Genomic DNA, 57,155 nt, shown 5'->3' with positions numbered 1-57,155 from the left:
GGCATCATCCACGACTTCGTGATGCTCAACACCCTGCGCGAGACACACGCCGCCGAAGCCGCCATCAACCTGGCCGTCGCCGTCCTGCGCAGCGCGCTGCACACCGCCTGACGGCCGGCTCAGAAGGTCCGGAGACGGTACGACCCGGGCAGGTCCCGCACCTGCACGGAGCAGACCACGGCCTGGGTCGCGCCCACCCCCAGATGCTTCTCCAGCAGGGCGAGCACGTCCTCGGACAGCCGGGCCTTGACCGCGTCGGACCGTCCGGGGAACAGCCCCACCTCCACATGCACGAAGGCCGTCGCGTCGCCGTACCGGTCGACCGCGCGGGCCCCGGCCGCCCGCCTGAACAGCGTCTTGCAGGTACCCGCCGAACCGCTCCCCTCCAGCACCGTCGGCTGAAGCTCCGCCGCGAAGACCCGCGGGTCGAAGGAGTCGGCGATCCGCGGGGAGTAGTCGACGGTGATGTGTGGCATGGCGACCCTGATCCTCTTGGCCGGTTGGATTCCCCGAACGTGTTCCGCCGTGATGGTCACCCTCGGCACGACTGATGTGCGGCTGATGTGCGGCTGGTGTGCGGAGAAGATAGTTGTATCAGCCGTCCATCTGCCGGAGGTCCGGCGGCCGGGGCCTGACCGCCGGGTCCCCTGACCGGTGGGGGACCCGGGGGCGCGGATCACGTGCCCCGGCCCTGGGCCGATCGGTCGTTCGCGCGGCGCGCCTCGGCCGTGCGGGCGGTAGTCACTGGAGGATCGGAGGAGCGGCGGCCCAGGTATCGCCCCCTCCCCCACACGCACGTGCGAAGGCCCGGCCATGAAACTCTTCGACGACCCGCTGTTCCGGCTGCCCTTGCCCGACGGCGGCCCGCGTGTCACTCCGGCGGCGGCGTGACCACCGCGCCGGGCGGCGGCCGCTACGGCGAGGCCGTCTTCCGTCCCGAACAGGCCGGTGAGGGCGAGCGCATCGACTTCGGCGCCCTTGCCTACGACGACATCACCATGGCGCGGCTGCGGGCCCTCGGGGCCGGTCCGGGGTGGCGCTGCCTCGACGTGGGGGCCGGTACGGGCACGGTCTCCGGTCGGCTGCTGGACGAGGCCGGGGTGACGAGCGTGCTCGCCGTGGACCGCGACGTGCGCTTCCTGACCGAACGGCCAGGGTTGGACGTGCTGGAGGCCGACATCACCGCCCCGGACGCCGTCCGCGGCCGGTTCCGGCTCGTCCACGCACGCTTCGTGCTGATGCACCTGCCCGAGCACGAGCGCCTGGTCGCCACGCTGGCCGGACTCGTCGCGCCCGGCGGTGTGCTGGTGCTCAGCGACGCGGTCGACCTGACGAGCGACCGGGCTCCCGGCACGCCGTACACGACGGTGATGCGGGCGATGTGGCAGGGGCTGCGGGCCACCATCGGCACCGACGTCTCCTGGGTGCCGTCGTACCCGCAGTTGCTGCGCGGCGCGGGGCTGGGGTCGGTCGCCGCCGAGATCCATGTGCCGCCGCTGCTGCCGGGCAGTCCCGTCAGCCGCTTCTGGGCGGACACCTGGGAGCGGAGCCGGGCGGCGATACGTGCCACCGGCCTGGTCGACGACGCGGCCGTCGACGCGGCGGTCCGGTACCTGGCCTCCGAGGAGTGCGCGGCGCTGTCGGCCGGCATGCTCACCGTCTGGGGCCGGAAGGCCGGGGAGGAGATCTCCCGCTGATCGGAGGGGAACCGGTCAGGAGGCCGGGGAGGCCGCGCGGCGCCGGGTCTCCGCGAGATGGACGCCGATGTAGTTGGTGAGCGTCAGTGCGTCCCGGGGGTCGTCGGCCTGGAAGGTGACGCGACGGAGCAGGCTGACGCCGTCGAGCGTGACGCCTTCGCGGGCGAGGACGAAGACGAGGGCGAGGAAGGCGGAGCGGGCGTTGCCGTCGTCGAAGGGATGGAAGAAGCACACGTCGAGGTAGGCACGGGCGGCGCGGGCGGTCAGCGGCAGAGGCGCGCCGCGGTCCTCGGCGCTCTCGGCCAGGCAGGCGTCGAGGCGGGCCCGGGTGTCCGGGCCGATGCCGTAGCGCTCCCGGCCGCGCTTGGCGAAGGCCGGCAGGGTGCGGAACGCGGGCGGCCGTGCGGTGCCCAGGACGTGCTGCTGCCAGCCCTGAAGCAGTTCGAAGCCGAGCGGCGCGCCGTGCGCCGCGTCGGCCCGGAGCCGTTCGAGCGCGGCGAGCAGCCCCTCGGCGCGGGCCGGGTCCAGGGCACGGTCGAAGGCGCGGATGTCCTCGGCCGCGCCGTCCCGCGCCGCCGTCACCGGTCCTTCCCCGCCGTGGTCGACGGCCTCCTGCCAGGCCACGGTCCCCCGCACGGCGAGCCAGCGCTCCAGGTGGTCGACGGCCGGCCCGGCAGACGGCCCGGCAGACGGCCGCGGTCCGCCGGACGCAGGCAGCGCGAGCGCGAGGCGCTCAGCGACGTCGTCGACCAGCACGATGTCGGGAGTGGTCCAGCTGTGGAACCGCCCGCCGACCGCCTCGTCGACGAGGTCCCGGGCGATGTCCGGTGCGATCCCCCAGCGGTCGAGGAACCAGGTGAGCACCTGCCGGCAGTGCCCGTACCAGCCGCTGCCGCAGCCGGTACGGTCGACGACCTGCAGGATCAGGTTCCGGGCGACGCGCTCCCACAGGATCCGCTGGTCCTCGATGCCGGCCGGATCCAGCGGGTACGCCTCGAACCGCGCGGCGAGACTCTCCAGCCACGTCCGCCACTCGCACAGCGCCGCGACGACCCGGTCGAGCGTCTCCTCCGGGGTAGTGACGGAATCCCGCGGACAGCACCAGCTCCCGACGGGCCCGCCGTCGAGGTCCCCTTCGTCGTGCGCCCAGCGCCAGCCCACGGCCCAGCGGCCGTAACGGTCCATCAGGGCATACGACACGGCGCCCGCCCAGAGGCTGCCCTCGCCATGGCTCCAGTCACTCATCGCCGGATCGATGCGCGATACATCAGGCGGGCGGGGTACACATCGGGCCGGACCGAGCGATCGCACCACCCGCGCCGCCGCCACGCTGTCGAACGGATGACGCGCGGGGTCCACCTCGTCCCAGGTCAGGTCGAACGGCCACACCATACGTCTCACCACGCAAGCCTCCACGGCCGTCCCACGACCGGGCAACTGCATAACCTGTGGCGGCCGCTGATCGGCAGGTCGTCCATCAGCCGTGAACGGGCGGCGAGTTCGACGGCGGAAGAGCGGCCGGACCCTGACCGTGTGCCGGCTGAGTCCACCCGCCGGGCTTCGGCCGAGGAGGCCGGAGTGCGGACGCCAGGCCGGAGTCCGGTATGCCGTTCAGTCCGTTCAGTCCGTTTGGTCCGGCAGAGGGCGCAGCCTGCCGCTCCAACATTCGTCGTCGGCTTCCCGAGGGTTGGTCAAGCTGATGCCGAAAGCGTTCTCCACCAGCCCCAGGACGCTGTGGAGAGGCGCGACCCGGCCAGGAACGAGCCCGAGGGGCCTCATGATCCCGTCGAGCCTTGCCGGCTCCCGCCCACCCGGCTCCATCGCCTGGAGAGTGTCGAATTCGACGATGATCTCGCCGCTCACCGCGTACTTGAAGCAGTGCATCGGCTTCTCGTTGTAGTGCAGCGCGACGGCTTCGGTCCCCGCGGAGACGGCGCTCAGGATCCGCTCGTCGAGTCCGTGCGTGCCGCCCTCTTCCCACGCCCATGTCCAGGAACCGTCGACACCGGTGGTGACGACCGGTTCGTCGTCGTCGAAGAGATCGTCGCCGAAGTCGTCCAACAGGTCCGTGCCGTCGCGAAGCGCCAGGGTCGTCGGGTCCACCCTCATACGGGTCAGCAATTCCTCAGGGGGCAGATCCCGCACGAAGGTCAGTGTGTAGAAGGGAAAGTCCCCTTCCCGGAACATGTCCAGCCCGCGGTCCGCATCAGTACTCGTCATGCGGCAGATGCTGCCACTCCCCACTGACACCCCGTCCGGGACCGCGGCCCTTGAAGGAGTCCCCCGCCTTCGACGAATGGGCTCGGCGGTTCAAGGAGCTCAGGCCTGCCGGGACTCGGGGCGTACGAGGCCGGTCTGGTAGGCGATGACGACGAGTTGGGCGCGGTCGCGGGCGCCGAGTTTCGTCAGCGCGCGCTGGATGTGGCTGCGGACGGTCAGGACGCTCAGGACGAGTTCCCCGGCGATCTCGTCGTTGGACCTGCCGCGGGCGGCTAGCGCGGTGACCTCCCGTTCGCGCGGGGTGAGTTCGTCGAGGCGCTCCGGGGGTGCCAGGAGGGTGCCGGCGGCGGGGCCGGCGAGGAAGCGGGTGATGAGGGCGCGGGTGGCGCCCGGGGACAGCAGGGCCTCGCCGGCGGCAACGGTGCGGATGCCGTCGAGGAGGGTGTCGGTGGTGACGTACTTGCCGAGGAAGCCGCTGGCGCCGACGCGCAGCGCCCGGGCGACGTACTCGTCGGTCTCGTACATGGTGAGGACGAGGACGCGGGTGCCGGACAGGCCGGGGTCGGCGCAGATGGCGGCGGTGGCGGCCAGGCCGTCCGTGCCGGGCATGCGGATGTCCATCAGGACGATGTCGGGGCGGTGGACGCGGGCGAGGTCCACCGCCTCCCGCCCGTCGGCGGCCTCGGCGACCACCTCCAGGTCCGGGCAGGAGTCGATCAGCAGCCGGAACGTGCCGCGCAGCAGGGCCTGGTCGTCGGCGAGCAGGACACGGATACTCACGCGGCGGCCTCTGGTTCTTGCGGTGCGAGGGAGTGGAGCGGGAGGGCGGTGGCGACCTCGAAGCCGCCGCCCGGGAGGGGACCGGCCCGCAGGTCGCCGCCGACGGAGTGGGCGCGCTCGCGCATGCCCATCAGGCCGAAACCGCCGTCGGCGGCCTCCGCGACGGCGGCGGTGCCGTCGTTGGTGACCGAGATGAGCAGCCGGGTCCGAGCATAGGTGAGCCGGACGTCGGCGCCCTGGCCGGCGCCGTGCTTGGTCACGTTGGTGAGGGCTTCCTGGATGATCCGGTACGCCGTCAGGTCCACGCCCGGTGACAGGGGCCTCGACTCGCCCTCGGTGGTGAGGGTGACCTCGAGACCGGCGCTCTCGCAGGTCGAGACCAGTTCGGGCAGCCGGTCCAGGCCGGGGGCGGGCTCAAGGGACTCGGCGTCCGGGTCGCCGGACTGGCGCAGCACCCCGACGGTGGCCCGGAGCTCGATCAGCGCGGAGGACATGGTGGCCGTCAGTCCGTCGAGCAGCTTCAGCGCCTGCTCCGGCTGGGTGGGTACGAGGTGGCGGGCGGTACCGGCCTGGGCGTTGGCGACGGCCATGTGATGGGCGACGACGTCGTGCAGTTCCCGGGCGATGCGCATGCGTTCCTCGGCGACCCGCAGCCGGGCCTCCTCCTCCCGGGTGCGCTCGGCGTACGCGGCCCGGGCCTGTACCGACTCCAGGTAGGCCGTGCGCAGCCGGGCGCCGCTGCCGCCGACCAGGGCCAGCAGCAGCCACAGGACGGGGCCGAGGGTGCGCAGGAGCAGCATCTCGGTCGTGGGGGTGTCGAGCACGGTGGTGATCACCACCATGGCCATGGAAGCCAGGCCGAACACCCGCGTGGTCCCGCGGTCGGTTCCGGCGGCCACCCAGTAGAGGGCCAGCATGAGGGGAGCCAGCAGCAGGGGGGTGGGAATGTAGCCCTGGGCCAGGGTCACCACCGCACCGGCCATGGCCACGACGGCGGCGGCGCGTGGCTGGACGCGTGCCCGCAGCAGGGCGAGACAGGTGACGGCCGCGGGCGCCACGGCGGGCCACACCTGCCCCGGCTGGCTGATACCGGGAACGTGCAGCAGGGCGCCCAGGGCCACGCAGCCGAGCAGCGCCAGGACGGTGGCCGCGTCCACGACGTGGCGATAGCGCCTCGTTCCTCGTTCCAAGCTGGTGGTCATGTGTGTCTCCGGGGGATGAGCCTGGGTCCATGGTGGCCGATGTCCGCGCCGGCACGCCCGGTCGGGACGCCCGTGACCCCGGCGGGACGCCCGTGACCTGTGCCACGGGCGGCCGCCGGGATCTTGTGGGGGCGGTCAGACGCGTGCCTCGACGGGCTCGTCCGGGGTCGGGTCCGGGTCGGCGACCGTGGCGGTGGCCGCGTACCGGGTGAGGGCCTCCCCCTCGATGTCCACCCGGGGCAGCAGCCGGTCCAGCCACTTCGGCAGCCGCCAGGCCCGGTCCCCGAGCAGCGCGAGGACCGCGGGCACGATCGCCATCCGGACGACGAAGGCGTCGAGGAGGACGGCGGTGGCCATGCCGAACCCGATCATCTTGATCATGGACTCGCTCTCGCCGATGAACCCGGCGAAGACCGCGATCATGATGAGGGCGGCGGCCACGACGACCCGGGCGCTGTGCCGGAACCCGGCGACCACCGCCTCCTTCGCCGGCGCGCCGTGGACGTAGGACTCCCGCATCCGGGAGACGAGGAAGACCTCGTAGTCCATGGCGAGGCCGAAGATGATGCCCACCAGGAAGATCGGCATCAGACTCATGACCGGCCCGGTCTGCGCCACCCCGAACAGCCCGGCCGCATGGCCCTGCTGGAAGACCAGGACGACCGCGCCCAGCGCCGCGAGGACCGAGAGCAGGAAGCCGAGCGCCGCCTTGAGCGGGACGAGCAGGGACCGGAAGACCACCAGCAGCAGCACGACGGCGAGACCGACGACGGTGACGAGGTAGGGCACCAGGGCCGACTGCACCTTCGCGGCGACGTCGATGTTCAGCGCGGTGGTGCCGGTGACCTCGAAGGAGGCGCCGGCCGCCGACTCGACGGCCGGGCGCTCGCCGCGGATCGTCCTGACCAGGGTCTTGGTCCTGTCGTCGGTCGGGCTGGTGACGGGCGTGGCGGTGAACACCGCGGTGTCGCCCGCCTTGTCGAAATGCGGCCGGGTGACCGAGACGATGCCCTTCGTACCGGCGATCCGCTCGCTGACCGTGCCGACCGCGGCCTTGGCGTCGGCGGCTCCCCTGGCGTCGACGACGATGGTCAGCGGGCCGTTGAAGCCGGGCCCGAAGCCCTCGGCGAGGTCGTCGTAGGCGCGTCGCTCGGTGGTGGACGTGGACTTGGCCTCGTCTCCGGGCATGCCGAGCTGCAACCGGGTCATCGGGACGGCGAGGGCGCCGAGGCCCAGGACGGCCAGGAGCAGCACGGGGACCGGGCGGCGCAGCACGAGGCGGGCCCAACGGGTGCCGTGGTTGTCGAGGCTGTCCCGACTGCTACGGCTGTCGCCCTGGGGCGTCGCCTTCCTGAGCCGGAACCGGAACCCGAACCCGAACCGGCGGCGGCCGCCTTCCCGACGGCGCTCGGCGCCCGCCAGCACGGCGTTCGGCCAGAATCCGAGGAGGGCCGGTACGACCGTCAGCGCGATGACCACGGCGACGACCACCGCTCCCGCGGCGGTCAGGCCCATCTTGGTCAGCATCGGGATGCCGACGACGGACAGGCCGGCCAGGGCGATGATCACGGTCAGGCCGGCGAAGACCACCGCCGAGCCCGCCGTGCCGACCGCGAGCCCGGCCGCCTCCTCGGGAGCACGGCCCCTGGCGCGCTCCTCCCGGTAGCGGGAGACGACGAACAGGGCGTAGTCGATGCCGACGGCGAGGCCCAGCATCATCGCCAGGGTGCCGGTGCTGGAGGACAGGCCCAGGGCGTCGGACAGCAGGGTGATGGTGAACATGCTGAGGCCGACGCCGAGGATCGCGGTCAGCAGCGGCAGTCCGGCGGCCGCCGGCGAACCGAAGGTGGCCAGCAGGACGACGGCCGCGACCGCGATGCCGATGAACTCGGCGACGCCGCCGGGTCCGGCGCCGCTGTCCAAGGCGGAGCCGCCGGTCTCGACGGTGAGGCCCGTGTCGCGCGCCTGGTCGACGGCGTCGTCCAGTGCCGTGCGGGCGGCGTCGCCGATCTGGGACGACTTGACCTTGTAGGTGACGGTCGCGTACGCCGTCGTACCGTCCTTGCTGACCGCGTTCGCCGTGAACGGGTCGGTGACGCCGGCCACCTGGGCGCCGTCGCCCAGGGCGGTCACCGTCTCCTCGATCGCCTTGCGGTGACCGGTGGCGGTGACCCGCTGCCCGTGCGGGGCGACGAAGACGACACGCGCGGTGGCGCCGTCGGCGGCGGCACCCGGGAAGCGCTCCTGCATCAGGTCGAACGCCTTCTGGGACTCGATGCCCGGCGTCGAGAACTCCTCGTCGGCGGCGCCCGGCGCCTGCAGCGCGCCCAGTCCCACGGCGGCCAGGACGGCCAACCACAGCAAGGCGACGTATCCGCGCCGCCGGAAGGCCAGTCGGCCCAGTCGATACAGAAAAGTAGCCACGTCAGGGAACTCCACATCCGCGATCTCGCTCGGTCACCCAGGCTGTCCCGGCGAGGGCCCCCGCGTCGTCGTGCGGCTACTGGCACTGCCGGCTACTGAATCCGCAGGACGGACTACTGAAACCGCAGTACCCGTCCGGGGCTCCGGCTCCTGCCCCGGTACGACATCCGGACCGTCAGCTCGTCACCCCGAGCGCGCGGAGCACGGCGTCGGCCATGCCGCGCTCGCCGCGCTCGTTGGGGTGCACTGGGGCGGCCGGGGCCGCCGGGACCAGCGGTTCGATCCAGCGCACGCCGGGGTCCGCGCAGGCGCCACGGCCGGTGGAGGGGGTGTAGGTGTCGACGTATCCGGCCCCGGCGGCCCGCGCCCGCTCGCGCAGCACGGCGTTGAGCCGGCGCTCCTTCGCGCGCAGGTAGCTCACGTCGCCGGGTGCCAGTCCGAGCGCGGCGCAGTCGGTTCCGGCGGCGGGCAGGATCGCCGGGTAGCCGACCACGTAGACCCGGGCCGCCGGCGCCCGGCGCCTGACGTCGTCGAGCACGTCGGACAGCCGGGCGCCCGCCGTCCTGATCCGGCCCTCGACCTCGTCGGTGCCGTCCGCCACGTACCGGGCGCGGCACGGCGCCCCGTCGGCCGCGCCGCCCACGATCCGCTGCTCCAACCGGTAGGCCACGCCGCTCTTGACACAGGTCGTGATCAGCGCGCCGAAGCCGATGTCGTTCCCGCCGATGCCGAGGGTGACCAGCCGCGTGGCCCTGTTCACGGCCGACAGTTGCGCGGGGTTGACGCCGTCGTCCGTCGACTGCGGGCCGGACAGATCGTCCATGACGGCCCCGCTGCAGCTGACGTCCCGGAACTCGGCGGCCCGCAGCCCGAGCCGGGCGGCGACCAGGGCGGGATAGTTGCGGTCGGAGCGCTCACAGCCGGCGGGCCGCCCGTGCCGGCCCGGGATGCGGGGGCCGGCCGTGTAGGAGTCGCCGAGCGCGGCGTACGGCCCCTTCGGCGGTACAAGGGGCGGCGCGGCACCACCGCCGCCGCCTCTGCCGACGGTCACGGCGGTGGCGAGCGCGAGGCACGAGGCGACCGCTGCGAGCCCGAACCCGGTACGAGTCCTCATCCGATGGTCCTGTCTCCTGCTGGGGATCCGACCGGCGCAGGGCTGAGCCGCGGTGGGCGGCACGGCGCCGGTCTCCGACACCGCTTCAGGCTCTCCGGGCGCCGCCTGTCCCGTCGTCGTACCGCTGTGGGCAATCGGCGGTCTCACCGCGCAGTACGCGGGGCCGTACCGGCGTACTGCGGTTTCAGCAGCGACTACTGCGGTTCCGGTAGCCCGGGCCCACCGCCGTCTCGCCTGCACCCCGGGACAACCCTGGCGGAACCTCCGATGCCGCCCGCTCCCGCGTCTGCCAGGTTGCCGGGGCACCCCCACGCCTTCCGGGCCAGGTCCGCCGGCCCGGTCAGAGCCTCCGAGGAGCCCGATGAAGCGCCTGCTCGCCCTGCTCTGTCCCGTCCTCGCCGTCTTCGCCCTGACCTCCCCGGCACAGCCGGCGAGCGCGGTCTCCGCACGGTCGTCGCCGCAGCAGGCCTGCGCCGGGCTCTCCGCGCCCCGGGTGGCCGGAGCGCGCGTCGAGTCGCTGACCGCCGCCGTCCGTCCCGCCCGGGGCGACTCCGCGCCCGCCGTCTGTGACGTGACCGTGGTGCTCTCGCACCCGGGGGTGGGCGACCGTGTGACGAACCGTCTGCTGCTGCCGCTGACCTCGTGGAACGGCCGCTTCGAGGCCCTCGGCGGCGGTGGGTACGCCGCCGGGGCGAGCGAGGACGGCCTCGCCCGGGCCACCATGAACGGCTACGCGGCGGCCACCACCGACGCCGGAGTCTCCGCCGACGCCCTGGAACCTTCGGCGTGGGCACTGGACGCACAGGGCCGGGTCGACTCGGGGCTGCTGGAGAACTTCGCCGGCCGCTCCCTGCACGACATAGCCGTGGCCGGCAAGCAGCTCACGGCCGCCTTCTACGGCGGCGGCAGCTTCTACTCGTACTGGGACGGCTGCTCGACCGGCGGCCGGCAGGGGTTGATGCTGGCCCAGCGGTACCCCGACGACTTCAACGGCATCGTGGCCGCGGCGCCCGCCGTCAACTGGGACCGTTTCGTCCCCGCCGAGCTCTGGCCGCAGGTGGTGATGGAGCAGGCGGGTGACCTTCTCGGCTCCTGCGAGCTGAACGCCTTCACCAAGGCGGCGGTCGCGTCCTGCGACGGTGACGACGGGGTGGTGGACGGCGTCGTCGACGAGCCCGACCGCTGCCGCTTCGACCCCCGGACGCTCATCGGCGACCAAGTGACCTGCCAGGGCACGACGTTCCGGATCAGCGCCGAGGACGCCGAGGTCGTCGCCCGCATCTGGGAGGGGCCCACCACCCGCGCCGGCACGTCCCTCTGGTACGGCCTGAACAGCAGCGCCCCGCTGGCCCTCCTGGCCGGCACCACCGCGGCCTCCGACGGAACTCTCACGGGGACGCCGTTCCCCATCAGCGCCGACTGGATCAAGTACTTCCTCGAACAGGACCCGGACTTCGACACCTCGACGCTCACCTACACCGGGTTCGAGCGTCTCTTCCGCCAGTCCCAGCGCGAGTACAACCGGGTCATCGGCACGGACGACCCCGACCTGGGCGCCTTCGAGGCGGCCGGCGGCAAGATGGTCACCTGGCACGGGCTGTCCGACCCGCTGATCATGCCCGAGGGCACGGTCGACTACCGAGAGCGCGTCGAGCACGCGATGGGCGGGGCCCGGCAGGTCGACTCGTTCTACCGGGTCTTCCTCGCGCCCGGCGTCGGGCACTGCGCCGGCGGCAACGGCCCGGTGCCCACCGATCCGCTGGCCGCCGTCGTCGACTGGGTCGAACACGGCCGGGCCCCCGACACCCTGCCCGCGGCCACCACCACCGCCGACGGCACGGTCGTCACCCGCGACCTCTGCCGCTACCCGCTGCACGCCCGCTACACGGGCCGCGGCCCGACCATGGAGGCCGCGAGCTACACGTGCCGCCGCTGACATCTCGCCGGCGAGGGGAGCCGCGGGAGCACCGAGGCCGACGACGCGGCGGCGTGCGGACTGCCGCCCAGCAGCGCCGGGTCGGGTTCGGCGAGGCCGAGCCGGTAACCGGCGACGGGGGTGCGGCCGCGCCCGGCCGGTTCGGCTCGTCCTCGGCCTTGAGGCCGGGGTCCTCGCCGCGCGGGCGGCCGAGCCGCAGGCCGGGCCTCGTTCGAACCGGGTTGTGCACCGACCCCGGACGGCATCTGCGCAGAAGCGACACACAGGCTGCACACTGCCTGGCCAAAGGATCGCTACCGTTCTGGCCGTTCGATCCCACGTGCGAACGAGATCAGGCCATGGCGGTGGACGCCGTCGGCGCAGTCGAGTCAGGAAGACGCGGATGGACTACTGCTCCTCGTGCCGTCGGCACCTCAACGGCGCCTTGGCGTGCCCCGGCTGCGGCGCCTACGCCCCGGACATCGCCCCGCGCGCCACTGCGGCCCCGGCGACGACCGGCGCGGCGGTCTGGCAGGCCCCGGCCGACACCACGTGGTTCGACACGGACACGTACGCCGAAGAGGCCGCCGAGGAGCCTTACGACGGCCCGGACGGCGCCCCGTCCGCGCCGCTGGGCCGGGCGGCCCGGCGCCGTCAGCGGGCCCGCTGGAAGAAGAACCAGCGGCGGGCCGTGGTGGCCACCGCGGTCGCCCTGGTCGGCGGCGGACTGACCGTCGCCTCGCTGGACCGGCAGGGCACCGACCGGGCCCAGGCGGCCACGGCCCCGGACAACAGGCCCATGGGTCTCGCCGACGAGCAGACCACGGACGTCGCCCAGGCGGCGGCGGTGCCGACCGGCCGGCACCGGGCCCCGGACACCACGCCCGCCACCGGCTCGGCGACGTCGAACCCGCGGGCACAGACCACCGGCCCGCGCCACGCCACACCGACGCCCCGTCAGGACACCGCTGCGTCACCGCAGCCCGCGGCGACCTCCGCCGCCCAGCCGCAGTCCGCCGCCACGGTGTCCGGAGACACGGTCGCCGCGACGGCGGCGCCGACGGCGGCCACGCCCACCGCGAGCGCGACTGCCACCACAGGCACATCGACATCGCCGGCGAGCCCCGCACCGACCGCTTCCGCGACCTCGCCCTCGCACCTCTGCCTGCTGGTCATCTGCATCGGCTGACCCCCGGGCCGCCTTGAGTCACCAGGGCAGCCGGCCGTTCACGTCGAAGAAGCCGCCGGTCGGTCCGTCCGGGCCGATCTGCGCCATCCGTACGATGATCTCGGCACCCTGCTCCACGGTCTGCGTGCCCGTGTTGCCGTTCAGGTCCGTCTTGGTGAAGCCGGGCTCGACGGAGTTGATCCGCATGGCCGGGAACGCCTTCGCGAACTGCACGGTGAGCATGTTGACCGCGGTCTTGGAGGCCGGGTACGCGATGCCCGGGTAGAAGTGCGCGAAGTGGTCCGGGTCGGAGAGAGCCGTCAGCGAGGCCAGACCGCTGCTGACGTTGACCACGGCCGGTGCCGCCGAGCGCTCCAGCAGGGGCAGGAAGGCGTGCAGGACGCGGACGACACCGAAGACGTTCGTCTCGAAGGTGGTGCGCATCTGGTCCGCGGTGACGGTCTCGGCCGTGGGGACGCTGTTGTCCGCGGTCCTGCTCTCGATCCCGGCGTTGTTGATCAGTACGTCGAGCCCGCCGTCGGCCTCGATCTTCTTGGCCGCGGCCTCGACCGAGGCGTCGTCGGTGACGTCGAGGAGGACGAACCGGGCACCCAGTTCCCCGGCTGCCCGGCGGCCGCGGTCGGCGTCCCGGGCTCCGATGTACACGGTGTGACCTGCGGCGATGAGCTGGCGGGCGGTTTCGTGACCGATGCCCTTGTTGGCTCCGGTGATCAGTGTTGTCGTCATGCCTCCACACTGCGCCCCGGCCGCGGGAGCAGCCAGAAGACCCTTCTTCCTGGGACTGCGGGTACCACCGACGCACCTCTCTGACCTGGGCTTACTGAGGCTGAAACGGCTGTGACCTGCTAGGTCGGGTTGCAGAGGCGATCGGAGGCAGTCAGAGGCATCGGCCTCCCAAACTGCCCTTTGAGCGACCGGCGTTGACCGGTGTGGATCCAGGGCGGCGACTCTGACAGGCCTCTCGGTCGTCTCCGATTGGCCTGCAGCCGACGTACGGTCCACTGGGACTCAGCACCCCAGTTGCCACTCCGGCCATCAGCGTCGTCCTGTGCGTGACGAGTCGGCACCGTCCTCGCGCCTACCTGACTCGGCGTCAGTCTCGCGGGTGGGCTGCTCTTCTCCTCACGCACGCTCACGCTGTGGTCGGGGCGACCGCAAAGACGGATCCCGTGCTGGCTCCCGCCTACACCACGCCGTTCAGCACCACAGGTTCAGGGCGCTCACTGACGGGACTCTCGATGCCCAAGTTCGGGTCGCGTCGTGCCGCACTGCGCCACAAGGTCTTTCCCGTCGCAGCATCGACACAGGTGATCCGCCCGTCAATGGCCGAGCTGTACAGCCGGCCGCCGGCAAGCACCGGGCGAACGGGAGATTCGCCTCCCGTCTCCACGGCCCAGTTTCGCCGGCCTGTCCGGAGGTCGTACGAGGCCAGCACGCCGTCCGCCCGGCTGATGTAGAGCATGTCGCCGTGCGGAGCCTTCCGGGTCCGTCGTCTTCTCAGGTTCCTCCGCTCCTGCTGCCCCTATCCCCTGTTCCTGAAGCAAAGCAAGCAGCTCGGCGGCGGAGGGTCGGCCGGTGGGATCCTTGCTTAAGCACTGCTCGATGACGGAACGCAGAGCCGACGGGACTCCCGCGAGGTCCGGAGCGTCATGCGCAATCTTCATGGCGACCGCGATGGGTGGGGCGCCCGTGTCGCCGTCAGGGGGGCACGGTGGCGCACCGCCGAGGAGCTACTCGTCCACCACAAGCAGCTCGTCCGTCTCAGCGACGCCGGCAAGCCAGCCGACCTCGTTCGACCCGACCCCGTACGTGGCCGCCGACACATTCAGCGGCGGGCACACTTCGTCGCCGTCGCACTGCGACTCGTCCAGCTCACACCACCCGTCGAGCTGCGCCGACTACTGACCTCGGGTCGCCAGAGCAGGCATACCCGAATGAGCAGGTGGAACAGTGGCCATGTGCGACCGCCGGGCGTCGAACACGTTAAGGGTTCGCCAACCCTCTTGTGATTCACGTCTCAGTGACCATCATTGAGGTTACGCACCCAGCCCTAACCAAGCTGGCGAGCGGCACACAAAGAGGCCCCCTGCTGGCTGCAAGGGGCTTTTGTAGGCCGGGATCGGAGGCACTGGCACTGCTTCCGAACCCGGCCTCATTCATCCCCGCCAGATCTCCCGTCGGCGATCTGGAAGCCGCACCTCTCGCGAAGGGTCCGACTCTGCGGGCGGCCGACCGTAGTACACATTGGTCTGATGCACGCTCGGGGAATAGATGTACGTGATGTTGGTGGTGACCGGCGCCACCTGGGGCCGATCTCGGGCAAGGCGCTTGACGCGGAAGTACCGCCAGGCTCCCCAGCACCAACCTAGTAGTTCACCTACAACCACCAGGTAGTGCAACCAAAGCATCCATTCGTGGAATTTCTCCAACTGCTCTCTCCCTATCGCATGTGTTGCATGTGCGGCCGCGGCAACTCGGTGTCACCGGGACCGCAGTGCATCCGCGACCCCAGCAACTGGGTGTTGCCAGGACCGCGAGACCGCCACCGCGACCTAGCAGGCCGCGACGGCGTTTCCCTTTCCTTTGGTGGTGGACTCGGCGCTCATGGCGCCTACCAGGTCGCCGTTTAGTGCCACGTTCGTGGCGGGGCGACCGCGGAGCGCGTGCTGACGGGTCCACGACTTGTCGTGACCCCTACAGCGGGTTGCGCTTACCGCGTTGCGATAGGGATGTGGAGTTGTCAACGAACGGCCGCGGGCCGAAAGTACGTTGCCGTCTTGTTCTTCCGGACCAGCTGTGTACAGCATGCGCAGGCGGAGACAGACCGCGCGTGTGCCGCTAGCGACAAAGCGCGAGTCAGAACGTTGTGGACTTGCACAGCAGCCGAACACCGCGTGCGGGACTCTTACCTGATTGGGGATCAGCGAAGATCAAATACAGAAGATCTATTGCCGGGCCATCAGCACCCGAGGCGAAGTGCGCGGGCCATGAAGTTGTTCGGCCTTGTCCCCGGATGCCGGACGATCTTCGAGCAGACGACTTGGCCGTCCACCTCGAATCGGAGCGCCTTCGCGCGGCGTGGCCTGATGATGTGCGGGCGGATCCCGTTCAGCACGAAGAGCGTGGCCGGGTGGTCGCAGGTGATGACGCCCTGCAAGCCGCGCGGCCCCTCCTCAATGTGCCAGTCGATGCACTCCGGCGATTCGCCAATTGATGCGGTCTTGGACGAGTGGTACGTAATGGACGCCGGTGTTGAATGCTGGACCGCATTGCACACTTCGGCCGTCGAGCAGCTTGGACGCCTGGAAGAGACCGATGACCGTAGAAGCAGGTTCGCTCGCACCGAGCAGAGGTACACCCTGGAGCAGGTTCAGAGATTCGACGGCAAGGGCTTTGAAGCGCTCGTCGCCTGGCTCACCCAAAGAGTCAAGCAAGGGCTCCAAGTACACGGTGACCAGCACGAACGTTCAGACCTTCAACGGAACTGCACGACCGGAGCATCCGGCGGACGTCCCCGTAATGATCACGAACGGCAGCTTCTCGGAACCCGCCCGTGAGTTCGCCAGGGACCATGCAATCCATCTGGTCGGGTCTCGGGAGCTGGAGCGCTGGGCCAGTGGGGGGATTCGCTGTACGAGGTGGTGGGTGTACCTGCGCCGTGTCCCGCAGGGTTAGCCTCTCCTTGAATTGGGTCAGTCTTCAACCGACGCAGGAAGAGAGCTGTCGGCGGCGGACGGTCGGCCAGCCGCTTGAGACGTCGTCTCGTGTGAGGTGCTGGGTGATGCGCGCAGTGTGGTTCGACCGCACCGCAGTGCTCGGGCGGGAAATGGGGTGACGGCTGGCAGGCCCCCGCTGGAGCGGGGGCCTGGACCGTCGATCAGCTCTCGTTGTGGCAGTTGTACGGGTTGGGGTCACCGAAGTCGTGGCCGGCGAAGCAGGAGCGGAAGTCGTAGCCGTTGGGCTTGAACAGGAACGCCATGTCCTGGGTGTTGTTCCAGATGTAGTTCCCGCTGCCCCAGTACAGGTGGCCGGCGGTGTTGGTGCCCCGCCCGGTGTGCAGCTTGACCGTCTTGCCCGCGCCGAGCTTGTACGACGGCAGGACGTAGCTGTGTCCCGCCAAGTCCTCCACGGACCAGCCCTTGAGCTGCACCGCGGCGGAGGTGCCGTTGTGGATGTTGATCCACTCGTTGTTCAGGCTCGTGTTGGAGCGGGTGTCGCTGCCAGGGCTGTCGTACTGCCATCCGCCGAAGTGAACGGTCTTCGGATCGGTCGCGGCGAAAGCCGGGGCGGTGGCGAGCGTGCCGGCGGCCATGGCGGCAGCGGCGATCAACACGGCGTACTTCTTCAAAGTGGTCCCTCCCTGTGCATGGACACGCCCTGGCCTCGCGTTGCGGCGCGGGGGGCCGGGGCGGCCGTCATGTTGACACATCGCTTACGTGCTGAACGTGGGTGGGGTGCGTGGAAAAAATCTTCAGAGGCCGTGAAGCCCTGCGATGTCTTCAACAACAAGGAGTTGGTACGTGGTGCTGGGCGGGCGTGCCATCCGGCGGGTGGTATGGCCCGTCCGTGGCGATCATGGCTGGCCGGGCAGTCCTGACGCATCGGCTGTTCACAGGGCTGCCCGGTGTCATCTTGCCGGTCTGGTTCAGGAGTTGGCCGTGCCGCGGCAAGTGTGCATCGAAGGCCGCCGCCACGTTGCGCGAGGCGGGGTCGGGAAGCGGTTCGAGGGTGCTGGCGTCCGGCATCGGCTGGTGTTCATCGACCGGCTGGTGGCCACATCGGTCCATCTGCAGCACGACTTACCGCACTCGGTGCTGGGGCTGGGGTTCGGCGTCGACCGCTCCAACGTCACGCGGCCTGTCGGGGAGGTTCGAGCCCTGCCGGCCGCGCCGGGTGGGGTCCCTGAATGCTCTGACCCGCGTCTTCGGGCTCTGACAGATGTGTTCGCTTAGGTTCAGGCCGGGGGGCATAGAGTTTCGGCTGGACGCCACCAAGATCCAGGCTCGCAGGCAGGTTTCCCAGTACGACCGAACGTGTGGGCGATTCGGGTGGCCGCGCCGAGCCACCTCCGAAGCACGCCCCCAGCTTGAGCCTGCAGGAGGCAAACGCTGTCATGCACCACCTCCCACCGTCGACTGGCCCGTGACTGCGAGGCGAGGCCGGCAAACGTGGAACCCGTGATTCGCTGATCGTTGATCGGCATAATGGTCTGCGGGCTCACCCGCCGCGGACTGGCAGCACGGTTCGGAACTCGGCCCTGCCCGCACACTGATGAATCCGGCCGGCATGGTGGCAACCGGAGTGCCGCTGATCGGGTCCACTCAGCGTGTCGATAGGCAGAGGCGGACAGCTCTCCGCCTTCGTCGGCATCGTCTGCACCCTCATCTGCTACCGCCGACTCGCCACGACACCCGTCAGTTGCGATCCAAAGCGGGGGTGACCTACCAGTGGTGCCAGATCTCTCCTGGATTGATGTCCATGAGGATCCCGCGATGTCCCCTGTATTGAAGAACACGGCCCAGCTCACCACCGTATCGCCCGCGCGCCGGGCCCCTCGATCGAACTCGAAGTCTGGCCAGGAAAGGTCGCCTGCGGGGCCGAACCAGATTCCCTTCCCGTGCTCCAGCGCCCACGCCTCCATCTCCGAGGAAAGCTCTGACGGTACTCGGCCTATCAGGCGAATACCCTCGCAGGCGACCTGAGCTCGCGATACGCCAATATCAACCACCTGCACACCCACCCTCGCCCTCGACATCCACCGCTACGCCCATCTCATGCCGAGTGCGGCGAGTTGGTCTGCGGTGAGCATGTCGCGTCTCGATTTGGTGTTCGAGACCCGCCCGCCAAGGGCTCCTGGTCGTCAACGCCTGGGGCCGGGACGTCGTCCCGGCCCCAGGCGTTGACGACTACTGCTGCTAGTCGCCGTGGGTCAGTGCTGGCCGTGGCCGCCGTCACTACGACGGCGTTGGAGCGTGAACTTCTCGAAGACCGACAGCTCACCTGTGGGCGTGATGATGTTGTAGTAGGTGACGTGGATGCGGGTCATGTCACCGGGGTGACGGCCCGGGTCGACGGCGAACTCGGCGAAGCCGTACGGATGCTCCGCGTCGCGGACGCCGATCCAGACCGCCGTCTCCTTCTCCTTGACCGAGTTGAACTTGCCGACGTGCTCCATCTGGACGTACGCCGAGTGATGCCCGTGACCGTCGGCGTCGTCGGTGGTGAAGCTGTTGTTGGTGATGCCGGACACGCCGCCACCGCCGAGGACCATGTGAGTGGTGCCATGCTCGCTCTCGATCACGTCGAGTGCGGTCTGACTCGGGTTGGGTGTGAGGGTGACGCTGCCGGGGACGACGCCACGCACCGCCAACGAGCGCTCGTAGTCGTGCTCGTGGCCACAGACCACCAGGTCGACGCCGTACTTGTCGAACAGCGGGCCGTACGCCGCGCGCAGCGCGACATCGGGGCCGTTCGCGGCGGTCGCCGAGCTGATCATCACCTGGTGCATGCAGATGACGATCCAGTCGATGGCCTTCGAAGCCCGTGCCGACTTGAGCTCCTGCTCCAGCCAGGCGAGCTGCCGACCACCGGAGTAGCCGTTGATGTAGATGTCGCCGCCCTCCTGCAGGGCGATGTCGTCGTTCTGCAGGGAGATCACCTTCACCGAGCCGACCGTGAAGGAGTACCAGAGGTTGTCGAGCTCGGGCTGGGTCTCGGTCGAGGGCAGCTCGAAGTAGGTCTGGTACGCGTCGAGACCGAGCTTGCCGTTGCCCAGCTCGATCTCATGGTTGCCCGCGGCCGGCATCCACGGACGGAATCGCGCCGAGCGGCTGTTGTTGGCGAGGAAGTCGTGCCAGACGCGGATGCGGTCGGGCCCGGTGTTGGCATAGCAGAGGTCGCCGTTGAGGAGGTGGAACAGCGGGCCGACCTTCTCGATGCCGGTGACGATGTCGGCAGCGGCGGGCGTGGCGTTGGGCTCGAAGTCCCGGCCCGAGGCGTCGGCCGGGTTCGCTCCGGTCTTCCACGTCACACTGGGCGCACCCTGGTCGCCGAAGCTGGTGAAGGTGAACGGAGCTCGGCCGGACGGCGCCGTGTGGAAGGTGCCGGCGTCGGGGGTGGCGCCGTCGTGCTGGGCCGCGTACAGGTAGTCGGTGTCGGCCTTGAGATTGCTGATCAGCGCGTGATGGACCCAGACGGTCCGCCCGGATTTGCCGTCCACGTAGGTCTTCGTCGTCGCGTGCACCGTGGAGCCGAAGCCGCCACTCAGCGTGCCGTAGACGACCCGGGGGTTCTTGACGGCCGCGTCGGTGACCCACGAGACGACCATCTGGCTGCGGGGGTCAGCGCCGAAGGTCAGGTGCAGGCCCTGGACGGGGGTGGTGGCCGAGCCGGTGGTGAGACCGGTGACCTCCGACTTCGCCGGGACCGCCTCGGCGGTTCCGGCGCCGAGGACCAGTGGCCCGGCGGCGGCGCCGGACACTGTCGCGCCGAACAGGCCGAGCGCGTTGCGACGAGAGATTCTGGTTTGCTTGGGTTCTTCGGACATTCCAGGGGCCTTTCGCGTCGTCGGGTGCAGTCGCACACCGACCGGACAGCAGCGCTCCGAACCCGACAGCGGGCTGCGGCAGGTCAGCGGTGCGCGCACTCACGGACGCTAGGAAGCACGATCGACCGGAGCGGTGAGACAGGTATGAACGCCAGATGGCGGTCACCGCAACGGACGGCAATGCCCGGCGGCCTGGCCCTGTCTTGGCTAATGCCTTGGAGCGGTTGGGGTGTTCGGGCGCGCTCCCGTCAATCGTGATGAAGCCGACGCCGCGAGGCCCGCGCGACATCTCGTCGGCACGGGGTCTCCGCGACGGTTCGATGTCCCGGTGCGGGACGTCACGTCGGATGGCCGCGTAAAGCTCAACCCGCGATAGCTGCGGCGGCATCGGTACGAAAGATCATGCGAGGCCGGGCGCGAGTGCCAGCAACTGTTGCGCAACCACGACCTGCAGTCCCTCTCCAGGCGCAGCCGGCTGCGCAAGCGACGCATCCCGCAAGGCTCGAGTTCTCCACCCGGCTCGGCCGGCGCCGCTGGACGATCGAGCGCACGATGTCCCGGCTGGGCGGCTGCCGCCGTCTGCACCGCCGCTACGAACGCAAGGCCGAGCACTTCCTGGCCTTCACCGCTATCGCCTGCAGCCTCACCTGCTACCGCAGACTCACCAAATGAGACGACGTCCAAAGGATCTCGACCTGCCGCGGCAGCCGGGCGGCCCGGCCCGCGCCACCGTACAGGGCCGCGACGGCGCCGGCCGCCGCGCCACGTTCGACCTCTACCTGATCAGCGAGTCGGTGCCGACCTCCGCGAGCGCAGCTCAGGTGTCCGCGGCCGCCGCCCGCCGTACGACCGGGACCCGGGTGTGCGAGCAGTGCGGAGCCCGGCCTGAACTGCCTTGTACGAAGGTGGAGTCGTGGCTGCTGTGCCCGGCCTAAGCCCACATCGAACGCCTGCGTACCGCCCAGCGAAAGGCCGGCGAAGCCCGCGCCCACGCACATCAGGAAGCCACACGGCTCCTGGACGGCGGGGACCTCGCCGTCGTCCACGTCACCTACACCGACCGCGGCACGACTGACTCCGGAAAGCAGCGCACGCCATCGGCCGCGCAGGTCACCGCGCTCGGCGCCGACGGCACGTTCCGCTCTACCTCCTCCAACAAATCGCTGTCCCCCTGAACTCGTGAAACCAGCCGCAACTTCGGCGATCCACGAGTGACGCCTAACGACCTCGTGCACGGTTGGCCGTGCACGAGCTCGTTAGGCGAGTACCCACTGGGGCGGGTGTCCGGGGTCGGCCGGGCAGGTGAAAACGTGCAGGTCCCGGTCCCGGCCGAAGCGGAGCCGAGTGGGTTGGGCAACGGATTGGCCACCCCGGATCGATGCCTTCCCTCTCAGGGCCGGGTCACGATCCTCCAGTGGCACCCAGCTGCGCGAGCCAGCGTCCGTCTCGTAGCCCTCGGCCGTCAGCAGCAGACGCATGCGGGTTGCGCAGGACGCGCAGTCAATGGCCCAACCCCGCGCAGGCCGATGCTGGCCCACAGCCGCCATGCCCGCGGCGTCAGCCACGACACCCGCGCTGACACAGCGCCGCCGGCCCGATCCCGCCTACGCCCGAAGTCGACCGGCAGCGGCCCTGCCCCACCCCACCGGAACAGCATCGTGAAGGCGGCCACTTCGCGGTTCCACTTCGCGCCGCTGATCCGGGCCGGGTTTTCCTCCGCCCAGCACCGCCAGTGCCGGAAGTCGGCCAGATCCCGCTCGCCTGCTCGCCGCCATTCGAGTCCCCGAGCGGACAGGAATTCCAGCAGCAGGCGGATATCCGTCGCGTAGTTGCGCTTCGTCTCCCGTTCCAGGCGCTGGAACTCCGGCGACCGTACGAAGGCCAGCAGGCCCTGGTCGATGGAACCATCGGGACAGACGAACACCGGATCTCCCGGTGCCAGACCGATCCCAGCCACCGCAGCGGGCAGATCACGAATGCCGAGAACACCCTCGGCAGGCAGCGGCCCCCATTTATCAGGCACCCAGGCAAGATTCCATGTGAACAACGCATACCCCTGCAGAAGCGCTTGAACACGCGAGTTCTACAGGGAAGGACTTGACTCCAACGACCCCTCCTGTGCAAGACCCGGAATCAGCTTGAGGCTAACCACCGCGGCGTGAGGGTGAGAAGGTCCGTGGAACGACCTGCCCACCCAATTCGACCCCGATTCGACCCAGTGGGTGCGCACAGAGCAGTTCAACGCGCTGACCAGGGTAAAGGTGGTGTGGCGGACCCGACAGCCTATGACTGCGGGTACCAGGCACGTCCTCGGCCGACCGTGTTGACTGGGGCTGTGAAGGCGACGGAACTCGGACAGGCACTGCGGCGCTGGCGCGACCGGGTCGCGCCGGACGCGGCCGGGCTGCCGGCCGGCGGCCAACGGCGCGCGGCGGGGCTTCGGCGCGAGGAACTGGCGCTGCTGGCCGGGATCTCGGTCGACTACGTCACGCGCCTCGAACAGGGCCGGGCGACCAACCCGTCCGTGCAGGTCGTAGAGGCGCTGGCACGGGCGCTGCGGCTGTCCGCGGACGAGCGGACGTATCTGTTCGGGCTGGCGGGGCTGGTGCCGCCCGGTCCCGACATGGTGCCCGCCTACATCACGCCCAGCGTCCAGCGGCTCCTCGACCGGCTGGCCGGCACCCCCGTCGCGGTGTCCGACGCGGCCATGACCCTGCTGGTGACCAACCCGATGTACGCGGCGCTGATGGGCGACCCGTCCGGGCTGCGCGGCTTCGAGCGCAACGGCGTGTGGCGCAACTTCCTCGCCCGGCCGACCCGGGTGCGGCACACCCCCGAGGAGCGGCATGCCTTTGAGGCCGGTATGGTCGCCGAGCTGCGCTCGACGGCCGCACGCTATCCGGCCGACCGCCAACTGCGGCGGATGATCGCCGAGTTGCGTGCGCAGAGCAGGCGGTTCGCCGAGCTGTGGGACGCGGGGGGCGTCGGCCGGCTGGAGGCGTCGCGCAAGACGGTCGAGCATCCGCAGGTGGGCTCCCTCACGCTGGACTGCGACCACCTCCGGGTCGAGGAGCACGACCTGCGCATCCTCGTGTACTCGGCCGAGCCGGGCACCGAGGCGGCCGAGAAGCTGGAACTGATCTCGGTGCTCGGCACCCAGAGTCTCACCGGAAAGCACTGACCCGGCCGGCGCGACCTCGTCGGCACGGTCACGTTGGCACGGGCTCGCTGCCAGACAAAACTTGCGTGACTCAAGCAAACCATCTAGCTTCCTTTCATCCGGAAAGGCATGCAGCGGCGGGGCGCCGCGCTCGACGGAACCGTGGAAGTGTCCGGCCCGGTCGGGGGGCCGACCGTGATCGAGGTGGAGTTGCCGTGCGTGTGGTGATCGCCGAGGACAACGCCCTCCTGCGGGAGGGGCTGGTCCTGTTGCTGGCCTCGGCCGGGCACGACGTCGTGGCCGTCGTCGGGAGCGGGCCCGAGGTCGTGCCCGCACTCCTGCAGCACCGGCCGGACGTGGCCGTGCTCGATGTGCGGATGCCCCCGGGCTTCCGCGACGAGGGGCTGCGGGCGGCGCTGGAGGCCCGCGAGCGGCTGCCCGGGCTACCGGTGCTGGTGCTCTCGCAGTACGTCGAGGAGACGTACGCCGGTGAGCTGCTGGGCGGTGGGACCAGCGGCATCGGGTATCTGCTCAAGGACCGGGTGGGCCGGATCGACGAGTTCCTCGACGCGCTGGAGCGGGTGGCCGCCGGCGGCACCGCGCTGGACCCCGAAGTGGTCGCCGAACTCCTCACCCGGCGCAAGGACTCGCCGCTGGACTCGCTCACACCCCGGGAGCGCGAGGTGCTGTCACTGATGGCCGAGGGCCACGACAACGCGACCATCGCCGGAACCCTCGTGGTCACCGAGCGCGCGGTGCACAAGCATATCGGCAACGTCTTCCTCAAGCTCGGCCTGCCGCCGAGCGACAGCGGCCACCGCCGGGTACTGGCGGTCCTCGCCTACCTGGCCCACGCACCACAGGCGTGACCCCGCCCCTGGATGCGGCCGCCGCCGGACCGCCGGAAGAGCCCGCCCAAATAGGTCAACTCCCGCAGCAAAGTCAAGTGTTGACATGTCCTGAGCGCGTGACTGATGATCACAACTACATCACGGAGCCTCCTGAGGAACTCTGCACAACTGACGCCTCAGTGTGCGCATCCGCACCACGCGTATCCCCCCGTCGGTCCTCCCCCACTCGCCGATATCTACGCAGCCCTCACCTCGCGTCCCCTCACTTCGCGTCCCCCCACTTCCGGCACTTCGCGCGATGCCGTCATTCGCCGCGCCTCCGTTCCGTCCCCGGTCCCGTCCCCCGACAGGAAGGCCAGGCCTTGCCGGTGCTGAACACTCCCCGTCTCGCCCCCGCGGACCCGGCCCCCCGTGTCCGGCCCGCGTCCTTCGCCCAGCAGCGGCTGTGGTTCCTGGCCCAGCTTCCGGGCGGGAACATCGCCTACAACGAGACCCTCGCCTTCCTCCTCACCGGCCCGCTCGACCCCGGCATCCTGGCCGCCGCCTTCGACGCCCTGACCGACCGGCACGAGACCCTGCGGACGCGGCTGGTGGCCGAGGCGGGCGGAGTGAGTCAGCACATCGACCCGGCGGGCTCGGGTACCACCCTGGAGTTCGAGGACCTCAGCGCCTCGGACGACCCCGACGGGCGCGTGACCGCGTGTCAGCGGGAGGAGGCGGAGCGGGAGTTCGACCTGGCGGCCGGTCCGCTCTGGCACGGACGGCTGCTCGCCCTCGACACCGCACGTCACGTGCTGTTGCTGACGTTCCATCACAGTATCTACGACGGCGCGTCGATGAACGTGATGATGAGGGAAGTCGGCCTGCTCTACGAGGCGTTGGCGGCCGGTGTGCCCGACGGGCTGCCCGGGTTGCGGCTCCAGTACGCGGACCACGCGGAAGCCCAGCGGGACTCCGTGCTCGGTGGCGCCCTCGCCACTCAAGAGGCCTACTGGAAAGACGTGCTGGCCGACGCCCCGCCCGTGCTCGAACTGCCGCTGCCGGGGCCGCGGCCGGCGGAGCAGGGCTACGACGGCGGTCGCGTCGGGTTCGAGCTGGACGCGGACGTCACGGCCGCCCTGCGCGGGCTGGCCCGGGAACACGGGGCCACCTTGTTCGTCGCGGTGCTGACAGGCTGGGCCGTGCTGTTGTCCCGACTCTCCGGGCAGCAGGACATCGTTGTCGGAAGCCCGGTCGCGGGCCGCCGTGGCCCGGGGACCGCCGGGCTCATCGGTTTCCTCGTCAACTCCCTCCCGCTGCGCGTCGACCTGTCCGGTTCGCCGACCGCGGCGGAGGCCCTGGCCCGCACCCGGGCGGTGGTCCGCGGCGCCCTGGCCCACCAGGACCTGCCGTTCGAGCGGATCGTCGAGGTGGTGAACCCGCCCCGCAGCGCGGCCCACACCCCGTTGTTCCAGACGATGCTGGCCTGGGTTCCGGACCGGCACGACCTGCTGAAGCTGCCCGGCATCGAGACCGCGCCGCTGCCGATCGCCCACGCCCCGGCCAAGTTCGACCTCGCCCTGTCGGCGACCGAGTCGGAGGGCCGGGTCACCGGCCACCTCGACCACGCGACCGCGCTGCTGGACACCGCCACCGCCGAACGCTGGGCCGGACACCTCCGGCACGTGCTCACCGACATGGCCCGGCACCCGCACCGCACCGTCGACACCCTGGAGTTGATGGACCCGCGCGAGCGCCTGGAGCTGATCGGTGCCGGCGACGCCACGCGGCAGCGGGACGAGGACGACAACTCCTCCGGCGTCAACGGCTCCTTCGAGGCCGGCGGCTCCCCCGCCGACGACTCCCCCGCCGGCAGCGGTTCCTCCGACGGCACCGGTTCCTCCGTCGCCATGGCGAACGCGCTGCGCTCGGCGTCCGGCATCGCGGAGCTCTTCGAAGCCCGGGCCAGCGCCCACCCCGCCGCGACCGCCGTCACCGACCGCGACCACGCGCTGGACTACGCGACGCTCGACCGGCGTGCCAACCGGCTCGCCCACGCCCTCGTCGCCCGTGCCGTCCGCCCGGGCGACGTCGTCGGACTGCACACACGCCGTACCGGTGACCTGGCCGTCGGCATCCTCGGCATCCTCAAGGCGGGTGCCGCCTATCTCCCGCTCGACCCCGGGCAGCCCTGGGAACGCCTCACCGCCATGGTCGAGGACGCCGTGTGCCCCGTGGTCCTCAGCGACCACCGCGGTGCGGACCGGCCAGGGGACTGGCTCGACATCGGCAGGGTCGAAACCGAGGCCGAGGGCACGGCCGGGGACCGACCGCCGGCCGGAATCACCCGGACCCCGGACCAACTGGCCTACGTGATCTTCACCTCCGGGTCCACGGGCCGGCCCAAGGGCGTCGCCGTCGAGCACCGCAGCGTTCTCAACCTCTTCTCGGCCTGGCACGACCGGATGGGCACCGCCCGCGGTGAGGCGGGCTCGGCCTGGTCCAGCATCGGCTTCGACGCCTCGGTCCACGAACTCCTGCTGCCCCTCACCACCGGCGGTGTGCTGCACATCGTCCCCGAGGAGGTCCGGGGCGACCCGGAGGCACTGTTCGCCTGGCTGCGCGAGCACGAGATCGTGCAGGCGTTCCTGCCGCCCGCCTACGTCAAGTGGGCCGACGAGGACCCGGACCGACGGCTGCGCGGCCTGCATCTGCGCAAGCTGCTGACCGGGGTCGAGTCGCTCACCGAGGCGGCGCTGCACCGTATGACGGAGCTACTGCCCGGCCTGCGGGTCTGCTTCGGCTACGGCCCCACCGAGGCGACCCTCTACAGCACCGCCCACTACGACCCCCTCCCACTGGACCGCCCCTGCCCCATCGGCCGCCCGCTCCCGGGCACCCGCTGCTACGTCCTGGACGCCCGGATGCAGCCGGTCCCGCCCGGCGTCGTCGGGGAGATCCACCTCGGCGGGGCGGCCCTCGCCCGCGGCTATCTCAACCGCCCCGACCTCACCGAGGAACGCTTCCTGCCGGACCCGTTCGTGCCCGGCGCCCGCGTCTACCGCACCGGCGACCTCGCCCGCTGGGGCGACGACGGCCTGCTCCACTACGCGGGGCGCGCCGACGACCAGGTGAAGCTGCGCGGTTTCCGGATCGAACCCGGGGAGATAGCGGCGGCGTTGACGCGGCTGCCCGGCGTCCGCGAGGCCGTCGTCCTCGCCGACCAGGACCCGGCGGGCCGGCCCCGGCTGGTAGCCGCCGTCGGCCGGGGCGACGCCGCGGCGCGCACCAGCGCCGACTGGCGCACGGCACTCGCCCGCAGCCTGCCGGACTACATGGTCCCCGCCGTCGTCCTCGACCTGGAGACCCTGCCGCTGGGCCGCAGCGGCAAACTCGACCGCGCCGCCCTGCTGCGCCTGGTCCACGAGCAGACGTCGGACCAGGTGAACACCGCCAGCCCGCGCGACCACGTCGAGCACGCCCTGTACCGCATCTGGCAGCGCATCCTGCTCCACCCCGCGATAGGCGTCGGCGACAACTTCTTCGACCTCGGGGGCACGTCCCTGTCGGCCATCAAGATGGCCCACGAGGTCACCGTGGCCTTCGGCCGCCGTCTACCGGTCGCCGAGGTCATGGTGCGGCCGACGATCGAGGCCCTGGGCGCGCTGCTGCGCGAGGACGGGACGCACCGCGCCCCGGGCAGCCTGATCGAGTTCCGCCGGGGCACCGGCCCCCGGGTGGTCTGCGTCCACCCGGCCGGCGGCACCGCCTTCTGCTACCTGCCCCTCGCCGCCCACCTGCCCGGACACACCGGCCTCTACGGCATCCAGTCCCCCGGCGTGAACCCGGGAGAGGACATGCTGCCCAGCGTGGAGACCATGGCGGAGGCGTATCTGCGCCTCCTCGAACCCCTCGGCGAAGGTCCGCTCGTCCTGACCGGGCTCTCCTACGGCGGACTCGTCGCCCACGAGATGGGACGCCTGCTCGGCGCCGCCGGACGGACCGACGTGAGCGTGGTCCTCCTCGACACGCAGGCGACCGACGACGCCGAGGCCCGTGCGGCGATCACCGCCGTCGACGCGGCCGAGTTCCGCGACAAACTCGTACGGTTCAACGGGATGTACCCCGGCATCGACGACGCCCAGGTGGACCGCTACTTCCGGATCTACAACCACAACCGGCTCACCGCCCGCGAGCACGTACCGGCCGCCTCCCCGGCCCGGCTGGTCCTCGCCGAGGCCGTGCCGGAGGGCGCCGACACCCCCTTCCACGCCGAGGTCCGCGCCTTCTGGCGGCGGCGTGCGCAGGGCGAGTTCCGCGTCGAGACGATGGCATGCGACCACTGGGAGATCCTGGAGGGCGCCGAGACCGCCCGGGTCGCCGCGTTGCTCGCCGCCGAACTCGCCCATCACGAAGGGCAGTCGACGCACGCGACGCACTCCGTCGCCGTACCGGCTGGAGAAGCCCGATGACCGACCACACCACACCCTCCGGACCGGCCGACGGCGCCCTGGCCGACGGCGCCCCGGCCGACGCCGGACTCGTCGAGGCCGTGCTGGCGCAGGCCCGCCGCGTGCCCTCCGCCGTCGCCGTCGAGGACGGTGGCCGCGTGCTCGACTACGCGGAACTCGACCTGCTCAGCGGCCGGGTCGCCGCGACGCTGCGTGAACGGGGCGTGGGCGCCGGGCAGTCCGTCGCGGTCTGCCTGCCCCGCTCCTGGCAGCTGGTGTGCGTCATGCTCGGCATCCGCCGTGCGGGGGCCACCGTCGTCCCCCTCGACCGGCTCAGCCCGTCCGACCGGCAGCGCCACATCCTCGACGACTCCGGCGCCGTCGCGGTCGTCCACGACGGTGTGACCGAGCACGTACACGGGATCGACGCCGACCTGCTCCTCGGCCTCCCCGACCTCCCCGAACCGACGGCGCCTCCCGTCGCCACCGTGCCGCCCGCACCCGCCGGCGACGACGCCACGGCCTTCGTCTTCTACACCTCCGGCAGCACCGGCCGCCCCAAGGGCGTCGAGGTCACCGACGCGGGTGTGCTGCGGCTGGCCCGGCCCGGCTGGCTCGACCCGCGGCCCGGCGCCCGCTTCGCCTGCCTGTCCAACCCGGCCTTCGACGCGCTCAGTTTCGAGGTCTGGGCCCCGCTGCTGACCGGCGGCGTCTGCGTCGTACTGGACGACTCCGACGTGCACAGCCCGCACCGGTTCGCGGCCGCGCTGCGCGAACGCCGCGTCGACACCGCGTTCATCACGGTGGCGCTCTTCAACACGGTCGTCGACAAGGTTCCCGGCTGCTTCGCCGACGCCGGCCAGGTCCTCGTCGGCGGCGAACGGCTCGACCCGCGCGCGATACGCACCTGGTACGCCGCCAACCCGCGCTCCGCCACCGTCCTTTACAACGTGTACGGGCCGACGGAGGCCACGACGTTCGCCCTCTGCCACCCGATCCCCCGGGACTTCGACGGCGACTCGGTCCCGATCGGCACCCCGCTCCCGGGGACCGGGCTGCTGCTGCGCACCGCGCACGGGCGCACCGCGGAGGACGGCGAGGTAGCCGAACTCCTGCTCTCGGGACCGGCGTTGGCGCGCGGCTACCGCAATCTGCCGGAACTGACCGAGCGTTGTTTCGTCCGGTTGGAGGACGAGAACGGCACCCCGCGCCGCTGGTACCGGACCGGTGACCTGGTACGCCGGGACGCCGACGGGCGCGTGCTCTACGTCGGACGCGCCGACCGGCAGGTCAAGGTACGCGGCTTCCGCATCGAACCCGGCGAGGTGGAGCAGCGGATCATGACCCTGCCCGCCGTCCGGCACGCGCACGTCTGCACCCGGCGTGACACGGCGGACCGCCATGAACTGCTGGCCTTCCTCGTCCTCGGCGACGACCTGTCCTTCGCCGACTACGAACGCCACCTCGGCACCTCCCTGCCGCCCTACATGCGCCCCCACCACACCCACCTCGTCACGGAACTCCCGCTGACCGCCAACGGCAAGGTCGACCAGGCCGCGCTGCTGCGCGAGGCGGACACGCCGTGGCGCGGGAGAATTGCGGACGCCGTGCCGGTCAGCGCCGGGCAGCGTCCCGTCCTGGAGATCGCCGAGGAGATCCTCGCCGTCGACGGCCTGCGTCCCGACGACCGCTGGATCCCGAGCGGCGGCGACTCCCTGAAGGCGTTGCGCTTCCGCTTCGAGATCCTGGAGCGGTACGGCGTCGACATCCCCCAGGGTCTGGTGCTGCGGGCCGACTTCGCCGCTCTCGCGGACGCCGTACACACCGCCGAGGCGGACTCCCGTCCGCCGGTGCCGCCCGCCCCGGACGCCACGGCCGCGCCTGCCACCAGCGAACAGGAACGCCTCTGGCTCCTGCACCGGCGCGACCCGGACGACCGCTCCTACGACGTGCCACTCGCCTTCCGGGTCCAGGGCACCGTCGACCCGCAGGCACTGCGCCACGCGCTGCGCACACTGGTGGCGCGGCACCCTGCCCTGCGCACCCGGCTGGTCCCCGCCCCGGACGGCCTGCTCCAGCGAACCGAGGCGCCGTACGACCCCTGGCAGCCGCTCGACGCCCCCGCCGATGAGCCCTGGCAGGAGACCGCCGACCGCTTCTTCGCGCACCGCTTCGACCTCACCGAGCCCCGAATGCTGCGGGCCGCCTGGGCGGAGCGGACCGACGGCGGTCTGCTGCTTCTGCACCTGCATCACGCGGCCGTGGACGGCTGGTCGCTCAACCTTCTCTTCCGCGACCTCACCGACGCCTACGCGGGCGACGCCGGGCGTCCGGCTCCGGCCGTCAGTACCCTCGACCTGGCCCGCTGGCAGCGCGACTGGCGCGCGACGCCCGCCTACGAACACCACCACGCCCGGCTGCGCGACCACTACGCCGACGCGACGGAGCCGTCACCCGCCCTGCCCGCTCCCGAGCCCAGGTCATCGGCCCGGCCGCGGGCCAGGCTGCTGCGCACCTCCCTCGACCTGGTCCGCCGTACCGCACTGGACCGGCGCGCCGCGGAACTCGGCCTGACCAGGTTCCAGTTGCTGGTGTCGGCGTTCGCCGCGTGTCTGTACGGCGTGACCGGGCAGGCCCGGCCCCTGGTCGCCGCTCCGGTGGCGAACCGGCCGCGCCCCGAGTTCGCCGAGAGCGTCGGCATGTTCGCGAACACCGTGCTCCTCGACCTCGCCGTGCGGCCCGACGACTCCCTGCACGCCCACCTCACCGCGCACGCCGCCGGTGTGCGCCGGGTGCTGGAGGGGCAGGAGGTCCTCCTCGCCGATCTGCTCACCGATCCGGCGTTCCGCGACCGCACACCCCTGTTCGACTACCTGTTCGTCCTGGAGAACACGGAGTTCTCCGCGCTGCGTCTGGCCGGCTGTGCGATCGAGCCCCTGTGGCCCGAGCCCGCGGGCGCCAAGTGCGCGCTGACGCTGTCGGTGGTGGAGGACGAGTCGGGGTTCGGCTGTCTGTGGGAGTACCGTGACGACTTCGGCGCCGAACGCGCGGAAGCGGCGGCCCGGTTGTTCCGGCGGGCCCTGGACCGGCTGACCGGTGACGGCGACGGCGACCTCACCCTGCGCGAACTCGTCGGCCCCGACCGCACGTCGGCGACCGCCCACGGCACTCCGGTGGAAGCGGACTTCACGACGGTCGCCGAGGGTTTCGCCCGCCAGGTGACCCGCACCCCGGACGCGCCCGCCGTCACCCTCGGCGGGACCACCCTCACCTACGCCGAACTCGACGCCCAGGCCGACGAGTTGGCGTCACTCCTGAGCGTGCCCGAGGATCCCGCCGCCCCGGCGGCCGTGGCCCTGTACCTCCAGCCGTCCGTCGAGCACGTCGTCGCCCTCCTCGCGGCGGCCCGCCGCAACCTGACCGTCGTCCCCCTCGACCCCGCCTACCCGCCGGCCCTGCTCCGTCATGTACTGGACCGTGCCGCCCCGCTGTGCGTGCTGACCGGCGCCCAGGACCTCGACGTCCTGGCCACGATCGCCCCGCCGGACCTGCCGCGGCACGTCGTCACCCTCACCCGCACGCCCACCGCGCCGCCCGTGCCGTACCGGCACCGCGGACTCCGGCCGCTGTACACCCTGTTCACCTCGGGCTCCACCGGCACGCCCAAGGGCGTCCAGGTCCCCGACCGGACCCTGTGCTCCCTGCTCACCTGGCAGCGGACGGCGGGCGGACTCGAACGGCCCGCCGTCACCCAGCAGTTCTCCATGCTCTCCTTCGACGTCTCCTTCCAGGAGATCCTCACCACGCTGTGCTCCGGCGGCGAGCTTCGCCTGGTCCGACCGGCCTGGCGGCAGGACGTGCCCACGCTGCTCGGGCAGTTGGAGACGGGTGGTGCGGAGCGGATCTTCCTGCCGTACGTGGCGTTGCAGCTGCTCGCCGAACACGGCGTGCGCTCCGGGGTGTTCCCGTCCCGGCTGCGTGATGTCGTCACCGCCGGGGAGCAGTTGGTGTGCACGGACGCGATCCGGCGCTGGTTCGCCGGACTGCCGGGCGGGGCCCGCCTGTTCAACCACTACGGCCCGACCGAGACCCACGTCGTCAGCGCCCTGTGCCTGGAAGGCGACCCGGCCGGCTGGCCGGCCCGTCCCGCCATCGGGCGCCCGGTGGCGGGGGCGGTGCTGCGGGTGGTCGACGAAGGGGGTCTGCCCGTTCCACCGGGTGTGACGGGCGACCTGCTCATCGGCGGTCCCATGGCGGGCCGTTGCTATCTCGGCGACCCCGCCGCACACCACGACCGGTTCCTCGACGACCCCGAGCTGGGCACCCTCTACCGCAGCGGGGACCGCGCCCGCTTCGACGAGCGCGGTCTGCTGCACTACGCGGGGCGCGACGACGGCCAGGTCAAACTGGGCGGACACCGTCTCGAACTGGGCCAGGTCGAGGCCGCGTTGCTGGAGCTGCCCGGGGTCGTCAACGCGGTCGCGGGAGTACTGGACGGCCGGCTGGTCGCCGCCCTCCAGTGCCGGGGTGAGGATCCCGACCCCGCGGACCTGACCCGGCGGCTGGCGCTGCTGCTGCCCGCCTACGTCCGGGTCGCCGCCTTCCGCCGCGTGACGGACCTGCCGCGCACGCCCAGCGGCAAGCTGGACCGCCGGGTGGCGCTCACCGCGCCGGGGCGGGAACTGCGGCCGGAACGGAAACTGGGGCCGGGGCGCGAACCGCGGCAGGCGTACGAACCACGGCCGGGGCGCGAACCGCGGGCGGACGGCCGCGCGGACGCCGTGCTGTCGCCGCTGGAAGGGCGGCTGGCCGAGCTGTTCCGGGCGGCGACCGGGCGGACCGTGGCCGTGGACGAGCGGTTCCTCGACGCCGGTGCCACCAGCCTGGACCTGATGCGCTTCCAGCTCCGATGCGCGGGAGAGGGCGATCTCCCCTTCTCCGTACCGGACTTGTTCGAGCACGTCACCCTGCGCGCCCTGGCCCGGCTGCTGACGGACGACGGCACCGCCGGCGACACCCCGGCCCGCGGGCCGGAGGCGTCGGGCGGCGCCCGGCGGACGGCGGACGAGCCGGTCGCCGTCGTCGGCATGGCCGTACGGCTGCCGGGCGCGCCCGACCTGGCCGCGTTCTGGGACCTGGTCGTCTCCGGCCGGCGCGGCATCGAGCACTTCGCCGCGGCCGACGGCCGGGTCGGCGCCCGCAGCCAGCCGGCGGGACTGCTCGACTTCGACCCGGGCCGGTTCACGATCAGCCCGCACGAGGCCCGGCTGATGGACCCCCAGCAGCGCCAGCTGCTGATGAACTGCGCCGAAGCCCTGGCCCACGCCGGAATCGGCGACCCGGCCCGGCTGCGGGTCGGCCTGGTCGCCTCCTGCGGCGAGAACACCTACTTCCAGCACATGCTGCGCGACGGCGACCCGGACCTGCTGCCCGACTCCTTCCGGCTCGCCCTGCACCACGAGAAGGACTTCCTCGCCACCAAGGCCGCCTACCATCTCGGGCTCACCGGACCGGCGTTCACGCTCCAGTCCGCCTGCTCCAGCTCGCTCGCCGGGGTGCACATCGCGGCCGGGATGCTGCGGCAGGGCGACGCCGACGTGATGCTCGTCGGCGGGGTCCTCGTAGACACCGGGCTGACCGACGGCTACACCTACCGGCCGCAGCACATCTTCTCCCCCGACGGGCACTGCAGGCCCTTCAGCGCGGACGCCGAGGGCACCGTGGGGGCGAGCGGCACCGGAGTGGTCGTCCTCAAGCCGCTGGCCGCGGCGCGCCGGGACAGCGACACCGTGTACGCGGTCGTCACCGGCTCGGGGCTGAACAACGACGGCTCCGGAAAGCTCGGTTACAGCGCCCCGTCGCTGCCCGGGCAGCGGGCCGCGATCCGCACGGCGCTGAAGCGGAGCGGTCGCGGAGACGGTGGCGGTGGCGGTGGCGACGTCGGGTACGTCGAGGCGCACGGCACCGGTACCCGGCTCGGGGACCCGGTCGAGGCGACCGCGTTGCGGCAGGCGTACGGGCTGGCGGAGGACGCGCGGGTGGCGCTGTCGTCCGTGAAGAGCCAGATCGGGCACCTGGGCGCTGCGGCGGGCGTCGTCGGCCTGGTGCGGGCGGTGCTCGCCGTGCACCACGGGGTCGTCCCGCCCACGGCCGACTTCGACCGGCTCAACCCGGAGATCGCCGACGGCCCGTTCCGGATCCCGGTCACCGCCGAGCCCTGGCCCGCCGGTCCGCGGCGGGTGGCCGGGGTGAGCAGCTTCGGCATCGGCGGCACCAACGCCCATGTGCTGCTGGAGCAGCCGGCCCCGGTGCCGGTGACGGACCCGGCGGAGCCGCTGCCGTGCCTGGTGCTGTCCGGCGCCTCGGAGGCCGCGGTCCGCGCGGACGGGCGCCGTGTCGCCGACTACCTCACGGCCCGCCCCGACGCCTACCTCCAGGTGCTGCGGCACCTCCAGGCCGGGCGCCCCGCCCTCGCCCACCGCGCGGCGGCCGTCTGCCCCGACGCCGCCTCGGCCGTCGCCTGGCTGCGGGCGCTGCCGACGGTCACCGCGTCCCCCTCCCAGGACGCACCGACGGTCGAGGACCGCGACCCGCACGCCCTCGCCGAGGCATGGGCGGCCGGCCGCACCGTCGTATGGCCGACGGGCCCGGCACCCGCGCCCTGGGACTTCCCGCCGCCCGCCTTCGACACCGCCGAGTACGACTTCCCGCGCGCCGCCGTGGAGCGGTCCGGGATCTCCCGGCTGCCCGCCGCACAGTGGCTGCACCAGCCTCTGTGGACGCGCTCGCGGCGCGCCCGCACCGGCGCCCCGGTGTCCCGCCGTACCGCCGTGGTGGTGATCGGCCCCGGGCAGGACGGCGAGAACTGGCGGTTCCTGGAGCGCCACTACGCCCGCGTGGTGACCGTACGCGCCGGGCAGGGCCTGACCCGGCTCGGCGACGACCGTTACGAGGCCGATGTCGCCGACGCCGGGCAGCTCGCCGCCCTGCTCGACCGCCTGACCGGCGAGAACGGACCGGACGGACCGGCCGTCGACTGGCTGCACGCGCTTCCGCTCGCCCTCGACGGCAGCGCGACCACGGCCGCGCTGGACACGGCCGAGTGGGCCTGCCTGGACACGGTCGCCGCCCTCGCCCTGGCCCTCGCCGGCCGCCCGGAAGCGAACCGGCCCCGGGCCTGGCTGCTGTCCCAGCGGGCGCAGCCGGTCACCGGGAGCGTGCACACCCCCGAGGCCGGTCTGCTCGCCGCGGCCCTCGAAGTCCCCCGGCAGGAACTGGGCGTCACCCTGCGCTGGGCAGACCTGCCCGGCCCGCACCCGGCCGGCTGGGCCGCCCACCTGCCCGACCTGCTCCTCGACGGCACCATCGCCGTCACCGACCGGGCGACGGCCCTGCGGGACGGCTTCTGGTGGCATCGCACCACCGTGCCGGTGCCCGCGGGCGAGACGCCTCGGCCCGCCGCCGCGCCGGGCACCCATCTGGTCCTCGGCGGCACGGGCGGTCTCGGCACCACCCTGGCCGCGAGCCTCCTGCGGCACCCCGGGAACCGGGTCGTCCTGGTGGCCCGTGGCGCCGAAGTACCCGCGGCGCTGCGGGCGTTCGGCGAGCGCGTCACCCTCGTCACCGCCGACCTGGCGGCCGAGGAACCCGCGGCCGTAGCGGACCGGCTGGCCCCGCTGCTCGACGGGCTGGCCGGCATCGTGCACGCCGCCGGCACCGCCGCGGGCGGGCTCCTGGCCCGGCGCGAGCCGGCCGCCGCGCGCGGGGTCACGGCGGCCAAGCTGCGCGGCGCCCTGCTCGTCGAGCTGCTCGTGGCCGAGCACGCCCCCGACTACGTCCTGTACTGCTCCTCGATGGCGGCCCGGTTCGGCGGAGTCGGCCAGTTCGACTACGCGGCCGCCAACGCCTGCCTCGACGCCTACGCCCACCACACCGCGCCCGGCGGCGACGCCACCGTTCGCACGAGTGTCGGCTGGGACGCGTGGCGGGACGTCGGCATGGCGCAGCAGCACGCCGTCCGGGCGGACGCCCGGCACCGCGAGCACCTGACCGTGGCGCTCACCCCAGAGGAGGGTACGGCCGTCTTCGAGCGGGCCCTCCACCTCCAACTGCCGCATCTCATGGTGAGCACCACGGACCTGACGGCCGCGCGGGCCTTCTACGAACCGGCCCCCACCGCCGAGCCCGCCGCTCCCGTGCAGGGTGACCTCGGCGCGGAGATCACCGGAATCCTCCTCGACCTGCTCGGCGTGGACGCCGTCGACCCGCAGGCGCCCCTGTACGACCTGGGCGCCGACTCGCTGACCCTGCTGGAGCTCCTCGACGAGATCAAACGCCGGCACGGCGCCGACATCGAGCTGTCCCGGCTCAGCCACCGGGTGAGCCTCGCGGAACTCCTCGGCCACCTCGCCGGCAGCGGTGTCCGCCCGCACGGCGCGGTGGACGTCGAGGTGTGGCAGCGCGGCCCGGGGCCGGACGTGCTGTGCCTGGTGCATCCGGTGGGCGGGGACATCCAGGCCTACCGGCCGCTGGTGTCCGCCCTGCCCGACGACCTCACCGTCTGCCTGATCGCCGACCCCGGGCTGCGCGGCCCCGGGCTGCCGGACCGCTCCATCGACGAGCGCGCCGCGCACTACCTGGCCGCCGTACGAAGGGAGTTCCCGGAACCCGGGCGCCGACTGACGCTCGCCGGCTGGTCGTTCGGGGCGTGGACCGCGCTGTCGATGGCCACGCTCGCCGAGGCCGACGGCCGGCCGGTGACCGCCCTCCATCTCCTCGACCCGCCGCCGCCCGGCGCCGGGCACCGTCTGGCCGGCTACGACGAGGAGCGGATACAGGCCGTCTTCGCCCGTGAGTTGAGCGGAAACGGCGCGGGGCGGCCGACCGAGCCGGTACGCGACGCCACCGGACCTCTCACGGGTCTTCGCCGGGACTCCGCCGAACCCCGCGCTGGTTCCCGTCGAGACTCCGCCGAACCCCGCACAGATCCCGGCCCGGACACCGTCGGCCCCCTCACCGAGTCCGGCCGTGCCTACGCCGAGCGGCTCGCGCGCTGCTGCCGTGCCAACCTGTCGGCCATGGCCGGGCACCGGCTGCCGCGGCTGCACCGGACACCGGCCGCCGTATGGCTGGCGGCGCGCCCCGTGGACGAGGCGGCGCTCGCGCCCGAACCCACGGCCCCCGGTGCGTGGGACGCCCATCTCCCGTCGCCGTACCGGCTGCACCACGTCGACGCCGACCACTACCAGATCGTCGCCGAGCCGCATGTCCGGGAGATCGCCGCCGCCCTCGCTCTCGCCGGGACCCCGTCCGCCGCCCGGCCGCAGCCCGCCGGACGGATCTGAGGAGACCAGCCGTGCAGCATCCGTACACCCACCTGCCCGCGAGGTCGTTCTGGCGCACCGCGGTCGCCGAGCCCGACCCCGCGGACATCGACGGCCTGTGGACGCCGAAGTTCGCGATCGGCCAGGACGATCCCGTGGTCACCGCCGGATCCTGCTTCGCCGCGCACATCGGCCGGGCCCTCCTGGCGGAGGGCATGCACTGGTACGACGCCGAGCTCCCGCCCCCGGGCCTGACCGCCGCCGAGCAGGCGGCGCGCGGCTACCGCCGTTTCTCCTTCCGGACCGGCAACATCTACACGGCCGCCGCGCTGCGCCAGTGGGTCGCCTGGGCGCTGGAGGAGGAGAAGCCGCCGGAGGAGGTGTGGGAGGAGGACGGTGTCTTCCACGACCCCTACCGGCCCACCGTGGAACCGGACGGCCACGCCTCTCCGGACGACGTGCTGCGCGCCCGCACGGTCACCCTCGACGCCGTCCGCACCGCCCTCGACAGGGCCGACGTCCTGGTGTTCACCCTCGGCCTGACCGAGGCCTGGCACGACGTCCGTACCGGTACCGTCCTGCCGATGTGCCCCGGTACCGTACGCGGCACCTACGACCCCGGCCGGCACGTCCTGCACAACCACACAGTGGACCGGGTGCTCCGCGACCTCACGGACGTGCTCGCGATGGCGCGCGGCGTCAACTCCCGGCTGCGCACGGTCCTCACGGTCTCCCCGGTCCCGCTGACGGCGACCGCCACCGGCGGCCACGCGCTGGTCGCCACCACCCACTCCAAGTCGGTGCTGCGCGCCGCGGCCGGCCAGCTCGCCGACGCGTCCGACGACGTCGACTACTTCCCGTCGTACGAGATCGTCACGGGCTTCCCGTACCGGGCGGCGTTCTACGAGCCGAACCTGCGCACGGTCACCCCGGACGGGGTGGCCTTCGTGATGCGGCACTTCTTCCGGGCCGTCCGGCCCGGGGCCGGCACGGCTCCGCCCGCGCCCGCACAGACCACCCCCGTCACCGGCGTCGCCGGCGGAGAGGACCACTGGTGTGACGATGCCGTACTCGACTACTACGCCCCCCGTTCCCGCCCGGTTCCTCCTGCTCGGTGACTCCCACGCCGGCTGTGTCGGACGCGCCGCGCAGCAGGCGGGGCTGCCCTTCGTGGGCGGCCCGGTCGGCTCGGGGCGGGACTTCCTCGGGCCGTTCCTCGACGTCGGCGACGACGGTGACGGTGACCTGGTCTTCCGGGACGCCGACACGCGGCGGCTCGTCCGGGAGTTCCTCGACGTGCTCGGTGCGACCGGGTTCGCGGGGCTCGGCGTGCCGCTGGTGTGCACGTTCGGGCTGAGCGCGCACACGGTGGCCACCCGGCAGAACTGGGACATCCACCGCGACCGGCACGGCACCGTGGCCGAAGGGTTCCTGCGCAGCGGCCTGTTCGGCGACCTGGTCCGGGCGAGTGTCCGCGGCGCGCTCGCCTTCTACGACCGTACGGCCGCCCTCGGGCTGCGGGTGCTGGCCCTCATGCCGCCGCAGCGCGTCCCCGGCATGTCCGACCCGGCGGTCTTCCTCGCCGCCCAGGACGTCGTCGGCGCCGAACTCACCGCGCGCGGTGTGGAGCTGGTCGACCTGCGGGCCCGCGTCACCGACGGTGCGGGGCAGCAGCGGCCGGTCTTCTGCCAGGCCGACGACACGATCCACGGCAACCTCGCCTTCGGCCGTCTGGTGGTCGCCGAACTCCTCGACCGCGGGCTCTGACCCCGCACACCCGTCAATGCTTCCGTCCGCCCCGTCCCAAGGAGGTCCCTCATGGAGGACTACGCGCTGCGCGCCGTAGAACAGCTCACCACCCGCCCCGCCGAGCCCTACGACACCCTCTCCGTCGCCCCGATCACCCCGGTGCTGGGCGCCGAGGTCACCGGCCTCGACCTCTCGGGCGAGCTGACGCCGCAACAGGAGAAGGAGCTCAAGCACGCCTTCCACACCCACCACGTCCTGGTCTTCCGCGACCAGGACCTGACCCCCGAGGAACACAAGCGGTTCGCGGGCGTCTTCGGCGAGTTGCACCCCGTCGCCCTCGCCGCCGAGGGATCCGACCCGCACATCCTGGAGATCAAGGCGGACAAGGACTCCAAGGCCGTCGCCGGCAACGGCTGGCACTCCGACGGCACCGCCGACGCCGAGCCCTCCCTCGGCTCCATGCTGTACATCACCACGATCCCCGAGGGCGGCAGCGGCGGCGACACCCTGTTCGCCAACATGCACCTCGCCTACGAGCTGCTCTCCCCCGCCCTGCGCGGCTTCCTGGACAGTCTGACCGCCCTGCACGACGGCGCCAAGCCCTGGGCGGACGCCGGGCTGACCCCTCCGCCCGAGTACGACGTGCCGCGCACCGAACAGCCGGTCGTCGTCCGCCATCCGGAGAACGGCCGCAAGCTGCTGTTCGTCAACGCCCCCTACACCTCGCACATCACCCAGCTGTCGCGCACCGAGAGCGACGCCCTGCTGGGGATGCTGTACGCGCACATCGCCCGTACCCCGCTGCTGCACTGCCGGGTCCGCTGGCAGGAGCGCACGCTCGTGTTCTGGGACAACCGCAGCGTGCAGCACCACGCGGTGTGGGACTACTTCCCGCACACCAGGGAGGGCCGCCGGGTGGCGATCGACGGCACCAGCCTGCACGCCTGACCCGGCCGGAAGGACAGCGCAGATGGTCACGACCTCGGCCGCCCCGGCGGCGTTCCGCGCCGCGCTGCGGACCCAGGCCGCCGAGCCGCCCGCGGCCGGCGTACCCGCCTGGCTGTGGCGGCTCGCCACCGCCGTCCACGGGGAGCTGCCGCCGGCCGCCGCGGACGCCTGGGCGAACCGGCTGCACGGCCTGCTCGGTCCGGCGGGGGTGCCCGCCGGGCTGCGGGCCGTGCACATCTGGCAGGCGGACACCGTGCTGCCGCTGCTCGCGGGGACGGCGGACACGGCCGTGCCGGCGGACCTGCACCGCGCGGCGGCCCGGGGGACACCGGCCGGCCGGGGCACCTGGCGGTCGGCTCTGGGCCCGTTGCTGCTGCGGCTGTACGACGCCGCCTACGACCGTCCCTCCGCCTACGCGGAGGGGCACGCGGGTGCCCGCGACTACGCCCTGGCCAACGGGTACGCCGCGGCCGAGGCGGACGCGTACGGCCACGAGTACGCGGGGCTCAGCACCGAGGCGAACGCCCGCGCCTTCGCCGAGGCACACGCGGAGGCCCTCGGCCCGGCACTCGCGGCGGCCTACGCGGCCGACGACCCCCAGGCCTACGCCGCCACCTTCCCCGGAGCACAGCTGAAGGCCGTCGTACGCGCCACGGCAGCGGTGAACGGAACCCCCCAGGCCCAGCTCCTGGCCGACGGCCTGCTCACAGCGCTCGGGGCCGCCCGGCCGTGAGACCGGAGTTCAGCTCTGCGGGCCCAGCAGGCGGATCGCGTCGGCGGCCACCACACCGTCGGCGTCGTTGGTCAGTTCGACCGACGTGGTGAGACCGGCCTGGAGCCGGAACTCGCCGAGCGAGAACCAGGTACCGCCGCGCGGGTCGGTGCTGCCCGCGGCCCGCTGGTCGACGCGTACGGTGGCGGTGCCGTCCGCGTGGACGACGGTGTACGGGGCGTTGCTCGCCCGGTTGGCGGCCGGGGGGTAGGAGACCTGGATCTCGTACCCGCCGTCCTGGGGCACGGCCGGCCGCCAGCGCACCTTCCGCTCGCCCGAACCGGCGGGCGCCGTACGGTAGTTGCCGGACCAGTAGCCGGGGTCCGCGGTCGCCGTCGGCCAGCTGCCGCTGACGATCGCGAAGCCCAGCCGGTCGTTGTCCACGACCACCTCCGCGCGTACGTCGGCGGAGCCCGGCGCCTCGATCAGGCTGAGCGAGTCGAGACCGAGCCGGGTCCCGCCGCCCCTGCCGGGTCCCGTCACCGCGCAGCGCAGGGTGTGCCGTCCGGCGCGCAGCCGGGTGGCACCGAGGTGGGCGAGGTCGAAGCCGTCCGCCGTCTGCGCCGTGGTGTCGATCGCGAAGGCGGGCAGTGGGCTGCGGTCCACGGTGACGGTGGTCAGTGCGCCGTCCGCCGTGCGGTAGTAGCGCAGGAGCAGCTCGTAGTCGCCGTTGCGCGGCACCCGGAAGGTGAACTCCACGGTGTCGCCGACCTGTTCGGGGGTGAGGACCAGGCGCTCGCCGCGGCGCGCGAGCGGATCGGTGACCGTCTGCACGGCACCGCCGGTGACCTCGAGGTCCGCTTCGGCCAACGCGACGATCTCCTCCCGGTAGTGGGGGCCGTGGCGCAGGCTGTCGCGGCCGCCGGTCAGCCAGTCGAGCGAGAAACAGCAGACGTTGACCCGGCGCGGGACACTCGCCATGTCACCGTCGCAGCCGTAGAGCAGCACGATGGTGCCGTCGGACAGCCGGGCGAGATCCGAGTAGAAGGAGCGGTTCTCGTTGACGACCCGCTGGTACCGGTACGAGAAGCCCTCGTCGTAGCTGACCGCCACGGTCATGTTGTCCCTGACGGGTGAGTCGGGGCGGCTGAACAGCACCCGCCCGGGTGTGCGGCTGCCGGGGCCGCCGGTGTAGCGCAGCAGGCCGGCGTCCACCGCGTTGAACGAGCCGGTGCTGCCGTCGAGCGCGGGCTGCGACCAGGTCATGCCGTCGTCCGTGCTGACGGACACGATGCGCTGGTTCTCACCACCCGACGCGAAGCGGCCGTTGACGAACACGCTGCCGTCGGAGCGCTGCACCATCCGCGCCTCGTTGACGGGGTACGCGACCTGTACGGGCACCTCGCCGGTCGCCTGCCAGGTGGCGCCGTGGTCGTCGCTGTAGAGCGGCGCGACGCCGTAGAACCGCTGGGCCACGGTGTTGCCGACGATCACCCTGCGGTGCAGGCAGTTGAGCAGCAGACGGCCGGAGCGCAGCTGGAGTCCGTGGCCCGGGCCGGGGCCGTGCAGCGCCCAGTTGTAGGGGAAGCCGTCGAACAGGCCCGCCAGGCTCCGTACTTCGCTCCACGTCTGCCCGCTGTCCCGGCTGGAGATCACATAGAGCTCGCCGGAGTCGCCCGAGCAGGAGGTGTTCTGCGGCAGCCGGAGCGAGAGCATGTGGAAGAGGAAGACCTCCCGTGTCTCCCGGTCCACGACCAGCGCGGGGTTGCCCCAGGACTCGCCGTCGACGGAGGCCACCAGGGTCCGGGTCTCCTCCCAGGTCCGGCCGCCGTCGGTGCTGCGGCGCAGCAGCAGATCACGCGGCCCGGCGTCGCACACCTCGTGGCGGCCCTCGGTCACGGCCAGGACGGTGTCGTCGGGCAGCACGGCGAGCGCGTGGACGTGATAGCTCACGAGGGGGCCCACGACGGAGTCCCAGAGGGTCTGCTCCTCGAAGAAGGCGCCGTGCCGGCCGGACGCGGAGGTCCGGCCGGCGGCCTGTGCCGTGGCTCCGAGGGCCACGGGCCCCAACGCGGCGGTCGCCGTGGCGCCGACGACGCCCAGGGCGAAGGATCTGCGGTTGATGGCGGTGCCGTTCGGTCTGCTGTCGGACATGGTGGGCCACCCCTTTCGGGCGGTACGGAGGAGAGGGATCCGGCGCGGGGCGTTGCGCGCACCGGACCGGAGGCGGGTGCCGGTGTGGATGTGTATGTGAACGTGCGTGTGGGATCAGGCGCGTACGAGATGTGCGTCGAGGGGGCCGAGCAGGTCGAGCAGGGCCTGCAACTCCTTGTCGGAGCACGGGGTGAAGGGCGCCGCGGCATGCGGCGGGCAGAGCCCCCGTGCGGCGAGGACGGCCTTCACCGCCGGAACACCGGGGCGTACGGTGTGCAGCGCCAGCACCTCGTCGAGCAGCCGTTGCGCGCGCCGCGCGTCCTCGTCCCGGCCGTCACGGTGGGCCCGGAACAGCTCGGCGGTCACCGCGGGCGCCACATTGGCCACCCCGAGCACCATTCCGTCGGCCCCGAGCCGCAGCGCGTCCAGTGCCTGCCGCTCCGCTCCCTGGCTGACCCCGAAGTCGTCGCGCCGGCGGGCGGCCGCGAGGGCGTGTCCGAACAGCTCGAGGTCGCCCGAGCTGTCCTTGATGCCCACCAGGTGCGCGAGGCCCGTCAGTTCGTCGAGCAGGGCGGGGGTCAGCGCAGTGCCGTAGCGGGGGGCGTTGTAGGCGACGACCGGAACGCCGAGGCCGGCGAGGGCCGCGTAGTGGGCGACGATCTCGTCGTGCCGGTGGTGGAAGTAGATCGGCGGGCTGAGCACCAGCGCGTCCGGCGCGGCGGGCAGGACGGCCTCCGCCCGGGCCAGCGCCTCGGCGGTGCCGGGGGCCGTGATGTTCACCAACACCGGGCCTTCGTCGGTCAGTTCGCGCCAGCGTGCCGCCACCTCGGCTGCGAACTCGCCCAGTTGTGCCGTGGGGAGCAGCGGGCCCTCGCCGTTGCTGCCGAAGAGCATGAGACCGCGTGCGCCTGCGGCCGCCAGCGCCGTGAGCAGGGGGTCGGCGGCCGGGGCCGAGGGGTGTCCTGGCCGGTCCATCGGGGTGACCAGCGGGACGATGACGCCGGAGAGCAGCGTGCGTCCGCCGATGTGCCGTCGTTCGGCCGCAGCGCCGTCGTGGCTGGTCGCGCCCCGCGGCGGAGCCGCATATGGATACAGCCCCGCGCCCCTTTGGGGCGCTGAACCGCCCATCAGTACCCCCTGACCTCGGGCCAGGCCAGTTCCACCCCGGCGCGCGTGAGTTCGTCCTGGAAGCGGCGCAGCCAGGCGCCGTCCTCGTACACCTGCTCGGTGTCCAGCCGGTTGTCGAGGCAGTACGCCGCCAGCGACCCGGCCGCCTCGCCGATGTTCCACTCGACGGGGTGCAGCCGGTAGCAGCCGTTGGTGATGTGGGTGGTGCCGATGTTCTTGCACACCGGCAGCAGGTTCCGCACCCGCACCGGGAGCAGGGCGCCCAGCGGGATCTGGAAGGGGCTGCTGGCCACGTCGATGTAGGTGTCGCCGCCGGTGGACGGGTGCAGGTCGATCCGGTACATCCCGATGCCGGCCGAGTCCGGACAGCGCACCGCGCCGTGCTCGCCCCGCACGGCGAGGGACAGGTCCTGTTCGACGATGCGGCGCCGGGCGACGATCCGGCGCGACTCCCTGATGTACGGCGCCTTGGCCAGCCCGTCGGCCGTGCCCAGCACATCGCCGCGCAGCCGCAGCCCGGGCCAGCCGGTGCCGCCGTCGGGGCGGGGGGCCTCGGTCTGGAGCCAGTAGAGCATGCTCATGCTCAGCTCGCGGGCTGCTGCCAGATGCCGGTCCCGCTCCTTGTCGTCCACCCCGATCAGCGGTCCGGGCAGGTAGTCGATCATGGGCCAGTTGACGATGGTGACATCGCTCGCGGCGAACCCCTGCCGGTACAGCTTCCGGGAGAACACCCGGCGGAACTCCCACAGTTCCTTGTCGCCCGCGTCCTTGCTCTGGTCGGCGACGACCGGCCCCGAGTCGGCGTTGGGAGTGAACCCGCGCGGTACGGTCTCCAGCGTCCTCGGGTCGGGTGCGCTCAGGCTGAGCAGCCGGTTCGGCCACTGCGGGGGGTGGTAGGCGGCCCAGCGGCCGTAACCGGCCGGGCGGTCGACGGTGTGGTCCTCCCCGGCCCGGTGGTCGACGGCGAACACCCAGGAGAACGCCTGCATGTTGGCCGGCTGGGCCTCGTCGGGTGCGCTCGGCTCCCCGGTGTCCCGCCGTGACTCGAAGCCCGTGACATGCTCGGTGCCGGTCAGGGGCAGCAGGTCGCCGAGTTCCGTCGCGTCCAGGACATAGGGCGCGGACACCTCGACCCTCGTCCCGTCCGGGCCCTCGACGACCACGGACCGTACCCGGTCGCCGTCCACGGAGGCGGCCACCGGACGGTGCCGGTACAGGATCCGCAACCGCCCGGCGGCCACGTAGGGCGCGACCATGGCCGCCAGTACGGCGGCGCCCACGCGCGGTTCGTGGCACAGCGGGCTCACGCGCCCCTCGCCCGGGTTGAGATACCGGCGCCGCCTGGCCTCCTCGGTGAGCGGATACCAGGTCCGGTAGTGGTCGCGGATCGCCTCGCGCAGTGCGCGGTAGGTACGGGTGGCGCCGAACTGCTCGATCCAGGCGTGCTCGTCGGGCGGTACGCCCTGGCTGGTGAGCTGGCCGCCGATCCAGTCGGTCTCCTCGGTGAGCAGGACCGACCGCCCCCGGTCGAGGGCGGCCAGTGCCGCGGCCACCCCGCCGAGGCCCCCGCCCACGACGAGGATGTCCGCGCCCGCCGACGTCGGCGCGCTCATGTGCCGCTCCCTTCCCGTACGTCACCCGTGCCGTCCGGACCGAACGTGAATCTCCGGGGTCCGCCCCGGACGTCCACCGGCACGGGCGGTCCGCCGCCCGGCGGGGTGACAAGCAGGTCCCCGGTGCCCTCGGCGGTCCCGGTGACGCGGTCGCCGGTCCGCCGGTATCCCCGTACGACGACGCCGGGCGCCATGTCCAGCAGGACGCGTCCTTCGAGGCGGACCGTGAGCCGGTCTCCCGCCCGCACGTCGAGGCGGCCCTCGCCGAGCGGCAGGTTGCACAGTTCGGCCGGCTCGCCCGGGTGGGCGAACCGCCAGCCGTCGGGGCGCGCGTCGGCCAGTTCGCCGAAGGCGAGGTACGCCAGCAGGCCGCCCCAGGCCATCAGTCCGTCCGAGCGCTTCTCGAAGCCCGTCAGGTTCTCGCCGGCGACGGCCGGATAGTTCTCCCTGACGTGGCCGTACACGCGCCACTCGTCGAGGAACAGCCGCAGCAGGTCCCCCACCACCGGACGGCTCAGCTCGGTCAGCCCGTACCGGCGCAGTCCGCTGACGGCGAGGTAGGCCATCGGCGCCCAGATCCGGCCGCGCCAGTACGTCGCCGCGAAACCGGGGTCGTCGCGGGCGACGCTGGGCAAGGGCCGTACACCGCCCAGCACTTCGGGCCGCAGCAGATCGGCGGCGGTCGCCGCCGCACGACCGGCGTCCGGCAACCCGCCGAGCAGCGCGTACAGCATCGTCGGCGAGACGTGCGGATCATGCGCGCCCGCCGCCGTGAGGTTGCGGTAGCCGCTCCGCTCGCCGCCCCACAGCAGCCGGTCGGCGACCGCCCTGGCCGTGGCGGCCTCGGTGCGCAGCCGGTCGGCCGTCGCGCGCTCCCCCAGGATGCCGGCGATCTCCGCCAGCGCCTCGGCGTCGGCGATGTGCAGCGCGTTCAGGCCGACGTCTGCGAGGTCCATGGTGTGGGTCGCCGGGTCGTACCGGGTCTCGTCGTACATCGGCGAATCGTCCAGGCCCGACTCGCGTCTGGCCCGGTCCAGGGTCGCCGACGCGGGGTCGCCCGCGACCGGGTCGGAACCCCAGGCGAGCAGCCCGTGCGGCCCGCGGCGGGCCCGCGGCCACCAGTCGTGCCAGGCCAGCAGCGCCGGGAAGGTGCTGCGCAGCAGCGTCGTGTCGCGGGTCTCGGGCGACAGGCCGCCCGCCAGATGGGCCTGGTACACCGTCAGCGCGCCGACCGGCGGCTGCGAACGGTCGTCGGTGCGGCCCCTGTCGTCCGAGATCCGGTTCGGGATCATGCCGGCCTCGTCGGCGTACGGAAGGATCTGTTCGAAGATGCCGCGCGCGTAGTCCCGGTCGACGGCCGAGGCGACGAGGCCGGTGAAGAACGTGTCCCAGGCGTGCAGGGCCCAGGTGCCGTAGAAGCCCTTGCGCTCGGCGCAGACGAAGTCCCTGGAGGTCGGGGTGAGGACCCGGTCGAGGTCGGGGGCGTAGATCGTGTTCCAGGTGACGGCCGTGGCCAGGGCGTCGGCGGCGGCGCCGAGCCAGCCGCCGGACCGCAGCCGGGTCAGGTCGGCGGCGGCGCGGTGCGACGCGAGTACACCGGCGGTCCGCGCCGCCGTGCCCGGTGCGTCGGCCGGCGCGATCCGCAGTTCCACCGTGCCCGGACCGCTGAACGCCAGGACCAGCGCGTCCGCCGTGCCCTCGACCCTGTCGGCGCCCGACGAGGCGGTGACCGTCCAGCGGATCCCGTCCGCGAGGACGGTGCCCAGCGGGAAGTCGCCGGCCCCCGGACGCTCCGCCGCACCGGGGCGGACCGCCACACCCGGTTGCCCCGCCGCATCCGGACGGCCCGTCGGGTCGACGATGCCGGTGAGACCGTCCACGGACAGCGCGACCCGGCCGGTGCTCTCGGCGCGGACGTACAGGATGTCGCCGGGTCCGCCCGCGAACTCCAGCCGCAGCCGGTGCCCCGCCGCCCGTACCGTCACTTCGGCGTAGCTGCCGTCCACGGTGTGCGGCCCGAGCCGTTCGAGGCCGTCGCGCCAGGTGAACCCGTCGAGCACCGGGCCTTCGGGGCCGAGTACGCCGAACCGCACCCGCGGTCCCGACGGCAGCCGGTTCATACCGGTGTGCGTGCGGACGTCCCAGGTGTTCCAGCCGGTCGGCGCGGGAGTCCCGGTGGCACGCCCCGCGGTGGCCCCGCTCCCGCTCATACGGCCGCCCTGCCGTCGGTGGTGCCGTCCCCCGGCACCGAGTCGTCGAGGTCCAGGGCCGCGTCCAGCAGCGCGCGGGTGTACGCGTGCCGCGGTGCGGTCAGCACCTCGCCGGTCCGGCCCTCCTCCACGATCACGCCCCGGCGCATCACCGCCACCCGGTCGGCGATCTGGTGCACCACCCCCAGGTCGTGGGAGATGAACAGCATCGCGAGCCGGTGCCGGCCGCGCAGATCGACCAGCAGCCGCAGGATCTGGGCCTGGACCGACACGTCGAGCGCCGACACCGCCTCGTCGCAGACCAGCAGCCGGGGCCGTACCGCCAGCGCCCTGGCGATGCTGACCCGCTGGCACTGACCGCCCGACAGGTCCCCCGCGCGCCGGGACGCCACCTCGGGGTCGAGCCCCATGTCGGCGAGGAGCCGGTGCAGGGCCCCGGTGCGGTCGCCCTCCGGTGCGGTGACCGGGTGGGTGCGCCAGACCTCGGCGATGACCGAGGCGACCGTCATCCGCGGGTTCAGCGACGACCGCGGGTCCTGGAACACCATCTGCACCGCACGCTGCAGTTCGGGCGGGCGGCGCCCGGCGCGGCCGAGCGGCCGTCCCTCGAAGGTGACGGTCCCGGCGCCGGGCCGCAGCAGTCCGGCCACGCACCGGGCCACGGTCGTCTTGCCGGAGCCCGACTCGCCGACCAGCCCGAGTGTCTCCTCGGGTGCCACCGACAGGCTCACTCCGTCCACGGCGGCCTGACCGCCTCGCCGTCCGCCGTAACTGACGCGCAGATCACGCACATCGAGGAGGGCCCGCTCACTCGCGCTCACGATCCCGTCACCTCCTCTGCGAAGTGGCAGGCGCTCCAGCGGTCCGGCGCCACCTCCCGCACCTTCGGCAGCTCGGCGCGGCACCGGGCGCGGGCCATCGGGCAGCGCGGGTGGAAGGCGCAGCCGGCCGGCCGGTTCGCCGGTGTCGCCGGGGCCCCGGGCAGCGGGTCGGCCAGTGCGGTACGGGTTCTGACGGCGGGCACGCTGCGCACCAGGGCGGCGGTGTACGGATGGGCGGGCCTGCGCAGTACGTCACGGGCGGGCCCGCGTTCGCAGACCCGTCCGGCGTACATCACCACGACCCGTTCGCCGACGTGCGACACGACCCGCAGGTCATGGCTGACCAGGAGCATCGCGAGGCCGTCCGCCGCCTGGATGTCGGCCAGCAGCCGCAGGATCCGGGACTGCACGGTGACGTCGAGTGCCGTGGTGGGCTCGTCGGCGAGCAGCAGCGCGGGGTTGCCGGCCAGCGCCATCGCGATCATGGCGCGTTGGCGGAGGCCTCCGGAGAGTTCGTGCGGGTAGGCGCGCATCCGCCTTTCCGGTTCCGGTACCCCGACCCGGTCGAGGAGTTCGACGACCCTGCGGTTCACCTCTCCTCGCGGCAGCCGGTCGCGGCGTGGCACCTCGCCGATCTGACGGGCGATCCGCTGGGTCGGGTTCAGGGCCGCAAGGGGGTCCTGGAAGATCATCGCGATCTCGCGGCCGCGTACCGCGCGGCGCCGGGCCGGGTCGGCGGCGAGCAGGTCCTCGCCGTGCCACAGCAGCCGGCCGGACAGGGTGGCGCCCTCGGGCGGCAGGCCCAGGATCGCCTGCGCGGTGATGGTCTTTCCGCTGCCCGACTCGCCGATCAGGCCCACGGTGGTGGCCCGTGGCACGTCGAAGGACACGCCGTCCACCACGCGGGTCCGGGTGCCGTGCGGGCCCGGCAGTTCCACCACCAGGTCGTCGATCCGCAGGATCGGCCCGTCGGTCGCGGGCGTCGTCTTCCCGGTCCCGTTCTCGCGCGCGGTTCCGGCTCCGGCGGGGGTCATGAGCCCCCCGTCCGTACGGTGGCGAAGTCCGGCAGTCCGCTGGCGTCGGGGACGAATCCCTTCAGGTCGCTGTTCCAGGCGTAGGCGATGCTCACCGACATCGGGTACATCCCGACCGCGTCCTGCCAGATGATGCGGCTGGCCCGGGCGTAGAGGTCGGTGCGCTTCTGCTTGTCGGCCGTGGCTCCGGCCGCCGCGAGCAGGCCGTCCAACTGCTTGTTGCAGTAGCCCATCCGCTTGGCCGCGCAGGTGTAGAGGCGGCCGAGGTTGCTGGCGGCGTCGTAGCTGGGGGTGGCCAGCTGCTGGAAGTTGATGTCCCACTTGAGTGCGAGCAGGTCCTCCGTGAAGACGGCCTGCTCCTTCTCCAGCGGCTCCACCTGCACGCCGACCTTCTGCAGGTCGGAGACGACAGCCTGGACGAAGGGCTTGAACTCGTCGTTGGCGAACTGGAGGCGGAGCTTCTTCGAGAAGTCGAAGCCCGCGGCGGTGAGGGCCGCCTTGGCGGCCGCGGGGTCGTAGGCCACGGCCGGCTGTGCCGCGTGGCCGAGGACGACGCCGGTCACGGGCGCGTCGGCCGCCTTGCCTGTATCGGGATAGAGCTTGCCGATGATGGTCCTGAAGTCGACCGCCTGCCAGATCGCCCTGCGCACCTTCGCGTCCTTGAGGGCGGGGATCGAGGAGTTGAACCACATGGTGAACTCGGCGCTGCTCGGCACGGTCTTCACCGTCAGGTCCTTCTGGCTCTTCAGAGAGGCCAGTTGGTCGTCCGGGATGCCCCAGACGACGTCCACCTCACCGGTGCGCAGTGCGGTCATGCGGGACGCGAGCTCGGGGATGTTCCGTACGGTGACGCGGTTCAGTCCGGGCTTCGCACCCCGGTACTTCTTGTTGGGCACCAGGACCAGCGACTCGCTCGGGGTGAACGCGTCGACGGTGAACGGGCCCGAGCCCACGGGGTGGTTGAAGAAGGCGGTGTCGTCCTTGCCGACGCCCGACGGGAGGACGTAGAAGGTGCCGAGCTTGCCGGGGACGGACGCGTCGGGCGCCGGGCTGTGCAGGACCACCTCGGTGGCGGAGACCTTGGTCATCGTGTCGCCCGGGAAGTTGCCCGCGTTGGGGCCGTTCAGGCCGGTCATGCGCTGGAAGGAGGCGATCACGTCGTCGGCGTCGAGGGCCGAGCCGTCGGAGAACGTGACACCGGAGCGCAGCGTGAACGTCCAGGCCGTGACGTCCTTGTTGGCCTTCCAGGAGGTGGCGAGGTCGCCTTCGAGGGTGCCGTCCGCGGCGGGCTTCACGAGTCTGCTGAAGATCTCCTGTGCGGCCAGCTGGGTTCCCGTGGAGGCGCCCTGGGCCCCGTGCGGGTCCAGGCTCTCGATCGGGTAGGTGCCGGCGACCGTCACGTCGCCCGAGGCGGCGGAACCGCCTCCGCCGTCGTCACCGCCGGTCGTCGTGCAGGCGGCGAGGAGCGCCGCGCCCGCCGTGGCGGTGGTGGCGAGCCGGATCAGCCGGCTCCGCCCGTGCTCACGCGTGCTGGTCATGATGGTGCTCCTCTCGATCGAGGGTCGGTCGGAGTCAGCCGGTGGGTGAGGCGCTGTACCTGGCCGGTTCAGTCGGTGCGGCCACGCCCGTAGCGGGCGGTGAGCTGGTCGCCGAGGATGCCCACGTTCACGATCAGGAGGGACAGGGCGATGCCCGGCAGGGTGGAGATCCACCATTGCGTTTCGAGGTACTCCTTGCCGTTCGCGATGGTCTGCCCCCAGGACACGGTCGACGGGGGCAGCCCGATGCCGAGGAAGCTGAGTCCCGCCTCCGCCAGTACCACCAGCGCGAATTCGAGCGTGGCGAGGGCGACGACCGGTCCGGCGGTGAACGGGAGCACGTGCCGGGCGAGGACGGTCCGGCCGGGCACTCCCAGCACCCGGGCGGCGTCGACCCAGGGCCGTTCCCTGACGGAGAGCGCGATGCCGCGGGTGACGCGGGCGAAGGTGATCCAGCCGGTGGCCGAGAGCGCGACGACGACCAGCAGGACGCTTCGCTCGAAGGCGCCCGCGATCACGATGGCCAGCAGGATCGCGGGAAACGCCAGCAGGACGTCGAAGATCCGGGCGAGGACGGCGTCGGCGGCGCCCCGGAAGTAGCCGGCGACGGCGCCGAGAAGGACCCCGACGAGGCAGGACAGCGCGACCGTGGACACGCCGATGAGCACCGCCGTGCGGGCTCCGTAGACGATCTGGGCGAGCAGGTCGCGGCCGAGTCCGTCCGTGCCGAGCCAGGCCGTGCCGCCGCCGGCCACCTTGGAGCCGGGTGCGAGCAGCCGGTCCTCCAGGGAGGTGTGCACCGGGTCGTAGTGGATCACCATGGGTCCGACGACGGCCACCAGCAGATAGCAGCCGACGACCAGGGCGGGGACCCGGGAGAGGAACGGGCGCCGGGTCCGCCGCGGAGTCGTCGCCGACTTCTCGACGGCCACGGTGTCGCCGGCCATCAGACGGCTCCCGTCCGGATCCGCGGATCCAGCTGGGCGATGAGCAGATCGGCCATCAGGTTGAGTACGACGACGATGCCGGCGATCAGCAGGGTGGCGCCCTGTACGACCGTGTAGTCGCGGTTGGCCACCGCCTCCACCACGAGCGATCCGAGGCCGGGCCAGGCGAACACGTTCTCGACGATCACGGCGCCGCCGACCAGCGCCCCGACCTGGACGCCGACCACGGTCACCACGGGGATCAGCGAGTTGCGCAGGGCGTGCCCGAACAGCACCTGGCGTTCGGTCAGGCCCTTGGAGCGGGCGGTCTGGATGTAGCTCTCGCGCATGGTCTCGGCGAGGCTGGTCCGGGTCAGCCGGGCGATGATCGCGACGAACGGGAACGAGAGGGTGACGGCCGGCAGTACCAGGTGCTGGGGCGTGCCGACCCCGGAGCTGGGCAGCAGGCGCAGGGTCAGGGCGAAGACCAGGACCAGCATGATGCCGATCCAGAACGTGGGGAACGACTGGAGGGCGATCGTGCAGGCCGAGACCACCCGGTCCAGCAGTCCGCCCGGCCGTGCGCCGGCCAGCATGCCGAGGGTCAGCCCCACGATCACCGCGATCACCGTGGCCGTCACGGTGAGGTCGATGGTGGCGGGCAGCCGGTCGAGGACCGCGCTCATGGCGGGCCTGCCGAGCCAGTGCGACTCGCCGAAGTCGAGCCGGCAGACGTCGCCGAGGTAGCTGAGGTACTGCGCGCCGAGCGGCCGGTCGAGGCCGAGCGAGGCGTGCAGTTGGGCGATCTGGCTGCGGGTGGCGTCAGGGCCGAGCAGTACCGTCGCGGGGTCGCCGGGCGCGGCCCGGACGACGAGGAAGATCAGCGAGGCGGCGCCCCACATCACGAAGACCCCGATGAGCAGCCGGTGCACGATCATCCGGATCATGCCCTCGGCCTCCCGCCGCCGGCAGGGACCGGGCCGACCGAGTCGCCCGGTACGAAGGCGCAGGGCACCGTCAGCCGGCGCGGCGCGGGGGCCTCCTCGTCGAGCAGTTCGATCAGCACCCGTACGGCCTCCCCGGCCATCTGGGCGCGCGGCAGCGAGAACCGTGTCCAGTTCCGGGACTCCGGTGTCCAGGACGGCGGATCGCCCAGCAGGGCCAGCGAGCAGTCCTGCGGGAACCGGACCCGTTCCGTGCCGGTCATCGTCGCGAGCGCCCCGGTGAGCCGGTCGTCCTCGGTCGGCTCGACCAGCAGCGCGGTGATCCCGAGTCCGTCGATCCACCCCTCCAGCCGCTCGACCGTCAGGTCGGCCGGATCGGCCAGGCTCCGGATCAGCGCCTCGTCCGCGCCGAGGCCGGCCTCGGCCAGCCCGCGCCGGTATCCCTCCTCGCGGTCTCTGGTGGGCTCGCTGTCCTCCGGGGCCCGCAAGTACAGGATCCGCCGGTGGCCGTGTCGCGCCAGCTCCGCGACGAGTCCCGCGGTCGCCGAGACGTAGTCGGCCGCCACGTAGGAGAGTTCACCGTCGTCCACCTCACGACGTCCGACGAAGACGAACGGGAAGTCCTCCCGGACCAGCGCCGACAGCTCCTCGCGGCGGACGTTCCTGCCGAGCAGGACGCAACCGTCCGCGATCTTCAGCCGGTTGGTACCGCCGGCGTAGATGGACCGCTCGGCCCTCTCCGTGCCGGACGCGCTCCCGTCGGAACAGAACAGCAGCAGGTCGTAGCCCTGCCGTGCCGTCTCCTCCTCCACGCCGAGCAGGAACGGGTAGTAGAAGTCCCGCTGGTCGGTCGGGAACACCGACTCGAAGGTGTAGAGCCCGAGCAGCCGGTTCCGGCCGCCTTTCAGACTGCGTGCGGCGACATTGGCCGCGTACCCGAGTTCCTCGGCCGCCGCCAGCACGGCCCGCCGGGTCGGTTCCGCGATCTGCGCACTCGCCGCGCCTCCGCTGATCACCAGCGACACCGTCGCCTGGGAGACGCCGGCGCGCCGGGCGATGTCCCGTTGGGTGGAGCGTCTACGTCGTTCGGGAGGGGCCATGAGCACTCCCAGTTAATACGTATTAGCAAGTGCCGAATGACGCTACTCGGATGCGGCGAAAAGCGTCAAGAGACGTGAACAGCCCTTGTCCGCCTTGTTTCTGACACATGATCTGATCTTGCGGAGTGACCGGATTCGCCATCCGGGTGCACCGGCCGGCCATGGCACGGGGACGCGTTGTTCAGGACCATCGGGAACACGACCGCATTCCGGTGTTGCGGCATCCCGGCGCGAAGGGGAACCCGATGACCGACCTGACCGACGACCTCGCGACCCGCTTCCACCGGGACGGATACGCCGTGCTGCCGGACGCCCTGGCGCCGGCCGAGGTGGCGGAGTTGCGTGCGGAGACCGTGCGGATCTGCCGCGGCGAGCGAGGCGCCGTCGAAGGGGCGCCGCCGCCGGTCGCGGGCGAGAGCGACGACGACACCGTCCGGCGATTCCTGTGCGTGCACTATCCGCACAAGCTGTCGGCGCTCATGCTCACAACCATGCGCCATCCCGCCGTCGTCGGCCCGGTGACCGAGGTGATCGGTCCCGACGTCAAGGCGATGCAGTCGATGCTGTTCGTCAAGTCCGAGGGCAGGCCGGGCCAGGCATGGCACCAGGACGAGATGTTCATCCCCACCCGGGACCGTTCGCTGACCGCCGCCTGGCTCGCCCTCGACGACGCGACCGTCGGCAACGGCTGCCTGTGGGTCCTGCCGGGCTCGCACCGCCCCGGCGTGATCTACCCCAACCGGCGGCACGACGACGCCCGTTACGACTGCACGGTCGAGTCCTACGACTTCCCGTACGACGAGGCGCACGCCGTTCCGGTCGAGATCGCCGCCGGATCGGTGCTGCTCTTCAACGGCTATCTCCTGCACAGGTCGCTGCCCAACACCGGCCGTCAGGGCTTCCGCCGGGCCCTGGTCAACCACTACATGAGCGCCGCGTCCCTCCTCCCCTGGGCCGCCCCCGAGGCCGAACTACCCATGGCCCAGGCCGACTTCCGGGACATCGTGCTGGTCGCGGGCCGTGACCCGTACGCCTACAAGGGCACCGCCGACATCCGCCGGCCCCGGGTGCGGCGCGACCGGTCCGGGGGCTGCGACAGGTGAGGCCGTGACGGAACGCCTCCCGCCCCCGACCCCCACGCTCCTGGCCCGGCTCGGTCCCGCGGTCGCCGACTACCCGCCCGGGTCGGTCTTCGGCCCCAGGGACGCGGGGTCGTACGAGTTCGTCTGGCTGCTGCACGGCAGCGCCCGCTGGGTCTGCGGCGACCTGACCGTGCCCCTGACGCCCAGCGCGCTGCTGCTCGTGCGCCCGGGTATGCGGGACACGTTCCACTGGGACACCCGCCGGCCCACCCGGCACGCCTACACGCACTTCCGGCTGCCCGCCGGACCAGGGGGCGCGGAGCCCCTCGACGACACCGGCTGGCCGGTCGTCCGGGACCTGACGGGGCGCGGCGACCCGATGGCCGCGCTCTGCCAGTACCTCCTGGCACTCGGCGCGACCCGCCCGCCGGACTGGGAACGGCACGCCGAGGAGACCCTGCGGCTGCTGCTCTTCACCTTCGTGCACGACACCGGCCCGGCGACCGGCACGGTGTCGCTCCCGGAACCCCTGGTCGCCATGGCGGCCGCGGTCCGCTCCCACTGGTCGGACGGCGTCGCCCGGCCGCTCCCCCTCGATCGGCTGGCGCGGGCGGCCGGGGTCTCGGAGAGCACGCTGTCCCGGATCTGCCGACGGCACCTCGGCGTCAGCCCCGTCGCGGGGCTCGAACGGCTCCGCCTGGCGAGGGCCGAGCCGCTGCTGTGGCTCAGCAGCCTCTCGCTCCGCGCCATAGCGGTGCGGTGCGGCTTCCCCGACGCCTACCATTTCTCGCGCCGGTTCCGCGCCGTCTACGGGATGTCCCCGAGCGCCTTCCGGGGGTTGCCGCCCGAGTCGGCACCACCGTCCCCGGTCACCGACGGCGCGCTGTCCGCGCTCCTGGCCCTGGTGCCGCCCTCGCAACCGGGGTCCGCCGACGGTCGCCGCTTCTGAGCAGGCCCTGCGGTGGACGGAACGCGGCTGCCTCAGACGGCCCTCGTCAGCGCCGCGAACTCCTCGCCGGAAAGCCGCACCGACGCCGCCTCGACGTTCTCGTCGAGGTGGGCCACCGACGACGTTCCCGGAATGGGCAGGATCACCGGGGAGCGGCGCAGCAGCCAGGCGAGTGCGAGCTGGGACGGCGTCGCGCCGTGATCCTTGCTGATCCTCGCCAGCGGACCGTTTGATTCCGCCAGCGTGCCGGTCGCGATGGGAAACCAGGGTATGAACGCGAGGTGCTCGGCCTCGCAGTGGTCGAGGACGTCTTCGGAGGTGCGGTCGGCGAGGTTGTAGAGGTTCTGGGCCGACACGGTCTCGGCGACCGCACGGGCCTGCTCGAGCTGCGCCACC

The 57,155-nt window shown here is 72.3% G+C and carries 40 protein-coding genes and 3 pseudogenes; 18 read left to right on the top strand and 25 right to left on the bottom strand.

Going from position 1 to position 57,155, the window contains the following annotated elements; genetic code table 11:
- A pseudogene (locus KVT45_RS57005) lies at positions 1–111 on the top strand (esterase); the annotation flags it as partial.
- A gap of 8 nt (positions 112–119) precedes the next feature.
- On the opposite strand, the gene KVT45_RS45075 reads toward KVT45_RS57005, so the two are convergent.
- On the bottom strand, positions 120–476 hold the full coding sequence (locus tag KVT45_RS45075) for a 5-carboxymethyl-2-hydroxymuconate Delta-isomerase (protein WP_217555546.1): 357 nt from the start codon (positions 474–476) through the stop codon (positions 120–122).
- A 411-nt stretch (positions 477–887) separates the two neighbouring features.
- Between KVT45_RS45075 and KVT45_RS45070 the strand changes: the two genes are divergently transcribed.
- Entirely contained in the window at positions 888–1,697 is an 810-nt protein-coding gene (locus tag KVT45_RS45070) for a trans-aconitate 2-methyltransferase (RefSeq protein ID WP_217555544.1), read from the top strand.
- Positions 1,698–1,712: 15 nt separating this feature from the next.
- Here the strand turns inward: KVT45_RS45070 and KVT45_RS45065 are convergent, their stop codons facing one another.
- The 6 genes from KVT45_RS45065 to KVT45_RS45040 all read right to left on the bottom strand — a co-directional run bounded on the left by KVT45_RS45065 (position 1,713) and on the right by KVT45_RS45040 (position 9,437).
- Positions 1,713–2,942: a Fic family protein gene (locus tag KVT45_RS45065; RefSeq protein WP_308311054.1), complete on the bottom strand. Its 1,230-nt coding sequence runs from the start codon at positions 2,940–2,942 to the stop codon at positions 1,713–1,715.
- 375 nt (positions 2,943–3,317) lie between these two features.
- Complete coding sequence (locus KVT45_RS45060; RefSeq protein ID WP_217555543.1) at positions 3,318–3,917, bottom strand: DUF6461 domain-containing protein; 600 nt, start codon at positions 3,915–3,917, stop codon at positions 3,318–3,320.
- Positions 3,918–4,016: 99 nt separating this feature from the next.
- Entirely contained in the window at positions 4,017–4,697 is a 681-nt protein-coding gene (locus KVT45_RS45055; protein WP_217555541.1) for a response regulator transcription factor, read from the bottom strand.
- Positions 4,694–5,899 (bottom strand): sensor histidine kinase, encoded by a 1,206-nt coding sequence (locus KVT45_RS45050; protein WP_217555539.1) that lies wholly within the window; start codon positions 5,897–5,899, stop codon positions 4,694–4,696. Before KVT45_RS45050 ends, KVT45_RS45055 begins: the two co-directional genes overlap by 4 nt.
- A gap of 135 nt (positions 5,900–6,034) precedes the next feature.
- On the bottom strand, positions 6,035–8,323 hold the full coding sequence (locus tag KVT45_RS45045; protein WP_217555537.1) for an MMPL family transporter: 2,289 nt from the start codon (positions 8,321–8,323) through the stop codon (positions 6,035–6,037).
- A 175-nt stretch (positions 8,324–8,498) separates the two neighbouring features.
- Positions 8,499–9,437, bottom strand: coding sequence for an SGNH/GDSL hydrolase family protein (locus tag KVT45_RS45040; protein WP_217555535.1), 939 nt, complete (start codon positions 9,435–9,437; stop codon positions 8,499–8,501).
- Positions 9,438–9,798: 361 nt separating this feature from the next.
- On the opposite strand from KVT45_RS45040, the gene KVT45_RS45035 reads away from it, so the two are divergent.
- Entirely contained in the window at positions 9,799–11,373 is a 1,575-nt protein-coding gene (locus KVT45_RS45035; RefSeq protein ID WP_217555533.1) for a tannase/feruloyl esterase family alpha/beta hydrolase, read from the top strand.
- Positions 11,374–11,755: 382 nt separating this feature from the next.
- Entirely contained in the window at positions 11,756–12,541 is a 786-nt protein-coding gene (locus KVT45_RS45030; protein ID WP_217555531.1) for a hypothetical protein, read from the top strand.
- Positions 12,542–12,559: 18 nt separating this feature from the next.
- Here the strand turns inward: KVT45_RS45030 and KVT45_RS45025 are convergent, their stop codons facing one another.
- From KVT45_RS45025 to KVT45_RS57000, 4 genes are all read right to left on the bottom strand, one after another.
- A complete protein-coding gene (locus KVT45_RS45025) occupies positions 12,560–13,267 on the bottom strand; it encodes an SDR family oxidoreductase (RefSeq protein ID WP_217555529.1) in 708 nt (235 codons plus the stop codon).
- A 457-nt stretch (positions 13,268–13,724) separates the two neighbouring features.
- Positions 13,725–14,003 (bottom strand): PQQ-binding-like beta-propeller repeat protein, encoded by a 279-nt coding sequence (locus tag KVT45_RS45020; RefSeq protein ID WP_217555527.1) that lies wholly within the window; start codon positions 14,001–14,003, stop codon positions 13,725–13,727.
- Positions 14,004–15,500: 1,497 nt separating this feature from the next.
- Positions 15,501–15,698 (bottom strand): hypothetical protein, encoded by a 198-nt coding sequence (locus KVT45_RS45015; protein ID WP_217555526.1) that lies wholly within the window; start codon positions 15,696–15,698, stop codon positions 15,501–15,503.
- Between the two features lie 16 nt (positions 15,699–15,714).
- A complete protein-coding gene (locus tag KVT45_RS57000) occupies positions 15,715–16,002 on the bottom strand; it encodes a hypothetical protein (RefSeq protein ID WP_254648297.1) in 288 nt (95 codons plus the stop codon).
- Between KVT45_RS57000 and KVT45_RS45010 the strand changes: the two genes are divergently transcribed.
- The gene (locus KVT45_RS45010) at positions 15,992–16,216 is read left to right on the top strand and encodes a restriction endonuclease (RefSeq protein ID WP_308311055.1); all 225 of its coding nucleotides are present in this window, start codon (positions 15,992–15,994) and stop codon (positions 16,214–16,216) included. The genes KVT45_RS57000 and KVT45_RS45010 overlap by 11 nt on opposite strands.
- 202 nt (positions 16,217–16,418) lie before the next feature.
- Here the strand turns inward: KVT45_RS45010 and KVT45_RS45005 are convergent, their stop codons facing one another.
- A complete protein-coding gene (locus KVT45_RS45005) occupies positions 16,419–16,889 on the bottom strand; it encodes a lamin tail domain-containing protein (RefSeq protein WP_254648287.1) in 471 nt (156 codons plus the stop codon).
- A gap of 227 nt (positions 16,890–17,116) precedes the next feature.
- Here KVT45_RS45005 and KVT45_RS45000 point away from each other — a divergent pair.
- A pseudogene (locus tag KVT45_RS45000) lies at positions 17,117–17,551 on the top strand (transposase family protein); the annotation flags it as partial.
- Positions 17,552–18,470: 919 nt separating this feature from the next.
- Here KVT45_RS45000 and KVT45_RS44995 read toward each other — a convergent pair.
- Positions 18,471–20,087, bottom strand: coding sequence for a metallophosphoesterase family protein (locus KVT45_RS44995; protein WP_254648286.1), 1,617 nt, complete (start codon positions 20,085–20,087; stop codon positions 18,471–18,473).
- A gap of 501 nt (positions 20,088–20,588) precedes the next feature.
- Between KVT45_RS44995 and KVT45_RS44990 the strand changes: the two are divergent.
- Together KVT45_RS44990 and KVT45_RS44985 are read left to right on the top strand one after the other, a co-directional pair.
- Positions 20,589–20,759, top strand: a pseudogene (locus KVT45_RS44990) (transposase); the annotation flags it as partial.
- Positions 20,756–21,022, top strand: a complete 267-nt coding sequence (locus KVT45_RS44985) for a hypothetical protein (protein WP_217555519.1) — start codon at positions 20,756–20,758, stop codon at positions 21,020–21,022. The pseudogene KVT45_RS44990 and the gene KVT45_RS44985, both read left to right, overlap by 4 nt.
- A gap of 527 nt (positions 21,023–21,549) precedes the next feature.
- Here KVT45_RS44985 and KVT45_RS44980 read toward each other — a convergent pair.
- On the bottom strand, positions 21,550–22,134 hold the full coding sequence (locus KVT45_RS44980) for a site-specific integrase (protein ID WP_217555518.1): 585 nt from the start codon (positions 22,132–22,134) through the stop codon (positions 21,550–21,552).
- Between the two features lie 288 nt (positions 22,135–22,422).
- Between KVT45_RS44980 and KVT45_RS44975 the strand changes: the two genes are divergently transcribed.
- The 8 genes from KVT45_RS44975 (at position 22,423) to KVT45_RS44940 (ending at position 41,281) form a co-directional block, all read left to right on the top strand.
- Positions 22,423–23,268, top strand: coding sequence for a helix-turn-helix domain-containing protein (locus KVT45_RS44975; RefSeq protein WP_217555516.1), 846 nt, complete (start codon positions 22,423–22,425; stop codon positions 23,266–23,268).
- 194 nt (positions 23,269–23,462) lie between these two features.
- Entirely contained in the window at positions 23,463–24,116 is a 654-nt protein-coding gene (locus KVT45_RS44970; RefSeq protein ID WP_217555514.1) for a response regulator transcription factor, read from the top strand.
- 350 nt (positions 24,117–24,466) lie between these two features.
- Positions 24,467–28,549 (top strand): amino acid adenylation domain-containing protein, encoded by a 4,083-nt coding sequence (locus KVT45_RS44965; protein WP_308311053.1) that lies wholly within the window; start codon positions 24,467–24,469, stop codon positions 28,547–28,549.
- The gene (locus KVT45_RS44960) at positions 28,546–37,872 is read left to right on the top strand and encodes a non-ribosomal peptide synthetase (RefSeq protein ID WP_217555511.1); all 9,327 of its coding nucleotides are present in this window, start codon (positions 28,546–28,548) and stop codon (positions 37,870–37,872) included. Before KVT45_RS44965 ends, KVT45_RS44960 begins: the two co-directional genes overlap by 4 nt.
- Before the next feature lie 11 nt (positions 37,873–37,883).
- Complete coding sequence (locus tag KVT45_RS44955; RefSeq protein WP_217555509.1) at positions 37,884–38,969, top strand: GSCFA domain-containing protein; 1,086 nt, start codon at positions 37,884–37,886, stop codon at positions 38,967–38,969.
- On the top strand, positions 38,908–39,618 hold the full coding sequence (locus tag KVT45_RS44950; protein WP_217555507.1) for a hypothetical protein: 711 nt from the start codon (positions 38,908–38,910) through the stop codon (positions 39,616–39,618). Before KVT45_RS44955 ends, KVT45_RS44950 begins: the two co-directional genes overlap by 62 nt.
- 51 nt (positions 39,619–39,669) lie before the next feature.
- Positions 39,670–40,548, top strand: a complete 879-nt coding sequence (locus KVT45_RS44945; RefSeq protein WP_217555505.1) for a TauD/TfdA family dioxygenase — start codon at positions 39,670–39,672, stop codon at positions 40,546–40,548.
- A gap of 22 nt (positions 40,549–40,570) precedes the next feature.
- Positions 40,571–41,281 (top strand): hypothetical protein, encoded by a 711-nt coding sequence (locus KVT45_RS44940; RefSeq protein WP_254648284.1) that lies wholly within the window; start codon positions 40,571–40,573, stop codon positions 41,279–41,281.
- 9 nt (positions 41,282–41,290) lie between these two features.
- On the opposite strand, the gene KVT45_RS44935 is transcribed toward KVT45_RS44940, so the two are convergent.
- From KVT45_RS44935 to KVT45_RS44890, 10 genes are all read right to left on the bottom strand, one after another.
- On the bottom strand, positions 41,291–43,414 hold the full coding sequence (locus KVT45_RS44935; RefSeq protein ID WP_217555503.1) for an exo-alpha-sialidase: 2,124 nt from the start codon (positions 43,412–43,414) through the stop codon (positions 41,291–41,293).
- Between the two features lie 114 nt (positions 43,415–43,528).
- Positions 43,529–44,542, bottom strand: a complete 1,014-nt coding sequence (locus KVT45_RS44930; RefSeq protein ID WP_217555501.1) for a dihydrodipicolinate synthase family protein — start codon at positions 44,540–44,542, stop codon at positions 43,529–43,531.
- On the bottom strand, positions 44,542–46,155 hold the full coding sequence (locus tag KVT45_RS44925) for an FAD-dependent oxidoreductase (protein WP_217555499.1): 1,614 nt from the start codon (positions 46,153–46,155) through the stop codon (positions 44,542–44,544). The genes KVT45_RS44930 and KVT45_RS44925 overlap by 1 nt, the downstream gene beginning before the upstream one ends.
- Positions 46,152–48,365, bottom strand: coding sequence for a trehalase family glycosidase (locus tag KVT45_RS44920; protein WP_217555497.1), 2,214 nt, complete (start codon positions 48,363–48,365; stop codon positions 46,152–46,154). Before KVT45_RS44920 ends, KVT45_RS44925 begins: the two co-directional genes overlap by 4 nt.
- Positions 48,362–49,186: a dipeptide/oligopeptide/nickel ABC transporter ATP-binding protein gene (locus KVT45_RS44915; RefSeq protein ID WP_308311052.1), complete on the bottom strand. Its 825-nt coding sequence runs from the start codon at positions 49,184–49,186 to the stop codon at positions 48,362–48,364. Before KVT45_RS44915 ends, KVT45_RS44920 begins: the two co-directional genes overlap by 4 nt.
- On the bottom strand, positions 49,183–50,220 hold the full coding sequence (locus tag KVT45_RS44910; RefSeq protein ID WP_217555495.1) for an ABC transporter ATP-binding protein: 1,038 nt from the start codon (positions 50,218–50,220) through the stop codon (positions 49,183–49,185). Before KVT45_RS44910 ends, KVT45_RS44915 begins: the two co-directional genes overlap by 4 nt.
- Positions 50,217–51,758, bottom strand: coding sequence for an ABC transporter substrate-binding protein (locus tag KVT45_RS44905; RefSeq protein ID WP_217555493.1), 1,542 nt, complete (start codon positions 51,756–51,758; stop codon positions 50,217–50,219). Before KVT45_RS44905 ends, KVT45_RS44910 begins: the two co-directional genes overlap by 4 nt.
- 68 nt (positions 51,759–51,826) lie before the next feature.
- Entirely contained in the window at positions 51,827–52,705 is an 879-nt protein-coding gene (locus tag KVT45_RS44900; RefSeq protein ID WP_217555491.1) for an ABC transporter permease, read from the bottom strand.
- Positions 52,705–53,631 carry an ABC transporter permease gene (locus tag KVT45_RS44895; RefSeq protein ID WP_217555490.1) on the bottom strand — a complete coding sequence of 309 codons (927 nt, stop codon included), beginning with the start codon at positions 53,629–53,631 and terminating at the stop codon, positions 52,705–52,707. The genes KVT45_RS44900 and KVT45_RS44895 overlap by 1 nt, the downstream gene beginning before the upstream one ends.
- Complete coding sequence (locus KVT45_RS44890) at positions 53,628–54,728, bottom strand: LacI family DNA-binding transcriptional regulator (protein ID WP_217555489.1); 1,101 nt, start codon at positions 54,726–54,728, stop codon at positions 53,628–53,630. The genes KVT45_RS44895 and KVT45_RS44890 overlap by 4 nt, the downstream gene beginning before the upstream one ends.
- Positions 54,729–54,973: 245 nt before the next feature.
- Here KVT45_RS44890 and KVT45_RS44885 point away from each other — a divergent pair, with 245 nt between their 5' ends.
- Both KVT45_RS44885 and KVT45_RS44880 read left to right on the top strand, forming a co-directional pair.
- A complete protein-coding gene (locus tag KVT45_RS44885; RefSeq protein ID WP_217555487.1) occupies positions 54,974–55,831 on the top strand; it encodes a phytanoyl-CoA dioxygenase family protein in 858 nt (285 codons plus the stop codon).
- Between the two features lie 4 nt (positions 55,832–55,835).
- Positions 55,836–56,759 carry an AraC family transcriptional regulator gene (locus KVT45_RS44880; RefSeq protein WP_217555485.1) on the top strand — a complete coding sequence of 308 codons (924 nt, stop codon included), beginning with the start codon at positions 55,836–55,838 and terminating at the stop codon, positions 56,757–56,759.
- A gap of 32 nt (positions 56,760–56,791) precedes the next feature.
- Here the strand turns inward: KVT45_RS44880 and KVT45_RS44875 are convergent.
- The coding region (locus KVT45_RS44875) for an aldo/keto reductase (protein ID WP_217555483.1) at positions 56,792–57,155 on the bottom strand (364 nt) is incomplete at its 5' end.

Source organism: Streptomyces sp. GbtcB6, from assembly GCF_019091475.1.
Taxonomy (GTDB): Bacteria; Actinomycetota; Actinomycetes; order Streptomycetales; family Streptomycetaceae; genus Streptomyces; species Streptomyces hyaluromycini.
This window is presented reverse-complemented; position numbering and strand designations above follow the sequence as displayed.

Coding starts and splice junctions, on each gene's coding strand:
- KVT45_RS44890 (WP_217555489.1), bottom strand. CDS start 54,728: ATGGCCCCTCCCGAACGACGTAGACGCTCCACCCAACGGGACATCGCC.
- KVT45_RS45035 (WP_217555533.1), top strand. CDS start 9,799: ATGAAGCGCCTGCTCGCCCTGCTCTGTCCCGTCCTCGCCGTCTTCGCC.
- KVT45_RS45020 (WP_217555527.1), bottom strand. CDS start 14,003: ATGCTCTACATCAGCCGGGCGGACGGCGTGCTGGCCTCGTACGACCTC.
- KVT45_RS44905 (WP_217555493.1), bottom strand. CDS start 51,758: ATGACCAGCACGCGTGAGCACGGGCGGAGCCGGCTGATCCGGCTCGCC.
- KVT45_RS44940 (WP_254648284.1), top strand. CDS start 40,571: ATGGTCACGACCTCGGCCGCCCCGGCGGCGTTCCGCGCCGCGCTGCGG.
- KVT45_RS44925 (WP_217555499.1), bottom strand. CDS start 46,155: ATGAGCGCGCCGACGTCGGCGGGCGCGGACATCCTCGTCGTGGGCGGG.
- KVT45_RS44995 (WP_254648286.1), bottom strand. CDS start 20,087: ATGTCCGAAGAACCCAAGCAAACCAGAATCTCTCGTCGCAACGCGCTC.
- KVT45_RS45030 (WP_217555531.1), top strand. CDS start 11,756: ATGGACTACTGCTCCTCGTGCCGTCGGCACCTCAACGGCGCCTTGGCG.
- KVT45_RS44900 (WP_217555491.1), bottom strand. CDS start 52,705: ATGGCCGGCGACACCGTGGCCGTCGAGAAGTCGGCGACGACTCCGCGG.
- KVT45_RS44960 (WP_217555511.1), top strand. CDS start 28,546: ATGACCGACCACACCACACCCTCCGGACCGGCCGACGGCGCCCTGGCC.
- KVT45_RS45050 (WP_217555539.1), bottom strand. CDS start 5,899: ATGACCACCAGCTTGGAACGAGGAACGAGGCGCTATCGCCACGTCGTG.
- KVT45_RS45075 (WP_217555546.1), bottom strand. CDS start 476: ATGCCACACATCACCGTCGACTACTCCCCGCGGATCGCCGACTCCTTC.
- KVT45_RS45065 (WP_308311054.1), bottom strand. CDS start 2,942: ATGAGTGACTGGAGCCATGGCGAGGGCAGCCTCTGGGCGGGCGCCGTG.
- KVT45_RS44930 (WP_217555501.1), bottom strand. CDS start 44,542: ATGGGCGGTTCAGCGCCCCAAAGGGGCGCGGGGCTGTATCCATATGCG.
- KVT45_RS44935 (WP_217555503.1), bottom strand. CDS start 43,414: ATGTCCGACAGCAGACCGAACGGCACCGCCATCAACCGCAGATCCTTC.
- KVT45_RS45060 (WP_217555543.1), bottom strand. CDS start 3,917: ATGACGAGTACTGATGCGGACCGCGGGCTGGACATGTTCCGGGAAGGG.
- KVT45_RS44910 (WP_217555495.1), bottom strand. CDS start 50,220: ATGACCCCCGCCGGAGCCGGAACCGCGCGCGAGAACGGGACCGGGAAG.
- KVT45_RS44945 (WP_217555505.1), top strand. CDS start 39,670: ATGGAGGACTACGCGCTGCGCGCCGTAGAACAGCTCACCACCCGCCCC.
- KVT45_RS45025 (WP_217555529.1), bottom strand. CDS start 13,267: ATGACGACAACACTGATCACCGGAGCCAACAAGGGCATCGGTCACGAA.
- KVT45_RS44920 (WP_217555497.1), bottom strand. CDS start 48,365: ATGAGCGGGAGCGGGGCCACCGCGGGGCGTGCCACCGGGACTCCCGCG.
- KVT45_RS44885 (WP_217555487.1), top strand. CDS start 54,974: ATGACCGACCTGACCGACGACCTCGCGACCCGCTTCCACCGGGACGGA.
- KVT45_RS45040 (WP_217555535.1), bottom strand. CDS start 9,437: ATGAGGACTCGTACCGGGTTCGGGCTCGCAGCGGTCGCCTCGTGCCTC.
- KVT45_RS44895 (WP_217555490.1), bottom strand. CDS start 53,631: ATGATCCGGATGATCGTGCACCGGCTGCTCATCGGGGTCTTCGTGATG.
- KVT45_RS44985 (WP_217555519.1), top strand. CDS start 20,756: ATGAGACGACGTCCAAAGGATCTCGACCTGCCGCGGCAGCCGGGCGGC.